The sequence below is a fragment of the Pantoea sp. ICBG 985 genome (genome assembly GCF_002928365.1).
GTDB classification, from domain to species: Bacteria; Pseudomonadota; Gammaproteobacteria; order Enterobacterales; family Enterobacteriaceae; genus Pantoea; species Pantoea dispersa.
Genome location: NZ_POWM01000005.1, coordinates 460,227 through 517,897 on the forward strand (window position 1 = coordinate 460,227; position 57,671 = coordinate 517,897).

53 protein-coding genes (2 of these 53 cut by a window edge) are annotated in these 57,671 nt (G+C 59.0%); 28 read left to right on the forward strand and 25 right to left on the reverse strand.

Translation table 11 applies throughout. The features are described from left to right. A protein-coding gene (acnB, locus tag C1Y42_RS17380; protein WP_088516643.1) for a bifunctional aconitate hydratase 2/2-methylisocitrate dehydratase crosses the window boundary here: on the forward strand, positions 1-1,183 show its 3' portion. It extends 1,415 nt beyond the left edge of the window; only the last 1,183 of its 2,598 coding nucleotides appear in the window; its start codon lies off the left edge, out of view; its stop codon occupies positions 1,181-1,183. A 168-nt stretch (positions 1,184-1,351) separates the two neighbouring features. Next, on the forward strand, positions 1,352-1,714 hold the full coding sequence (gene yacL / locus C1Y42_RS17385) for a protein YacL (RefSeq protein ID WP_058774816.1): 363 nt from the start codon (positions 1,352-1,354) through the stop codon (positions 1,712-1,714). 39 nt (positions 1,715-1,753) lie between these two features. Here the strand turns inward: yacL and C1Y42_RS17390 are convergent, their stop codons facing one another. From C1Y42_RS17390 to C1Y42_RS17405, 4 genes are all read right to left on the reverse strand, one after another. Continuing rightward, positions 1,754-3,073: an MFS transporter gene (locus C1Y42_RS17390; RefSeq protein ID WP_104094013.1), complete on the reverse strand. Its 1,320-nt coding sequence runs from the start codon at positions 3,071-3,073 to the stop codon at positions 1,754-1,756. Between the two features lie 41 nt (positions 3,074-3,114). Beyond that, on the reverse strand, positions 3,115-4,068 hold the full coding sequence (locus tag C1Y42_RS17395; RefSeq protein ID WP_058770607.1) for a phosphoglycerate dehydrogenase: 954 nt from the start codon (positions 4,066-4,068) through the stop codon (positions 3,115-3,117). Between the two features lie 171 nt (positions 4,069-4,239). Beyond that, complete coding sequence (locus tag C1Y42_RS17400) at positions 4,240-5,124, reverse strand: dihydrodipicolinate synthase family protein (RefSeq protein ID WP_104094014.1); 885 nt, start codon at positions 5,122-5,124, stop codon at positions 4,240-4,242. Between the two features lie 11 nt (positions 5,125-5,135). Then, a complete protein-coding gene (locus C1Y42_RS17405) occupies positions 5,136-6,290 on the reverse strand; it encodes an iron-containing alcohol dehydrogenase (protein ID WP_104094015.1) in 1,155 nt (384 codons plus the stop codon). A gap of 188 nt (positions 6,291-6,478) precedes the next feature. Here C1Y42_RS17405 and C1Y42_RS17410 point away from each other — a divergent pair, with 188 nt between their 5' ends. Genes C1Y42_RS17410 through C1Y42_RS17420 form a run of 3 tightly spaced genes read left to right on the forward strand, consistent with a single transcriptional unit; the run spans position 6,479 to position 9,491 of the window. Beyond that, positions 6,479-7,750 (forward strand): four-carbon acid sugar kinase family protein, encoded by a 1,272-nt coding sequence (locus tag C1Y42_RS17410; protein WP_104094016.1) that lies wholly within the window; start codon positions 6,479-6,481, stop codon positions 7,748-7,750. Next, complete coding sequence (locus C1Y42_RS17415; protein ID WP_249219406.1) at positions 7,695-8,723, forward strand: D-threonate 4-phosphate dehydrogenase; 1,029 nt, start codon at positions 7,695-7,697, stop codon at positions 8,721-8,723. The genes C1Y42_RS17410 and C1Y42_RS17415 overlap by 56 nt, the downstream gene beginning before the upstream one ends. A gap of 6 nt (positions 8,724-8,729) precedes the next feature. After that, complete coding sequence (locus tag C1Y42_RS17420) at positions 8,730-9,491, forward strand: DeoR/GlpR family DNA-binding transcription regulator (RefSeq protein ID WP_022547144.1); 762 nt, start codon at positions 8,730-8,732, stop codon at positions 9,489-9,491. A 78-nt stretch (positions 9,492-9,569) separates the two neighbouring features. On the opposite strand, the gene speD is transcribed toward C1Y42_RS17420, so the two are convergent. From speD to C1Y42_RS17435, 3 genes are all read right to left on the reverse strand, one after another. Continuing rightward, the gene (gene speD / locus C1Y42_RS17425; protein ID WP_021507527.1) at positions 9,570-10,379 is read right to left on the reverse strand and encodes an adenosylmethionine decarboxylase; all 810 of its coding nucleotides are present in this window, start codon (positions 10,377-10,379) and stop codon (positions 9,570-9,572) included. 19 nt (positions 10,380-10,398) lie between these two features. Then, the gene (gene speE / locus C1Y42_RS17430; protein WP_104094018.1) at positions 10,399-11,253 is read right to left on the reverse strand and encodes a polyamine aminopropyltransferase; all 855 of its coding nucleotides are present in this window, start codon (positions 11,251-11,253) and stop codon (positions 10,399-10,401) included. 109 nt (positions 11,254-11,362) lie between these two features. Further along, complete coding sequence (locus C1Y42_RS17435) at positions 11,363-11,710, reverse strand: YacC family pilotin-like protein (protein ID WP_021507525.1); 348 nt, start codon at positions 11,708-11,710, stop codon at positions 11,363-11,365. Positions 11,711-11,887: 177 nt separating this feature from the next. Between C1Y42_RS17435 and cueO the strand changes: the two genes are divergently transcribed. Next, complete coding sequence (gene cueO / locus C1Y42_RS17440) at positions 11,888-13,501, forward strand: multicopper oxidase CueO (RefSeq protein WP_104094019.1); 1,614 nt, start codon at positions 11,888-11,890, stop codon at positions 13,499-13,501. Here the strand turns inward: cueO and C1Y42_RS17445 are convergent. After that, positions 13,488-14,783, reverse strand: coding sequence for a cystathionine gamma-synthase family protein (locus C1Y42_RS17445; RefSeq protein WP_058759511.1), 1,296 nt, complete (start codon positions 14,781-14,783; stop codon positions 13,488-13,490). The two genes, cueO and C1Y42_RS17445, sit on opposite strands and share 14 nt — an antisense overlap. A gap of 154 nt (positions 14,784-14,937) precedes the next feature. Between C1Y42_RS17445 and hpt the strand changes: the two genes are divergently transcribed. The 4 genes from hpt to C1Y42_RS17465 all read left to right on the forward strand — a co-directional run bounded on the left by hpt (position 14,938) and on the right by C1Y42_RS17465 (position 18,572). Next, a complete protein-coding gene (gene hpt, locus C1Y42_RS17450) occupies positions 14,938-15,474 on the forward strand; it encodes a hypoxanthine phosphoribosyltransferase (RefSeq protein WP_021507522.1) in 537 nt (178 codons plus the stop codon). Positions 15,475-15,719: 245 nt separating this feature from the next. Continuing rightward, on the forward strand, positions 15,720-16,646 hold the full coding sequence (locus C1Y42_RS17455; protein ID WP_021507521.1) for an ABC transporter ATP-binding protein: 927 nt from the start codon (positions 15,720-15,722) through the stop codon (positions 16,644-16,646). Next, positions 16,643-17,413 carry an ABC transporter permease gene (locus tag C1Y42_RS17460; RefSeq protein ID WP_021507520.1) on the forward strand — a complete coding sequence of 257 codons (771 nt, stop codon included), beginning with the start codon at positions 16,643-16,645 and terminating at the stop codon, positions 17,411-17,413. Before C1Y42_RS17455 ends, C1Y42_RS17460 begins: the two co-directional genes overlap by 4 nt. 151 nt (positions 17,414-17,564) lie before the next feature. Then, on the forward strand, positions 17,565-18,572 hold the full coding sequence (locus C1Y42_RS17465; protein ID WP_058770598.1) for an acyltransferase: 1,008 nt from the start codon (positions 17,565-17,567) through the stop codon (positions 18,570-18,572). A gap of 36 nt (positions 18,573-18,608) precedes the next feature. Here the strand turns inward: C1Y42_RS17465 and panD are convergent, their stop codons facing one another. The 9 genes from panD to thpR all read right to left on the reverse strand — a co-directional run bounded on the left by panD (position 18,609) and on the right by thpR (position 25,715). Continuing rightward, entirely contained in the window at positions 18,609-18,989 is a 381-nt protein-coding gene (panD, locus tag C1Y42_RS17470; protein ID WP_021507518.1) for an aspartate 1-decarboxylase, read from the reverse strand. A gap of 85 nt (positions 18,990-19,074) precedes the next feature. Then, positions 19,075-19,929 carry a pantoate--beta-alanine ligase gene (gene panC / locus C1Y42_RS17475; protein ID WP_021507517.1) on the reverse strand — a complete coding sequence of 285 codons (855 nt, stop codon included), beginning with the start codon at positions 19,927-19,929 and terminating at the stop codon, positions 19,075-19,077. A gap of 15 nt (positions 19,930-19,944) precedes the next feature. Next, positions 19,945-20,739: a 3-methyl-2-oxobutanoate hydroxymethyltransferase gene (gene panB, locus C1Y42_RS17480; protein ID WP_088516660.1), complete on the reverse strand. Its 795-nt coding sequence runs from the start codon at positions 20,737-20,739 to the stop codon at positions 19,945-19,947. 82 nt (positions 20,740-20,821) lie between these two features. Next, positions 20,822-21,307 carry a 2-amino-4-hydroxy-6-hydroxymethyldihydropteridine diphosphokinase gene (folK, locus tag C1Y42_RS17485; protein ID WP_104094020.1) on the reverse strand — a complete coding sequence of 162 codons (486 nt, stop codon included), beginning with the start codon at positions 21,305-21,307 and terminating at the stop codon, positions 20,822-20,824. Next, positions 21,304-22,719, reverse strand: coding sequence for a polynucleotide adenylyltransferase PcnB (gene pcnB / locus C1Y42_RS17490; protein ID WP_233210733.1), 1,416 nt, complete (start codon positions 22,717-22,719; stop codon positions 21,304-21,306). The genes folK and pcnB overlap by 4 nt, the downstream gene beginning before the upstream one ends. Positions 22,720-22,757: 38 nt before the next feature. Continuing rightward, positions 22,758-23,693, reverse strand: coding sequence for a tRNA glutamyl-Q(34) synthetase GluQRS (gene gluQRS, locus C1Y42_RS17495; RefSeq protein WP_370445711.1), 936 nt, complete (start codon positions 23,691-23,693; stop codon positions 22,758-22,760). Positions 23,694-23,763: 70 nt separating this feature from the next. Next, positions 23,764-24,219 (reverse strand): RNA polymerase-binding protein DksA, encoded by a 456-nt coding sequence (gene dksA, locus C1Y42_RS17500; protein ID WP_021507512.1) that lies wholly within the window; start codon positions 24,217-24,219, stop codon positions 23,764-23,766. A gap of 239 nt (positions 24,220-24,458) precedes the next feature. Continuing rightward, positions 24,459-25,175 carry a DNA/RNA nuclease SfsA gene (sfsA, locus tag C1Y42_RS17505; protein ID WP_021507511.1) on the reverse strand — a complete coding sequence of 239 codons (717 nt, stop codon included), beginning with the start codon at positions 25,173-25,175 and terminating at the stop codon, positions 24,459-24,461. Then, on the reverse strand, positions 25,176-25,715 hold the full coding sequence (gene thpR, locus C1Y42_RS17510; RefSeq protein WP_104094022.1) for an RNA 2',3'-cyclic phosphodiesterase: 540 nt from the start codon (positions 25,713-25,715) through the stop codon (positions 25,176-25,178). Positions 25,716-25,750: 35 nt separating this feature from the next. On the opposite strand from thpR, the gene hrpB reads away from it, so the two are divergent. The 6 genes from hrpB (at position 25,751) to fhuB (ending at position 37,091) form a co-directional block, all read left to right on the forward strand. Further along, positions 25,751-28,228: an ATP-dependent helicase HrpB gene (hrpB, locus tag C1Y42_RS17515; RefSeq protein WP_104094023.1), complete on the forward strand. Its 2,478-nt coding sequence runs from the start codon at positions 25,751-25,753 to the stop codon at positions 28,226-28,228. Between the two features lie 98 nt (positions 28,229-28,326). Then, positions 28,327-30,849 carry a bifunctional glycosyl transferase/transpeptidase gene (gene mrcB, locus C1Y42_RS17520; RefSeq protein WP_104094024.1) on the forward strand — a complete coding sequence of 841 codons (2,523 nt, stop codon included), beginning with the start codon at positions 28,327-28,329 and terminating at the stop codon, positions 30,847-30,849. A 331-nt stretch (positions 30,850-31,180) separates the two neighbouring features. Beyond that, positions 31,181-33,388, forward strand: a complete 2,208-nt coding sequence (gene fhuA / locus C1Y42_RS17525; protein ID WP_104094025.1) for a ferrichrome porin FhuA — start codon at positions 31,181-31,183, stop codon at positions 33,386-33,388. A 44-nt stretch (positions 33,389-33,432) separates the two neighbouring features. Then, entirely contained in the window at positions 33,433-34,227 is a 795-nt protein-coding gene (gene fhuC / locus C1Y42_RS17530) for a Fe3+-hydroxamate ABC transporter ATP-binding protein FhuC (protein WP_088516628.1), read from the forward strand. Between the two features lie 9 nt (positions 34,228-34,236). After that, positions 34,237-35,115: a Fe(3+)-hydroxamate ABC transporter substrate-binding protein FhuD gene (fhuD, locus tag C1Y42_RS17535; RefSeq protein ID WP_104094026.1), complete on the forward strand. Its 879-nt coding sequence runs from the start codon at positions 34,237-34,239 to the stop codon at positions 35,113-35,115. Further along, positions 35,115-37,091, forward strand: a complete 1,977-nt coding sequence (fhuB, locus tag C1Y42_RS17540) for a Fe(3+)-hydroxamate ABC transporter permease FhuB (RefSeq protein WP_104094027.1) — start codon at positions 35,115-35,117, stop codon at positions 37,089-37,091. Before fhuD ends, fhuB begins: the two co-directional genes overlap by 1 nt. A 35-nt stretch (positions 37,092-37,126) precedes the next feature. On the opposite strand, the gene hemL is transcribed toward fhuB, so the two are convergent. Then, complete coding sequence (gene hemL / locus C1Y42_RS17545) at positions 37,127-38,407, reverse strand: glutamate-1-semialdehyde 2,1-aminomutase (protein WP_021507502.1); 1,281 nt, start codon at positions 38,405-38,407, stop codon at positions 37,127-37,129. 221 nt (positions 38,408-38,628) lie between these two features. Here hemL and erpA point away from each other — a divergent pair, with 221 nt between their 5' ends. Beyond that, positions 38,629-38,976, forward strand: a complete 348-nt coding sequence (erpA, locus tag C1Y42_RS17550) for an iron-sulfur cluster insertion protein ErpA (protein ID WP_021507501.1) — start codon at positions 38,629-38,631, stop codon at positions 38,974-38,976. A gap of 33 nt (positions 38,977-39,009) precedes the next feature. On the opposite strand, the gene C1Y42_RS17555 is transcribed toward erpA, so the two are convergent. From C1Y42_RS17555 to mtnN, 3 genes are all read right to left on the reverse strand, one after another. Then, positions 39,010-39,261 carry a hypothetical protein gene (locus tag C1Y42_RS17555; protein ID WP_058780468.1) on the reverse strand — a complete coding sequence of 84 codons (252 nt, stop codon included), beginning with the start codon at positions 39,259-39,261 and terminating at the stop codon, positions 39,010-39,012. Positions 39,262-39,367: 106 nt separating this feature from the next. Beyond that, positions 39,368-40,174 (reverse strand): vitamin B12 ABC transporter substrate-binding protein BtuF, encoded by an 807-nt coding sequence (gene btuF, locus C1Y42_RS17560; protein WP_104094028.1) that lies wholly within the window; start codon positions 40,172-40,174, stop codon positions 39,368-39,370. Beyond that, positions 40,167-40,865, reverse strand: a complete 699-nt coding sequence (gene mtnN / locus C1Y42_RS17565) for a 5'-methylthioadenosine/S-adenosylhomocysteine nucleosidase (protein ID WP_021507498.1) — start codon at positions 40,863-40,865, stop codon at positions 40,167-40,169. The genes btuF and mtnN overlap by 8 nt, the downstream gene beginning before the upstream one ends. A 98-nt stretch (positions 40,866-40,963) precedes the next feature. On the opposite strand from mtnN, the gene dgt reads away from it, so the two are divergent. From dgt to C1Y42_RS17580, 3 genes are all read left to right on the forward strand, one after another. Further along, positions 40,964-42,457: a dGTPase gene (dgt, locus tag C1Y42_RS17570; protein ID WP_058770587.1), complete on the forward strand. Its 1,494-nt coding sequence runs from the start codon at positions 40,964-40,966 to the stop codon at positions 42,455-42,457. A 136-nt stretch (positions 42,458-42,593) separates the two neighbouring features. Beyond that, positions 42,594-44,033, forward strand: a complete 1,440-nt coding sequence (gene degP, locus C1Y42_RS17575; RefSeq protein WP_058759526.1) for a serine endoprotease DegP — start codon at positions 42,594-42,596, stop codon at positions 44,031-44,033. Positions 44,034-44,233: 200 nt separating this feature from the next. Beyond that, complete coding sequence (locus C1Y42_RS17580; RefSeq protein WP_021507495.1) at positions 44,234-45,391, forward strand: CdaR family transcriptional regulator; 1,158 nt, start codon at positions 44,234-44,236, stop codon at positions 45,389-45,391. Between the two features lie 38 nt (positions 45,392-45,429). Here C1Y42_RS17580 and C1Y42_RS17585 read toward each other — a convergent pair whose 3' ends face one another. From C1Y42_RS17585 to map, 4 genes are all read right to left on the reverse strand, one after another. Beyond that, complete coding sequence (locus C1Y42_RS17585; protein WP_010616197.1) at positions 45,430-45,822, reverse strand: DUF3461 family protein; 393 nt, start codon at positions 45,820-45,822, stop codon at positions 45,430-45,432. A 294-nt stretch (positions 45,823-46,116) separates the two neighbouring features. Continuing rightward, positions 46,117-46,941: a 2,3,4,5-tetrahydropyridine-2,6-dicarboxylate N-succinyltransferase gene (gene dapD / locus C1Y42_RS17590; RefSeq protein WP_021507493.1), complete on the reverse strand. Its 825-nt coding sequence runs from the start codon at positions 46,939-46,941 to the stop codon at positions 46,117-46,119. 172 nt (positions 46,942-47,113) lie between these two features. Further along, complete coding sequence (gene glnD, locus C1Y42_RS17595) at positions 47,114-49,768, reverse strand: bifunctional uridylyltransferase/uridylyl-removing protein GlnD (protein WP_104094029.1); 2,655 nt, start codon at positions 49,766-49,768, stop codon at positions 47,114-47,116. A gap of 197 nt (positions 49,769-49,965) precedes the next feature. Continuing rightward, on the reverse strand, positions 49,966-50,760 hold the full coding sequence (gene map, locus C1Y42_RS17600) for a type I methionyl aminopeptidase (protein WP_021507491.1): 795 nt from the start codon (positions 50,758-50,760) through the stop codon (positions 49,966-49,968). A gap of 317 nt (positions 50,761-51,077) precedes the next feature. Here map and rpsB point away from each other — a divergent pair, with 317 nt between their 5' ends. The 8 genes from rpsB to rseP form a co-directional block, all read left to right on the forward strand. Then, the gene (gene rpsB / locus C1Y42_RS17605) at positions 51,078-51,797 is read left to right on the forward strand and encodes a 30S ribosomal protein S2 (RefSeq protein WP_031279692.1); all 720 of its coding nucleotides are present in this window, start codon (positions 51,078-51,080) and stop codon (positions 51,795-51,797) included. A 180-nt stretch (positions 51,798-51,977) separates the two neighbouring features. Beyond that, positions 51,978-52,829 carry a translation elongation factor Ts gene (tsf, locus tag C1Y42_RS17610; protein ID WP_058759527.1) on the forward strand — a complete coding sequence of 284 codons (852 nt, stop codon included), beginning with the start codon at positions 51,978-51,980 and terminating at the stop codon, positions 52,827-52,829. Between the two features lie 153 nt (positions 52,830-52,982). Beyond that, the gene (pyrH, locus tag C1Y42_RS17615; RefSeq protein WP_010616191.1) at positions 52,983-53,708 is read left to right on the forward strand and encodes a UMP kinase; all 726 of its coding nucleotides are present in this window, start codon (positions 52,983-52,985) and stop codon (positions 53,706-53,708) included. A gap of 148 nt (positions 53,709-53,856) precedes the next feature. Then, on the forward strand, positions 53,857-54,414 hold the full coding sequence (frr, locus tag C1Y42_RS17620; protein WP_021507488.1) for a ribosome recycling factor: 558 nt from the start codon (positions 53,857-53,859) through the stop codon (positions 54,412-54,414). Between the two features lie 115 nt (positions 54,415-54,529). Beyond that, a complete protein-coding gene (gene ispC, locus C1Y42_RS17625) occupies positions 54,530-55,732 on the forward strand; it encodes a 1-deoxy-D-xylulose-5-phosphate reductoisomerase (RefSeq protein WP_021507487.1) in 1,203 nt (400 codons plus the stop codon). A gap of 165 nt (positions 55,733-55,897) precedes the next feature. Continuing rightward, positions 55,898-56,650, forward strand: a complete 753-nt coding sequence (gene ispU / locus C1Y42_RS17630) for a (2E,6E)-farnesyl-diphosphate-specific ditrans,polycis-undecaprenyl-diphosphate synthase (RefSeq protein ID WP_058759529.1) — start codon at positions 55,898-55,900, stop codon at positions 56,648-56,650. Positions 56,651-56,668: 18 nt separating this feature from the next. Further along, entirely contained in the window at positions 56,669-57,526 is an 858-nt protein-coding gene (gene cdsA / locus C1Y42_RS17635; protein ID WP_010616187.1) for a phosphatidate cytidylyltransferase, read from the forward strand. Positions 57,527-57,538: 12 nt separating this feature from the next. Then, positions 57,539-57,671 carry the beginning of a sigma E protease regulator RseP gene (rseP, locus tag C1Y42_RS17640; protein ID WP_058759530.1) on the forward strand. Its footprint extends 1,217 nt past the window's final position, so 133 of the gene's 1,350 nt are visible here — the first part of the coding sequence; the start codon lies at positions 57,539-57,541; its stop codon lies off the right edge, out of view.

Here is a 57,671-nt window from a genome sequence, read left to right on the forward strand (position 1 = left end):
GCGTCCGGGCGATGGCGTGATTCACAGCTGGCTGAACCGTATGCTGCTGCCGGATACCGTCGGCACTGGCGGTGACTCACACACCCGCTTCCCGATTGGCATCTCGTTCCCGGCCGGTTCTGGTCTGGTGGCGTTTGCCGCGGCGACGGGCGTAATGCCTCTGGATATGCCGGAGTCAGTGCTGGTGCGCTTCAAAGGCGAAATGCAGCCGGGCATCACGCTGCGCGATCTGGTGCACGCGATTCCGCTGTACGCCATCAAGCAGGGCCTGCTGACCGTTGAGAAGAAAGGCAAGAAAAACATCTTCTCCGGTCGCGTGCTGGAAATCGAAGGTCTGCCGAAGCTGAAAGTTGAGCAGGCGTTTGAGCTGACCGATGCCTCGGCCGAGCGTTCTGCGGCGGGTTGTACCATCAAGCTGGATAAAGAGCCGATCATCGAGTATCTGAACTCCAACATCGTACTGCTGAAGTGGATGATCTCCGAAGGCTACGGCGACCGTCGTACGCTGGAGCGCCGTATTCAGGGCATGGAAAAATGGCTGGCCGATCCGCAACTGCTGGAAGCCGATGCCGATGCGGAATACGCAGCGGTGATCGAAATCGATCTGGCGGAAATCAAAGAGCCAATCCTGTGTGCGCCGAACGATCCGGACGACGCGCGCTGGCTGTCTGACGTGCAGGGCGAGAAGATCGACGAAGTGTTCATCGGTTCGTGCATGACCAACATCGGTCACTTCCGTGCGGCAGGTAAACTGCTGGACGCGCACAAAGGCCAGCTGCCGACCCGCCTGTGGGTGGCGCCGCCAACCAAGATGGATGCCGCGCAGCTGACAGAAGAAGGCTACTACAGCGTCTTTGGTAAGAGCGGTGCGCGTATCGAGATTCCGGGCTGTTCACTGTGCATGGGTAACCAGGCGCGCGTGAAAGACGGCGCGACGGTGGTTTCCACCTCGACCCGTAACTTCCCGAACCGTCTGGGTACCGGTGCCAATGTGTTCCTGGCGTCAGCCGAGCTGGCCGCGGTCGCTTCCCTGCTGGGTAAACTGCCTACGCCGGACGAGTATCAGCAGTTTATGGTGCAGGTGGATAAAACTGCTGCCGACACCTACCGCTACCTGAACTTCGATCAGCTGGGCCAGTACACCGAAAAAGCGGACGGAGTGATTTTCCAGACCGCGGTGTAAAATACGCCTGCCAGTGAAAAAGGGACGAGCGCATCGTCCCTTTTTTTATGCGCTTTTTTCCCTCGCCGTCTCCAGGCATAATGCGAGCGCGATCCCACTTTCTTGCGCGCGCTGCGCACAAAATGCACGAAAGCGTGCCGTCTGGCGCGCCACAGGTATGAGGCCAACATGGAATATGAATTTCTGCGTGACGTGACCGGTCAGGTCCGGGTACGCATGTCGATGGACCACGAAGCGGTGGGGCACTGGTTCAATGAAGAGGTGAAAGAGAACTTTGCGCTGCTGGATGAAGTCGAAGCCGCGGTGCGTACAGTCAAAGGCACGCAGCAGCAGTGGCAGCGCGTCGGGCACGAATATACGCTGTGGCTGGATGAAGAAGAGGTGATGATCCGCGCCAATCAGCTGGCGTTAGAGGATGACGGCCTGGAAGAGGGCATGACTTATTACGATGAGGAGAGCCTGTCGTTCTGCGGCGTGGAGGATTTTCTCGCGGTGATTGCTGCTTATCGCCGGTTTATGGCCGGCCGTTAACGGGCGCCCGCAGCCGGGGCGCCACTGTCGTTGCGCAGGTTACACGCCGTTAATGGCGGAACGGGCGTGGGATAAAGGTTCCTCATCCACAATCGGTTCGACCTTGCCGAGCAGGAACAGGTAGTTAAGGATTCCGATCACCACCAGCACCGCCGAGAACACCAGCGCCCAGGTAAAGTGGCCGGTGGCACCAACGATAGCGCCGGTAATGATTGGCCCGACCGCGCCGCCCATATTGGAGACGGTATTCTGCAGCCCGGCAACAATTGACACGCTGTTGGTGGGCGCAACATCGCCCGGCAGCGCCCACACCTGAGATGCCGCGACGGTGGTGCCGGACTTAGCAATACACAGCAGCAGCACCGTCATGAACACGGAATCGGTGAATGGCGCGAACCCGATGCACAGCGCCATCAGCAGGCCAATCGTCAGGAACAGCTTGCGCGTGGCGGTCAGCGACAGCACTTTTTTATGCACCATACGGTCCGACGCCCAGCCCGCCAGCACCTCAATCACCATGCCGCAGATCAGCGGCAGCGCCGCCACCATGCCCATTTTCAGGAAATCCATCCCTTTGTCTTTCACCAGGTAGGTTGGCAGCCAGGTGATAAAGAAGTAGGAAGTGTAATTGATGGTGAAGAAGCCAATACACATCGCCCAGATATTGCGGTAACGCAGCAGCTTGTACCACTTCATCGGTCGCACGTTTTTATCGCCGTGCTTCTGCGCCTGGCCATCGCGGATTAGGCGCACTTCATCGGTGCTAATCGCTTTGTGGTCTTCCGGGTTCTCGGCATAAATGAAGTACCAGGCGATGACCCAGATCAGCCCGACGGCACCAATCGCCAGAAAGGTCAGACGCCAGTCGAACAGCGCGATCATAAAGACGATCAGCGGCATGGCGACGGCCCCGCCAAATTTTGATGCGCTGTCGAACAGGCCGGAGACGGTGGCGCGCTCGCGATCCGGGAACCAGCGCGCGGTAATACCGGCGTTGCTGGGATAAGCCGCTGCTTCACCCACGCCGAGCGCCAGACGCAGCGCCAGCAGCGATTTAAAGCCAGTGGCGAGCCCCATCGCCATGGTGGCAATCGACCACCAGCCGACAGCGATACCGAGGCCTTTTTTCTGGCCGAAGCGGTCGGCAAACCAGCCTGCCGGGATCTGCAACAGCGCATAGGACCAGAAAAACGCTGCCATGATTAAGCCCATCATCTCCGGATTGATGTCGAGCTCGGTGATCAGGTGCGGTGCGGCGGCAGAGAGTACGGTACGATCAATATAGTTAATGGCAATGGCCAGCCACATCAGGCCGGCGATCCACCATCTGATGCGTGTTGAGCGTGCGGTGTTGGTCATAATCATTATCCACGCGAAAAGGGTGACAGAGGAGGGCGGCGTCAGGCCAGCCCGTTCATGACATTCATCGGGCGTTCGCCCTGTTTTATACACTGCACAATCTGCGTCACGCAGCGTTCGCCGATGGCGCTGATAGCACCGTCGGTATATCCGGCAAGGTGCGCCGTGGGGATAAAGTTGCTCAGGGTGAACAGCGGATGCTGCGCCAGCGGTTCCTGCACAAAGACATCCGCCGCCGCACCGGCAATCACGTTATCCTGCAATGCCTGGTAGAGATCCTGCTCATTCACCACGCCACCGCGTGATGCGTTGATGAGAAACGCGCTCTTCTTCATGCGCTTCAGGCGCGCAGCGTCGAACAGGTTTTGCGTCTGGTCGGTGAGCGGCATATGTAAGGTGATGAAGTCGCTGTGCTCCGTCAGCTGATCGAGGCTGACAAACGTCACACCGTGTTCGGCGGCGAAGGCGTCATCGGGGTAAAAATCGAAGGCGAGAATGCGCATATTGAAGCCTTTAGCGCGCAGTGCCACCTGCTTACCGATATTGCCCAGGCCGATGATGCCGAGCGTTTTGCCGTAGACGTCGGTGGCAAAAATGCGTGGCCAGTGGCCGGCGCGGGTCTCTATTGCGGCGGTGGTGATCTGGCGCGCGCTATTGAGAATCAGCGCAAAGGCGAAATCGGCAACCGCGTGTTTGTTCGCGTCCGGCACGTTTGTCACGTAAATACCGCGCGCACGGGTTGCGTCGAGGTCGATGTTATCGACGCCCACGCCGTGCTTGCAGACAATTTTCAGCTGCGGTGCCAGCGACAGCAGCGCATCGTTGACCTCGGTAAAGGCCACGATCAGGGCGACGGTGTCGGCGAGATGCGGCGCCAGCGCGCTGAGCGGTGCGTCGGCGGGCAGCGTAATCAGCTCAAAGCCCTGCTGGCGCAGTGTGTCGATCGGCGCGGCGTCGTAGCGGGCGAACGAAGGTGAAGTACAGATGACTTTCATAGCAAATGCGTCCCGGTGTTAATAACAGCAGCCATCGCTGCCTGAATCCGCCCCGCCTCCGTCAGATTAACCCTAACCCTGATGGCGGCAGGGGGTAGCGGCGGCTGTATTGCGCGATGAATCGCGCCGCTACCACAGTTGCGTGCGGTAAGTGCTTTGAATTTCCTGGCTTTACTGCAAATACTGATTCACGATCTGGCGGATCTTCTGCTCTTCCTCCGCAGAGAAGCGCACCGCATAGCGGCTGTCGCCAACCTCATAGCCGAGCAGCGCCACGGCTTTTTTCACCGCCGCCGGGGAAAAACCAATGCTGTAAAGATCGGTACGCAGGCCGGTTACGTTCTCCTGAGCGGCGCGCGATCCGGCGATGTCACCGGCATGGAAGCGCGCCCAGATGGCGTTAATCTCTTTCGGCGCCACGTTAGCCAGCCCGGAAATACAGGCGGAACAGCCATCGACGAAGCCCTGATGAATCAGTGAATCCGGCCCGTTCAGCACGTTGAAATGCGCAATACCTGCCGCTGCCTGCAGAAAGCCGCTCAGGCTTTCGTAGCTGCCGGCGCTGTCTTTGATGCCAATGATGTTGGGATGCGCTGCCAGCGTGCGCACGGTTTCCGGCAGCAGCGTATTACCGGTGCGTGCCGGAATGTTGTAGAGAAACAGCGGGACGTCGAGGGCGTCGGCCACGGCGCGGTAGTGATCAATCAGCTCTTCCTGTTTAAGCGGGACAAAGTAAGGGGTGATCACCGAGACGGCATCCACGCCCAGCTTTGCCACCTGCCTGCCCAGCCGGATAGTCTCACGCGTCGAGATCTCGCCAATGTGCGCCACCACCGGTGCAGTGCCGTTTACTTCGTCGACGCAGGTCTCGGTCACCGCCAGCTTTTCCTGCTCGTTCAGTACGAAAAACTCCCCGTTGGTGCCGCCGCAGAAAATACCGTTGCCGGCGCTCAGCTGACGCTGAATCTGTTCACGCTGCGCGGCAGGATTGTAGGCTCCGTCGCGATCAAAAGTGGTGACGATGGCGGTCAGTACGCCCTGAATGGTGTTGCTCATGATTTCCCCGCTCATGCTGAGTGATTTAACGCCGGAAACAGCGTCAGGTAGACGTTGCGCACATCGTCGGCGCTGACTTTCATCGGTACATTCTTCATCAGGCGCTGCACGTCCAGCGCGGCTTCGACCAGATACGGCAGATGATCCGGCCCGATACCCAGCGCTTCCAGGCTGGCCGGCAGTTTAAGGCGCTGCACCAGCGCGGCGAAATAGGCCACCAGTGCGTGCGATTTGGCCTCTTCATCCAGTGCGCTATCGGCATCCGGCAGCAGATCGTAGGCCTGCGCGAACTTGCTCACCGCCGCCGGACGCACAAACTGCATGCACGGCGCCAGCAGAATGGCGTTGGCCACGCCGTGCGGCAGATGATACTTGCCGCCCAGCGGATAGGACATGGCGTGCACCAGGTGCGTCCCGGCATGGGCGATCGCCGCTCCACCGTAGTAGGACGCCCACAACATATTCAGCCGTGCTTCCAGGTTGTCCGGTTCGGCAAAGGTCTTTTCGAGGCTGGCGAACAGCTTTTTCATGCCGATCAGCGCATAGTTATCACTCACCGGATTGGCCACGGTGGCGGTGAAGCACTCAATCAGGTGGCACAGCGCATCAATCCCGGTCGACGAGGCGATGTGCGCCGGCATGCTGGTGGTCAGTTCCGGAATCAGCGCCACGTAGTCCGGCAGCATCACCGGCGAAATAATACCGACCTTGGTCTCTTTCTCCGGAATGGCCAGGATGGCGTTGGGCGTGGCTTCCGAGCCGGTGCCGGCCGTGGTCGGGATCAGTAAAGAAGCGGTACGCGTGTGCGGCTTCTCACCGGCCAGCAGCGCCGTCAGGGTTGGCGCATCGGCTACGCACAACACGGACAGCAGCTTCGCCACATCCAGCACGCTGCCGCCGCCAATGCCGATCACCAGATCGACGTCGCCGTGCGGCAGCGCCGCAACAATCGCCGCCACATCATGCTGGCTCGGCTCGGGCGGCACCGTATCAACCAGGCTCAGGCTGGCGATCTGCTGCTGCAGCCGGGCGATAAGCGCCTGCACCGCCGGAATACCCAGAATGTTTTTATCCGTGACCAGCAACGCCTTCTGCTTATCCTGCAGTAAATAGCTGAGATCGTTCAGAGCCTGATAGCCACTGATCACGGTGCTGTTGATATTCATGTCATGCCCTTATAACGGTTTTGCACATTATGATTAGGTTTGCTCAATGCTGTGCGGGGTGTATCCCTTTCTGAGGCTAAATTTATAGGCGATATCGATTTCAATTAATTTGATCTTGCTCACATATAATCAATCATGATTGAATATAATCAAATGCAGCACGGCAAGGGGCCGTGACAGGAGAGAGAATGACTTCATCGCCATGGAAAACGCCCGTTCTGGTGATTGCCGACGATTTTACCGGCGCCAATGACGCAGGCAGCGGCTTCGCGCTGGCCGGCGCGCGCGTCCACGTGCTGTTCAATAACCTGACACCCTCGGATGCCGGCGCAGCGGATGTGCTGGTGATCAGCACCGATAGCCGTGCGGTCAGCGCAGCGGAAGCCGCCAGCCGCACGCATGCCGCCATGCAGCCGCATCAGCAGATAGCGAAACACGGCTGGCTGTTTAAGAAGATTGACTCAACGCTGCGCGGCAATCCAGGCGCTGAGGTGGCGGCCGCGCTGCAGGTCAGCGCGAAACGGCTGGCGCTGGTGGTGCCGGCGGTGCCAAAGCTGGGCCGCATCACGCGCGGCGGGGAAGTGTGGATCCATCAACAGCGCCTGACTGATACCGAATTTGCCAGCGATCCTAAAACCCCGGTGACCAGCAGTAACGTGCTGACGCGGCTGCAGATGCAATGCGACCTGCCGGGCGAGCAGATCGATCTTGCCACGGTACGCAGCGGCACGCTGGCCGCACGGCTGGCGACCAGTCAGGGACTGCTGGTACTGGACGCGGAACTGCAGGCGGATATCGACACTATTATCGCGGCGGCCGCGACGCTGCCGGAACGTCCGCTGCTGGTCGGCGCGTCCGGGTTAAGCGATGCGCTGGGTGCGCATCTTGCTGCGCGGCCCTCTCGCCCGGTGCTGGCGATTGTCGGTTCGATGAGCGCCATGGCGCAGCAGCAAATCGCCCGGCTCGCCAGCCAGCGTGACATCCGCTTGATTGATATTGATATTTGCCAGCTGTTTGCCACACCGGCATGGCCGCAGGCGGCGGCCTGGCAGCAGGCGATGGTCCAGGCGCTGCGCGAGGGCGTGCACTGTGTGGTGCGCACTACGCAACAGGCTGACCAGCGCCACGCGATTGCGCAGCTGTGTCAGCAGCAGCAGATTACGCGCCAGCAGCTCGGCGAGCGCATCTGCCAGTTTCTGGCGCAGCTGACGCGCGCCGTCTGCGCGCACATTCAGCCTGCCGGCCTGTTTCTTTCCGGCGGTGACGTGGCCATCGCGGTGGCGCAGGCGCTCGGGGCCAGCGGCTTTCAGATTCAGGGCCAGGTGGCGGGCTGTGTGCCGCACGGGGTTCTGCTTAACAGTGAATTACACCTGCCGGTGATGACCAAAGCGGGTGGCTTTGGTGATGAAAACACCCTGGCAGAAGCCATTCGTTTTATTGAGGAGAAGTCGAGTGAATAACACTATTGCGGTGACCATGGGCGATCCGGCGGGCATCAGCCCGGAAATCATCATTAAAGCGCTGGCAGAAGGGGAGCTGGCGGGCATTCCGGCGGTGGTGGTCGGCTGTGCCGCGACGCTGCGTCGGGTGCTGGCGCTGAACATTACGCCGCACGCCGAGCTGCGCGTGCTGGACAGCGTGCAGGATGCGCATTTCGCACCGGGCATCATTAACGTCATCGATGAGCCGCTGGCCGATCCTGACGCGCTGCAGCCGGGCAAGGTACAGAAGCAGGCCGGCGATCTGGCCTGGCGCTGCGTGAAGCGCGCCACCGAACTGGCGCTGGCGGGCGACGTGCAGGCGATTGCCACCGCCCCGCTGAACAAAGAGGCGCTGCACGCGGCGGGCCACCTTTATCCCGGCCATACCGAACTGCTGGCGCAGCTGACCCAGACCAAAAATTACGCCATGGTGCTGTATACCGACCATCTGAAAGTGATCCACGTGACCACGCACATCGCGCTGCGTAAGTTCCTCGACACGCTGAACGGCGAACGTATTCAGACGGTGATCGGCATGGCTGATAGCTTCCTGCGCCGCGTGGGCTATGACCAACCGCGCATCGCGGTCGCCGGGGTCAATCCGCACGCGGGCGAGAATGGCCTGTTTGGTGATGAAGAGATCACCACGGTGACGCCAGCAATCCAGGCAATGAAGCAGCAGGGCATTGATGTCTATGGCCCGTGCCCGCCGGATACGGTGTTTTTACAGTGCCAGCAGGGGCAGTACGATATGGTGGTGGCGATGTACCACGATCAGGGGCATATCCCGTTAAAACTGCTTGGCTTTTACGATGGCGTCAACATCACGGCGGGACTGCCGTTTATCCGCACTTCCGCCGACCACGGCACGGCATTTGATATCGCCTGGACAGGTAAAGCGAACTCTGCGAGCATGGCGATCTCGATAAAACTCGCGATGCAGCTTGCATAGGGAAATATGAAGGGACAAAGCCGTCTCGACCAGATTATGGACTATCTCAAAAGTCATAATCTGGTCACTGTTGAACAGCTGGTGAGCGCCATTTCTGCTTCGCCAGCCACCATTCGCCGCGATCTGATTAAGCTGGACAAGGAAGGGGTGATTAGCCGCAGCCACGGCGGCGTCACGCTGAACCGCTTTATCCCGACGCAGCCGACCACGCTGGAGAAGATGCAGCGTAACCTGGCGGAGAAGCAGGCCATCGCCCAGTTCGCCGCCAGCTATGTGCAGTCCGGCGATGCGGTAGTGCTGGATGCCGGCACCACCATGCTGGAACTGGCACGACAGCTGACCCATTTGCAGCTGCGGGTGATCACCGCCGATCTGCACATTGCGCTGTTTTTGTCGGAGTTTAAACAGATTGAGACCACCATCATCGGCGGCCGCATCGACGACTCCAGCCAGTCGTGCATTGGTGAGCACGGCCGGCGCCTGCTGCGCAGTATCAATCCGGACATCGCGTTTGTCAGCTGTAACTCATGGAGTATTGAGCGCGGTATTACCACGCCGACGGAAGACAAAGCCGGGCTGAAGATGGATCTGCTGGCCAACGCGCGCCGGCGCATTCTGCTGGCCGACAGCAGTAAATATGGCTCATGGTCGCTGTACTGCGCGGCACCGATTGATAGCCTGACCGATGTGGTGACCGATTCCCGCCTTGATGAAGCGGTATGCCGTGATTTGCGCGAGCGCGGCATTGGCCTGCAGCTGACCGCGTAAATGTGCCGCCTGCATCAGCGGGTGAATGACGTGCGCTGCGCTACCGCGGCGCAGCCTTCACCCACTGCTGGCGCTGAGTTACAACAACTTCAATCCCGTCGCCGGAATATTGCGTCCGTAGTAAATCTCACGCATCTCCTTCCACAGCAGATTGGTAATGCGCTTGTGTTCCTGCGGGCTCAGCTCTTCAGGTTTGGTGTTGAACAGGTAATACTTCAGATCAAATTCTTTCAGCAACATCTTGGTATGAAAGATGTTTTCCTGATAAACGTTAACGTCCACCATGTCGTACATCGCTTTCATATCCTCGGACATGAAGTTCTGAATGGAATTGATCTCATGGTCGATGAAATGCTTCACGCCATTGACGTCGCGGGTGAAGCCGCGCACGCGGTAATCCACGGTTACGATATCCGACTCCAGCTGGTGGATGAGATAATTCAGCGCCTTCAGGGGCGAAATCACGCCGCAGGTCGAGACTTCAATGTCGGCGCGGAAGGTACATAAACCGCCTTCCGGGTGACTCTCCGGATAGGTGTGCACGCAGATGTGACTCTTGTCGAGGTGCGCGACCACCGAACTGGGCAGCGGGCCGGGATGCTCGGAATTATCGATATCCTGCGGATTGATCGGCTCTTCACTGACCAGAATCGTCACGCTGGCACCCTGCGGCTCATAATCCTGGCGCGCGATATTCAGCACGTTAGCGCCGATGATTGAGCAGGTCTCGGTGAGGATTTCCGTCAGGCGGTTGGCGTTATATTGCTCATCAATATAGGCGATATAGCCATCACGTTCGGCTTCGCTATTGGCATAGCAAATGTCGTAGATACAAAAACTCAGGCTTTTGGTCAGATTATTGAAGCCATGTAGTTTTAGCTTTTGCAATTGGGTTCACCTCCTGAGATCAGCTGAGCGCGTTTAAAAGATATTGCGGCAGGGCAAAGCTGCCGATGTGCAGCTGTGGCGTGTAGTAACGGCAGGGTAGTCCGGCCGCGGCAAAACGTGACTGCAGCGTCGCAAGGTCCGGCTGGCGCAGCGCCGGATCGTCGCTCGCCCAGGCGAAGGTCATGATGCCGCCGTAGTAAGTCGGAATCGCCGCCTGATAAAAGCTGACGTCAGCGAAATAGTGGCTGAGTTTACGGTGGCTGTTGACCGCTTCATCCTGCTGCAGGAAGCAGACGCCGTTCTGCGCGACAAACACGCCACCGGGATTGAGCGCCTGTTTGCAGCCGGCATAAAACGCCGAGGTGAACAGACTCTCGCCGGGACCGATTGGATCGGTACAGTCGGAGATGATCACATCAAACCGTTCCTGCGTCTGGCTGACGAAGTTAACGCCATCGTCGATCACCAGCTGCAGACGCGGATCGTCGTAAGCGCCGGCGCTGTGGTTAGGCAGATAGGTTTGACAGAAATTCACCACGCCGGCATCAATTTCCACCATGGTGATGTGCTCAACGCGCTGATGCCGGGCGACCTCGCGCAGCATCGCGCCGTCACCGCCGCCGATAATCAATACGCGCCGGGCATTGCCGTGCGCCAGAATCGGCACGTGCGTCATCATTTCGTGATAGATAAACTCATCGCGCTCGGTGGTTTGCACCACGCCGTCCAGCGCCATCACGCGGCCAAACGCGGCGTTCTCAAAGATCACCAGATCCTGATGCGCGGTTTTATCGCGGTATAGCAGATTGTCTACGCTGAAATATTGGCCAAAGCCGCTATGCAGCGTCTCATGCCAGGTCTCTTTGTCGGCCATGCCGGAGCGCTCCTTATGCTGTTAACGCGCAATAATGCCAGAAAAAAGCATAACGAATTATGACCGTGCTTGCACGGTCAGGGCGTTAACAGCAGCGCAGGGCGGAGGATTATTTCACGTAGGCAAGCAGGCTGAGGGAATCGCGCGCCAGCGACTTACACTTTTTGTCGTTGGTGATGGCGATACCGCTCAAATCTTTGTAGCTCTCTTCACCGAGGGATTTCATGTTGTAAGCGCTGTAATTGCTCAGATCCCAGCGGTTTTGCTGGGCAAAAAACACCAGTGCTTTACGAATCTGCGCGTCGGGCAGATCCTGATAGCCGCAATCATTTTTCAGATAGACAAACACGGCGGTGAGGTCAGCCAGATCTTCTGCTTCGGATTCGCTCAGGGCAAAACTGGTGGAGGAGAAGCCAAGGAGTCCCGCCAGCAGCAGGATCTTGATGCTTTTCGTCATAATCGTTCTCAACAAGGGACAATTTAATGACGTTAGCACAGTTATTGCCGGGATTCCGCTAAATTTGGCTAAATGGGCCACTGGCGCGTTTTTTATCCCGGCGGGCGCTTTCATCGCTTGACCCTCCCGCAGGGGAAAGGTTTACGCTGTGCCCATATTCACGATAAGGATATGAATATGCAACGTCGTCATTTTCTCAAGCTGACTGCCGCCCTCAGTGCAGCCGGCGCGCTGCCCTTCTGGAGCCGCTCGCTGATGGCCGCTACGCGCCCGCTGTTGCCCATCCCGTCGCTGCTGGAGCCCGATGCACACGGCCAGTACACGCTGACTGCCATGACCGGCAGCAGCCAGTGGAACGGCAAATCCGTCCCAACCTGGGGTTACAACGGTAGCCTGCTCGGCCCGGCGCTGCGGCTGCAGCGTGAGAAAAGCGTCACCGTCAATATTCATAATCGCCTGCCGGAAGCCACCACGCTGCACTGGCACGGGCTGGAAATTCCCGGCGCGGTGGATGGCGGTCCGCAGGCGCTGATTGCGCCCGGCGCCACGCGTCAGGTGAGTTTTACCCCCGATCAACCGGCGGCGACCTGCTGGTTCCATCCGCATCAGCACGGCAAAACCGGCTATCAGGTGGCGCAGGGGCTGGCGGGGCTGGTACTGCTGGAAGATGAGGCGTCCGGCAAGCTGCGGCTGCCGATGCAGTGGGGCGAAGATGATGTGCCGCTGATTTTCCAGGATAAGCAGCTCACTCAGGACGGCACGCGTATCGATTATCAGCTGGATATCATGCGCGCCGCCGTGGGCTGGTTTGGCGATTTGATGCTGACCAACGGCGTGCCGTATCCGCAGCACGCGGTGCCGCGCGGCTGGCTGCGGCTGCGCCTGCTCAACGGCTGCAACGCGCGCTCGCTGCACATCGCCGCCAGCGATAAACGTCCGCTGTACGTGGTGGCGAGCGACGGTGGCCTGCTGGCTGAACCGGTGAAGGTGGAGAGCCTGCCGCTGCTGCCGGGCGAGCGCTTTGAAGTGCTGGTGGATACTTCAGACGGCAAAACCTTCGATATCGTAACGCTGCCGGTCACGCAGATGGGCATGACGCTGGCGCCGTTCGATCAGCCGCTGCCGCTGGTACAGATTCTGCCGCTGCGCGTGATGGCCAGCGGTACGCTGCCAGACCAGCTGGTGGATGTGCCGCCGCTGCCGGCAACGGAAGGGCTGCAGAGCCGCTGGCTGCAGCTGATGATGGATCCGCAGCTGGATCAGCAGGGCATGCAGGCGCTGCAGCAGCGCTACGGTGCCAAAGCGATGGGCAGCCAGCACGGCGCGGGCAAAGCGATGGATCACGGCAGCATGAACATGGACCATGGCGCGATGGAGCATGGCAACATGGATCACGGCGATATGACGATGGATCAGGGTAACCACGCCAGCAGCGCCGCATATGATTTCCACAACGGCAACAAAATCAACGGCCAGGCCTTCAACATGGAAAAGCCCATGTTTGCCGTGCCGCTGGGCAAATATGAAAAATGGACCATCTCCGGCGAAGGCGACGCCATGCTGCATCCGTTCCACATTCACGGCACGCAGTTCCGCATTCTGACCGAGAACGGCAAGCCGCCTGCGGCGCATCGTGCCGGCTGGAAAGACATGGTCAGCGTCAACGGCTGGCGCAGTGAAGTGCTGGTGCGCTTCAACTACGTCGCCGATAGCGAAAATGCCTATATGGCGCACTGCCATCTGCTGGAGCATGAGGATACCGGCATGATGCTGGGCTTTACGGTGAGCTGACGGCTGCTTCCAGCGCCAGGCGGATATCCTCAATCAAATCATCGGCATGTTCGATGCCGATCGACAGGCGCACCGTCGCGTCGGTGATGCCAATGCGCTCCCGCACCTCCTGCGGTACGCCGGAATGGGTGGTGCTGGCGGGATGGCTGGCGAGCGACTCGGTGCCGCCGAGGCTCACCGCCAGTTTGAACAGCGCCAGCGCGTTGAGAAAGCGGAATGCCGCAGCCTGGCCGCCCTCGATATCAAAGGAGAAGGTGGAACCGGCACCGCTGCACTGGCGCTGCCAGGTTTCTCCTGCCGGACTGCTGGCGTCGAGATAGGGCAGCCAGTGCAGTTTCGCCACCTGCGCGTGATCGCGTAAAAATGCCGCGACCTGTTCCGCATTGCTGGCGGCTTTCTCCATGCGCAGCGACAGCGTTTCCAGCGAGCGGCCAATCATCCAGCTGGAGTGCGGATCGAGCTGGGTGCCAATCGCGCTGCGCAGCGAACGCACTTTGTTGATTAACGCCCGGCTGCCCAGCGCGGCGCCGGCAATCAAATCGGAATGACCGCCGACATATTTGGTCAGCGAGTAGAGGGAGATATCCGCGCCGTGCTGCAGCGGACGCTGAAACAGCGGGCCGAGCAGGGTGTTGTCGCAGGCGAGAATCGGCCGGGAGCCCTGCTGCTGGGTGATCACCTCCGCCACCTGACGCATCAGTTGGATGTCTACCAGACTGTTGGTGGGGTTGGCCGGTGTTTCAATCAGAATCATCGCGACGCGCCCGCGCTGCCACGCCAGCTTCGCGGCTTCATACACTTTATCTTCGTCGGTGCCGTCGCTGAATCCCACCGCTTTGATCTCCAGATCGTGCAGCGTTTTGCTCAGCAGCGTTTCGGTGCCGCCGTACAGCGGCTGCGAGTGCAGGATCACTTCGCCGGGACGGGCAAAGGTCAGCAGCGTGGTGGCAATCGCCGACATGCCGGAAGAGAACAGCGCGGCGCTTTCGGCACCTTCATAAATGGCCAGCCGATCTTCGACGATCTCGCTGTTAGGATGGTTGAAGCGGGAATAGACCAGCCCGCCGCTTTTGCCCGCCGGCGGTTGCTGGCGGCCGGCAACGAAATCGAAAAATTCTTTGCCCTCTTCGGCGCTGTTAAACACAAAGGTTGACGTCAGAAACACCGGCGGCTTCACCGCACCTTCTGACAGGCGCGGATCGTAACCGTAGTTGAGCATCTGCGTTTCCGGATGCAGTTCACGCGTGCCGATCTGCGTTTTTTTACCTGATGAAGCGGCCATAGGGATCTCCAGAGAGAGCGGGCAGGATGCTTACAGTTAACGCCAGCGCAATAAATTTCGCCACGATAACGTTTGCGTTCTGTGCGCGGCGTTAGCCTGTGCGTCGACTATGATAGAATGCGCGGCTTTCTGAAAACCTTCTTAGGCGAATGCAATGAAACACACCGTCGACGTGATGATCTCTGAGCAGGAGATCGCAACCCGTATTGCCGAACTGGGCAAGCAGATCAGCGAGCACTACCGCAACAGCGGCAGCGAAATGGTGCTGGTCGGCCTGCTGCGCGGCTCCTTCATGTTTATGGCTGACCTGTGCCGCGCCATTGATGTCGCGCACGAAGTCGACTTCATGACCGCCTCCAGCTACGGCAGCGGCATGTCCTCTACGCGCGACGTGAAAATCCTCAAAGATCTCGATGAAGACATTCGCGGCAAAGATGTGTTAATCGTCGAGGACATCATCGACTCCGGTAACACCCTGAGCAAAGTGCGTGAAATTCTGCAGCTGCGTGAGCCAAAATCACTGGCGATCTGCACGCTGCTGGATAAGCCGGAGCGTCGTGAAGTTGAGGTGCCGGTCGAGTTTGTCGGCTTTACCATTCCGGATGAGTTCGTGGTCGGCTTCGGTATTGATTACGCACAGCGCTACCGCCATTTGCCGTATATTGGCAAAGTTACGCTGCTGGACGAATAACCGCACAATCTTCCAAGGCTGATTCCCTCCGCCTGCGATAAGATGCGCAGCCCGTAACTCAATGACTTACGGGCTCGGCACGCGTTTTCCTGCGGCACGCAGAGTGGTAGAGTGTGGTGGGTTATCACTCTGCGCAATTCCTTTGATTTCACAACCGTTATCGCTGAATAACCCCGCACGCTCGACGCGAGCGCACTATCATTTCATATGGCTATGATGTCATTACAACAGGGTACGGACTCGCAATGACTTATGCACTGGAACTTTCCGGGCTGACCAAGACCTATCCCGGCGGCGTACAGGCGCTGAAAGGCCTCGATCTCAACGTGGAAGCAGGCGATTTTTATGCCTTACTGGGCCCTAACGGTGCTGGTAAGTCCACCACCATTGGCATTATCAGCTCGCTGGTGAACAAATCCAGCGGCAGCGTGCGCGTGTTTGGCTACGACCTGCAGAAAGATGTGGTCAACGCCAAGCGGCAGCTTGGGCTGGTGCCACAGGAATTCAACTTTAACCCGTTTGAAACCGTGATGCAGATTGTGGTTAATCAGGCCGGTTATTACGGCGTGGAACGTGCCGAAGCGAACAAGCGCGCGGAAAAATACCTTAATCAGCTCGACCTGTGGGGCAAGCGTAACGAACGGGCGCGCATGTTGTCCGGCGGGATGAAGCGCCGGCTGATGATTGCCCGGGCGCTGATGCATGAACCGAAACTGCTGATTCTTGATGAGCCGACGGCTGGTGTAGATATCGAACTGCGCCGCTCAATGTGGGTGTTCCTGAAAGAGCTTAACGCCAAAGGCACCACCATCATCCTGACCACCCACTATCTGGAAGAGGCGGAAATGCTGTGCCGTAACATCGGCATCATCCAGAGCGGCGAGCTGGTGGAGAACACCTCAATGAAAGGGCTGCTGTCCAAGCTGCAGTCGGAAACCTTTATCCTCGACCTGGCGCCGCGCAGCCCGCTGCCGCAACTGGAGGGCTTCCAGTATCGTCTGGTTGATACCTCAACGCTGGAAGTGGAAGTGATGCGTGAACAGGGGCTGAATAGCGTATTCAGCCAGCTGAGCGCGCAGGGCGTGCAGGTGCTCAGCATGCGCAATAAAGCGAATCGTCTGGAAGAGCTGTTCGTCAGCCTGACGCAGGGAAAAACAGGAGTAACCGCATGACGCATCTGTACTGGGTGGCGCTCAAGAGTATCTGGAGCAAAGAGATCAACCGTTTTGCCCGCATCTGGATTCAGACGCTGGTGCCGCCGGTGATCACCATGACGCTGTACTTTATTATCTTTGGCAATCTGATCGGCTCACGCATCGGCGATATGCACGGCTTCAGCTACATGCAGTTTATCGTGCCGGGCCTGATTATGATGGCGGTGATCACCAACGCTTACGCCAACGTCGCCTCGTCATTCTTCAGCGCCAAGTTCCAGCGCAACATTGAAGAGCTGCTGGTGGCGCCGGTGCCGACGCACATCATTATCGCCGGTTATGTCGGCGGCGGCGTAGCGCGCGGCGTGTGCGTGGGCGTGCTGGTGACGGCGGTGTCGCTGTTTTTCGTGCCGTTCCACGTATTCTCGTGGCCGATGGTGGCGATCACGCTGCTGCTGACAGCGATTCTGTTCTCGCTGGCGGGCCTGCTGAATGCGGTGTTTGCGCGCACCTTTGACGATATCAGCCTGATCCCGACCTTCGTGCTGACTCCGTTAACTTACCTCGGCGGCGTATTCTACTCGCTGGCGCTGCTGCCGCCGTTCTGGCAGGCGGTGTCGAAGCTCAATCCGGTGGTGTACATGATCAGCGGGTTCCGCTATGGCTTCCTTGGCATCAACGATGTTCCGCTGGTGTTGACGCTGTCAGTGCTGGTGGCGTTTATCGTGGTGTTTTACGTGCTGGTGTATGCGCTGATTCAGCGCGGACGCGGCTTGCGCACCTGAGGCGCAGCTCCGAATAAGAAGCCGCTGCCGGCGTCGTCCGGCGGCGGCTTTTTTTTACCCACTCTTCGCAATTCCAGACGCGTCTTGTGCTTTCAGTCTGTGGCTTTCCCCATAGTGGCCGCTGACCAAAAAAGCAGCGGGGAAGCGAAGAGTGAATCGGGTATCATGGATTGATAATTTACGCGGCATGAGCATTCTGGCGGTGATTTTTTTGCACTGCATGATTGCAGTGAACCAGCAGGCCGGGCACTTCACTGCCTTTAACGAGCTGGTGAATCAGCTGCTGGCGCCGGTGCGTATGGGGCTGATGTGCTTTGTCTCCGGACTGTTCGTCGCCAGCGGTTTACGCCACGGGCAGGCGCGCTATCTGCGAAACAAAGTCAGCAGCATTCTCTATCCGTTTGCCGTCTGGGCGCTGATCTACGGCGGGCTGAAGTGGACCTTCAGCGCGATGGCCAATCACCCACAGTCGCCGCTGGCCATCGCGCTCGGCCATCTGAGCGGCGGCGATATCACCTGGTTTCTGCACTCGCTGTTTCTGTTTTTTGTGCTGATTATCCCGGCGCGCCGCCTGCCTGCGGCGCTGGTGCTGACACTGTGCGTTGCCGGTGCGGTGCTGCTGCCGCCGGTGCCGCCTGACTCGCTGTTTGCCAGTTTCGACAACCTGCATCTGAACAAGTCGCTGGTGCTGTTTGCCTTCTTCTACAGCGCCGACTGGCTGGTGCGAAAGGATGTTGATATTGCCGCGTTCGCGCAGCGTCGTACGCCGCTGCTGCTGTCGCTGATCGCCTTTATGCTGCTCGCGGCGTTCAGCCTGTGGGGCGGGCTGCGTCAGCATTCGCCGTGGCTGCTGCCGCTGGCGCTGCCCTCAATCCCGCTGTTCGTTGCGCTGGCCTGCCGTATCAATCTGCGGGCGGTTAACTACGTTGGCCGCCATTCGATTGTGTTTTATCTGTCGCACTATCTGGCGATTCAGGTGTGCAGTAAATTGCTGCGCCACGACGGCCACTCTGTGTGGCTGGCTGACCTGCATTTTGTGCTGGCGTTCAGCGTCGCACTGGCGTTGCCAACGGCGCTGTGCGTACTGCGGGCAAAAGGGTGGTTTGACTGGTTGTTTACGCTGAAGCGCAAAGGGCAGCCGCAGCTGGCGGGCGTATAAGGGAAAGGCGCGCTGTCCGTACAGCGCGCGGGATGATCAGGCCACCTGCACCGGCAGCGCTTTAGCGATACGCTTCATTTCGTTATCGCCGTCGAAGTAGGCCACTTTCGGCTGCCAGCTGCGTGCCACTTCATCTTCCACCTGCACATAAGAACAGATGATCAGCAGATCGCCCTGACAGGCACAGCGCGCGGCGGCACCGTTGACCGAAATGATTTTCGAGCCACGCTCGGCGGCTATGGCATAGGTAGAGAAGCGCTGGCCGTTGGTGACGTTATAGATGTCGATGGCTTCGTATTGCAGAATGCCGGAGGCATCAAGAAAATCCTGATCGATGGCGCATGAGCCTTCATAATGCAAATCCGCCTGCGTCACTTTTACGCGGTGCAGTTTGCCTTGTAATACGGTACGAATCATAGCGTGATACCTTTGTTATACCCGTGTGCGGCCGGTTTCTACCGCGCAGTGTGTAGCGGGTACATGCTGCCCATAAACGACGGCGTTAAACCGTCAGATCCACTTGCTGATTATCAATCAAACGCGCATTGCCGAGCCAGGCGGCCATCAGAATCACTGCGCGCTGGCTGTCGACCGTCAGCGGCTGCAGCGTATCGGCATCGCAGATGGCCAGGCCGTCCGGGCGCAGGCCCTGATCGCGCAGCGTCTGTTCGGCGTGCTCAATAATCTCATCCACGTGCCGCTCGCCGTTGCTGAGGCGCTGCGCCATACTGTTCATCACCTGGCTGAGCACCGGCGCCAGCTTGCGTTCATCGGCAGTAAGATAGCCGTTACGTGAGCTGAGCGCGAGACCGTCTTTGGCGCGCACCGTCGGCACGCCAACGATGTCAATGTCAAAGCCCATGTCCGCCACCATCTTGCGGATGATCGCCAACTGCTGAAAATCCTTCTCGCCAAAACAGGCGATATCCGGCTGCACCAGATTAAACAGCTTGCTGACGATGGTGGCCACGCCGCGGAAATGACCGGGACGGCTGGCGCCCTCCAGCAGCGAGGAGAGGCCCGGGACTTCAACGAACGTCTGGCTGTCGAGACCCTGCGGATAGACATCGGCCGGCGCCGGGGCAAAGACCAGGTCGACGCTGTGGCGATTGAGTTTTTCACAATCGTCCTGCAGCGTGCGCGGATAGCGAGCCAGGTCGTCGGCGCGATCAAACTGCATCGGGTTAACGAAGATCGATACCACCACGATATCTGCGCGCTGGCGTGCTTCATCCACCAGCGTCAGATGCCCCTCATGCAGGTTGCCCATAGTGGGCACCAGCGCGATGCGTTTACCTGCCTGGCGCCAGCGTCGAATCTCACGGCGCAGCAGCGGCAGCGTTTCAATGATCAGCACTGCAAATCTCCTGATTTACTGGAAACTGTGTTCGGCAGCAGGGTAGGTGCCTGCCTCAACGTCGGCCATATACTGGCGAATTGCCGCACGAATGTCGCCGGTTTCCGCAAGGAAATTTTTAGCAAATTTTGGAATGTGGCCGCCGGTAATACCAAACGCGTCGTGCATCACCAGAATCTGGCCGTCGGTGACGTTACCGGCACCAATGCCGATCACCGGTACCGACAACGCTTTTGTGACGCGCTCAGCCAGCGCGACCGGCACGCACTCCAGCACCAGCAGCTGCATACCGGCCGCTTCCAGCGCCAGCGCATCCGCCAGCAGGCGCTCGGCTGCCGCTTCATCGCGCCCCTGCACCTTGTAGCCACCGAAGATATTAACCGACTGCGGCGTCAATCCCAGATGACCACACACCGGCACGGCGCGCTCGGTCAGCATGCGCACGGTCTCTGCCAGCCAGGCGCCGCCTTCCAGTTTTACCAGGTTGGCGCCGGCGCGCATCAGCTGCGCGGCACTGTCAAAGGTTTGCTGCGGCGTGGCGTAACTCATAAACGGCAGGTCGGCCATCACCAGCGCGTTGGGCGCACCGCGCCGCACCGCGGCGGTGTGATAAGCAATATCGTCGACCGTCACCGGCAGCGTGGAATCATGGCCCTGCACGGTCATGCCGAGCGAATCGCCAATCAGCAGCAGCGGAATGCCCTGGTCGGCAAACAGGCGCGCGAAGCTGAAATCGTAGGCGGTCAGCGTGGCGAACTTGCGGCCGCTGGCTTTCAGCTGGCGTAAGTGAGAGAGGGTGGTGGGTTTCATCGCAATCTCCAGCATTTTCTGATGCGCGCAGTGTACTGGATTGATTGCAAAGGCGATACGACGGGCGTGCGATTCTGCCGCGTCAGGCGGACCACAAGCGGATGCTGGTGCGGTCCAGCGTCGCCAGAATGCCGGCCAGCGGCTGGCCGTTCGGCAGGCGCAGCGCTGGCGCGATCTCCAGCAGCGGCACCAGCATGAAGGCGCGGTTGTGCATATCGTAGTGCGGCACCGTCAGGCGCGGCGTGTGGATCACCGCATTGCCGAACAGCATAATATCGAGGTCCAGCGTGCGCGGGCCCCAGCGTTCAGCTTTGCGCACCCGGCCATGCTCCAGCTCAATGCGCTGGGTGTGATCGAGCAGCGTTTCCGCGGCCAGTGTGGTCTCCAGCGCCACCACGGCGTTAAGGTAATCCGGCTGATCCGGCGGGCCGTACGGTGGCGTGCGATAAAACGCGGAGGTGGCTACGCGGTGGGTATCGGGAATGGCATCCAGCGCGGCCAGCGCTGCATCAACCTGATGCAGCGGATCGGCGAGATTACTGCCTAAGGCGAGATAGACCCGCGTCATGACGCGCTGTGGTTGCTGTCGCGGCGCGGGCCAGCTGGACGACGGCGTGGACGGCGCGGTTTACGGCGCGGAGCCGGATCGTCACCCAGGGTGTTGAGCATGGTTTTCTGCTGTGTCGGCACCGCCGACTGGAACTCGCCCCACCACTGGCTGAGGCGCAGCAGCTCGGCGTTGTTCTCGACTTCTGCGCGCAGCGCCAGCAGGTCGTAGGCAGCGCGGAATTTAGGATGCTCCATCAGCTTCCATGCGCGCTTACCGTGACGGCGCGACATGCGCAACTGCAGCTGCCAGATATCGCGAATCAGCGTGGTGATACGTTTCGGAATCGCCAGCGCACGGCAGGCTTCATCCAGCGTTTCGTTCATGGACAGCGCAAAGGCGTCGAAATAGGTCAGGCCGCTCTCCTGCGCAATCTGCTCGGCTGACTCCAGCTGCGGATACCAGAACATCGCCGCAAACAGGAACGCCGGATTCACGCGCATGTCGTTGTGCAGGCGGGTATCGGTGTTTTTCAGCACCTGGGCCAGCATGCGTTCCATCGAGCTGTCGCCCTGTTCGGTGAAGTTGCGCGCCAGCGTCGGGAACAGCGGCTGGAACAGCTGGTATTCGCGCATCATCAGATAGGTGCGATAACCGTAACCGGCCTGCAGCAGCTTCAGCGACTCCTCAAACAGGCGCGCCGGCGGAATGTCATTCAGCAGCGTGGCGAGGCGGGGAATCGGCTCGGCGGTTTCCGCCGCAATGCTCATGTCCAGCTTGGCGGCGAAGCGCACCACGCGCAGCATACGCACCGGATCTTCGCGGTAGCGCGTTTCCGGATCGCCAATCATGCGGATGATGCCTTCCTGCAGATCCTGCAGGCCACCGACGTAATCGCGTACGGTGAAATCAGCCACGCTGTAATAGAGGCTGTTGATGGTTAAATCGCGGCGCTGCGCATCATCTTCAATGTTGCCAAAAATGTTGTCGCGCAGCAGCATGCCGTTCTGACCGCGCTGCGAACCGTTGCGATCGTCGACGCTCTCTTCCTGATGATGGCCGCGGAACGTGGCGACTTCGATCACTTCCGGACCGAACATCACATGCGCCAGACGGAAGCGACGCCCGACCAGGCGGCAGTTGCGGAATAGCTTACGCATCTGCTCCGGCGTGGCGTTGGTGGTCACGTCAAAGTCCTTCGGCTTTTTACCCAGCAGCAAATCGCGCACGCCGCCGCCAACCAGATAGGCTTCGTATCCGGCTTTGTTCAGGCGATACAGCACTTTGAGAGCGTTTTCGCTGATATCTTTGCGTGAGATATTGTGGCTTTCCCGGGGGATAACGGTCATCAGACTTACGGTTTCCACCTCTTCAGGGGCCTCCTCATCACGCTTGAGGACTCTCCGGCAAAAATTAGCGACTCGGGTAAAAATGGGACACCTCGACAGTGAGAAAATGGGTGTGAATAAAATCAGCGGCTAATCATAGCCTGTTGCGAACCATTTAGGAATGGCGTTGTCGCCTCATCCGGTTGTTGCGCATCATGCCGCGGAATCGATGCGCTATCCCAGTGTGTAACGGCATGGTCCAGCAGCGCCTCCAGCCCATGGTCCTGCCAGCCCGGCAAAACCGACTGCCCCAGGAAGCTCAGCGCCTGCACCAGCACCGGTCGCGGATCGCCGTCCGGTAAGGCCGGCGCGTGGTTCTGCTTCGACAATTTATTACCGTCCGGGTTAATTGCCAGCGGCAGATGCAGATAAGCCGGCACCGGCCAGCCAAACTGCTGATACAGCGCAATCTGGCGCACCGTTGGCTCAATCAAATCCGCACCGCGCACAATCTCCGTCACGCCCTGAAAATGGTCATCGACCACCACCGCAAGGTTATAGGCGAACAGTCCATCACGACGGTGAATAATAAAGTCTTCCTGCGCCAGACGCGGCTCCGCCTGCAGATGGCCGCGCAGGCGATCGTCAAAACCGTACACCGGCGCATGCTGACGCAGCCGCAGCGCGGCGCCCTCCGGCTGCAGATGTAAATCGCGGCAGTGACCGTCGTAAAAGCCGCCCAGCTGCTGAATGCGGCTGCGCGGGCAGGTACAGAAGTAGCTTTGACGATGTTCGCGCAGCCAGCTCAGCGCCGCGCGATAGGCCTCGTGGCGCTGCGACTGCCACAGCACGTCGCCGTCCCAGTGCAGCCCATAATGCGTCAGCTGACGCAGGATGCGCGTTGCGGCACCGGCGACTTCACGCGGCGGATCGATATCTTCAATGCGCACCAGCCAGCGGCCCTGCTGCGCGCGCGCGCTCAGGTAGCTGCCTAATGCAGCTATCAGCGAACCGAAATGAAGATCACCGGAAGGAGAGGGGGCGAAACGCCCGATGCAGGGAAGCGTGGCGGACATCATGCTGTGGTACACCGCACGGCGGGAAAACAGTGGTTTTCCCGGCTGTGCGGCGACAGTCTGTTAACGGCCATTAACCTGCCATCTGCTTCTCGCGGATTTCTGCCAGCGTTTTGCAGTCAATGCAGAGATCGGCGGTCGGACGCGCTTCGAGACGGCGGATACCAATTTCGACTCCACAGGATTCGCAGTAGCCAAAGTCGTCGTCTTCCACTTTCTTGAGCGTTTTCTCAATCTTTTTAATGAGTTTGCGCTCACGATCGCGGTTACGCAGCTCCAGGCTGAACTCCTCTTCCTGGGCGGCACGGTCAACCGGATCCGGGAAGTTGGCAGCTTCGTCCTGCATATGCGACACAGTACGGTCTACTTCATCCCTGAGTTGGTTGCGCCAGGCTTCCAGAATCTTGCGGAAATGGCTCAGCTGGGCGTCATTCATATACTCTTCGCCCGGTTTCTCCTGATACGGCTCCACCCCAGCGATGGCGAGGATACTCAGGGACGATGTTTTACGGTTTTGCCCTTCTTGCATGTTGTTTCTCCTGGATAACACGCACTACCCGTTCTGTTTCAGATTGCGAAAGCCTTTGCCTGCAACCCGACGCATGCGGGGCATATCGATTCCCATCAGGGAAAAAAACAGGCCGCTATAAATAGCAGAAGCAATCAAGGTTGGCAATTATTCATGAACGCACCTTGACAAGCCTGTGAGGAACAGCGTATTTAGCGCACCGCTCAGAACATTCTTATCACAGCAAATAACGTTAAATATTACAACTGTGCGTTAATCGTTACCGTTAACGGCCGGGTAAGTAACATTTCTGCCGGTGAAATCTGAGCCTGATACGCCAACACTTCCACACCGCAGCGCTGCGCCTGTACCAGTAGTTCTGCGTATTGCGCATCGATATGGTGCGCCGGGGAAACGTCCTCAATCCCCGTGTGCAGAACAGCAAACAACAAAACGGCCCGGTGGCCTTCTGCCGCGATAGTGCTTAATTCGCGCAGATGTTTCTGTCCACGAGCCGTCACCGCATCCGGAAAATAGCCTTTACCATTTTGTAAAAGGGTGACGGACTTGACTTCAATATAGCAGTTGGCTTTGCCCTCCGCTTGCAACAGGAAGTCAATTCGGCTTTTTTCCGTGCCGTATTTCACCTCAGCCTGGCAGTGGCTATAAGCGGATAATTCCGGAATTGCGTCGCGCAGCAGCGCCTCGCGCACCAGTTGGTTAGCGCGCAGAGTATTGACGCAAATCCAGTGGCCCTGCGCGGTTTGCGTTATTTCCCAGCTATGCGGATATTTGCGCGTCGCGCTGGCCGAGGTGGAGTACCACACGGTGTCGCCTGGTGTGGCGCAGCCGGTCATCGCACCGGTATTGGCGCAGTGCAGGGTAAAGGTGTCACCTTCAGGCGTAATGACATCGGCTAAAAAACGTTTATAGCGGGTGATTAAGCGGGCTGATTGTAACGGCGGATCGAACTGCATTTATGCTCCTGCGGCAGATAACAGTGGCCAGCGCGCCAGCCGGCGATAGCGCGTGCGTCCCTGCGTGAAGCTGGACGCAAACAGCGCGAAATGACTCACCTCAATGCGCCAGTGAAAACCGCGCGGCGGCAGCGCCACGGCCTGCGCAGCGTGGCGCAGCAGGGTGATGTGGGGATGGAACGGCTGCGTACTCTGCGCACAGCCATGGCGCGCGGCCTGGGCGCGCAGCAGGTTGGCCAGCTGCAGTAAACCGCGCGGCGCGCGCTGGCAGCCAAGCCACACCACGCCGGGACGCGGCCAGTGACCGGCGTCATCGAGATCCAGCGTAAAGCCCGGCTGGCGGATGCGTGCCGCCAGCTGCTGCAGCTGGCCCGCCGTTTCCGTGCTGACCTCACCGAGAAACGCCAGCGTCAGGTGCAGATTCGCCGCCGCCACCGGTTTACCCGCGTCTGCGGCGAAGCAATCGGCCCGCCATTGCACCAGCTGTTGCTGGAGGGCATCAGGCAATTCGAGGGCAAAAAACAGTCGTTGCGTGGCCATGCTGAACTCCGGTAATTGGCGCCGGGTGGTGTACAATGCGCGCCATCTTAGCACAGGCAGAGTGGGAGTTGAGTGTGAGTGAGTTACCGGTAAGCGAGGTACTGCCTGCATTGCTGGCCGCGCTGGCGCAGTCGCCACAGGTGCTGCTGGCGGCCCCGACCGGCGCCGGGAAATCCACCTGGCTGCCGCTACAGCTGCTGCAACAGGCGCAGCTGTCAGGGCAAATCATCATGCTGGAGCCGCGCCGGCTGGCGGCACGCAACGTGGCACAGCGGCTGGCGGAACAGCTGGGTGAACAGCCGGGCGGGACGGTAGGCTATCGGCTGCGCGGGGAAAACTGCAGCAGCGCAGCGACACGTCTGCTGGTGGTCACCGAAGGCATTCTGACGCGCATGCTGCAGCGCGATCCGCTGCTGGAGGGCGTATCGCTGGTGATCCTCGACGAATTCCATGAGCGCAGCCTGCAGGCTGACCTGGCGCTGGCGCTGCTGCTTGATGTGCAGCAGGGATTGCGCGACGACCTGAAAATTCTGCTGATGTCGGCAACGCTGGATAATCAGCAGCTACGCAAGCTATTGCCCGACGCGCCGTTTATTGCGTCACAGGGGCGCAGCTTTCCGGTGATGCGACGTTACGCTTCGCTCAATCCGCAGCAGCGGTTTGAAGAGGCAGTGGCGCGCGAGGTGGCACAGTTGCTGCGGGATGAGCCCGGTTCGCTGCTGCTGTTTCTGCCCGGCGTGGCAGAGATTGAACGGGTGAAGCGTGAACTGGCGTCGCGCGTCAGTGATGAGGTGGATTTATCTCCTTTATATGGTGCGCTGTCGCTGGAGGCGCAGCGGCGGGCCATCCTGCCGGCCGCGCCGGGCCGGCGTAAAGTGGTGCTCGCCACCAATATCGCCGAGACCAGCCTGACGATTGAAGGCATCCGCCTGGTGATGGACAGCGCGCTGGAGCGCGCGGCGCAGTTTGACGTGCGCAGCGGCGTGACGCGTTTGCTGACCCAGCGCATCAGCCAGGCATCGATGACGCAGCGCGCTGGCCGCGCCGGTCGCCTGGCGCCGGGGATCTGCCTGCATCTGCTGCCGCAGGAGCAGGCGCTCCGTGCGGCGGCGCAGAGTGAGCCGGAGATACTCACCAGCGATCTGGCCTCGCTGCAGCTGGATTTACTGCAGTGGGGCTGTCAGGACGCGGCTCAGCTGCAATGGCTGGATAGTCCACCGGCGCGCAGCCTGCAGGCGGCACGTCAACAGCTGCAGCGGCTCGGCGCGCTGGATAGCGAAGGGCGGCTCAGCGCGCGCGGTCGTAAAATGGCGCAGCTCGGCAGCGATCCGCGTCTCACGGCGATGCTGTGCGCCGCCGGCGATGATGTGCACGCCATCGCCAGCGCGGCGCTGCTGGTGGCGATTCTGGAGGATCCGCCGCGCAGCGGCAGTGTCGATCTGCGTGATGCGCTCAACCAGCCACAGCCGCAGTGGCTGCGGCGCGCGCGCCACTGGCAGCAGCGCCTGAATGCAGGTCAGGGGCGCGTTGACGCCGATCGCTTCCCGGCGCTGCTGGCCGCCGGGTTTGCTGACCGGCTGGCGCAGCGTCGCGGTCACAGCGCGCGCTATCAGCTCGCCAATGGTATCGGCGCGATGCTGGATGAGCACGACGGCCTGAGCCGCTATGAGTGGCTGATTGCCCCGAGCCTGCTGCAGGGGGCCAGCAGCGCCGATGCGCGCATGCTGCTGGCGCTGCCGGTAGAGATGGATGCGCTGCGCCAGCAGTGCCCGCAGCTGGTGGAGCAGCGCACCGATGTGGACTGGGATGAAGACAAAGGCACGCTGCGCGCGTGGAAGCGGGAAGCGATTGGCGCGCTGATCCTGCGGGCCCAGCCGCAGGCGCGGCCCGAGCCGGAGATCCTGCATCCGGCGATGCTGCGCTGGATCCGCGAAAAAGGGCTGGCGGTGCTCGGCTGGACGCCAGAGGCAGAGCAGCTGCGTGTGCGCCTGCAGTGCGCCGCGCAGTGGCTGCCGGAAGAGGCGTGGCCGACGCTGGATGATGACACGCTGCTGGCCTCGCTGGAGCACTGGCTGCTGCCGGAGATGGGCGCAGTACGCGATTTGAAAGGGCTGCAGAGCGTTAATCTTGTCAGCGCTTTATTACATTTGCTGACATGGTCACAGCGGCAGCGGCTGGATACTGTGCTGCCAACTCATTACACTGTGCCGACCGGAAGTCGCCTGCCGATTCGCTACGATGCGGAAAAGCCCCCCGCGCTGGCGGTGCGTATGCAGGAGATGTTTGGCGAGGCGCAGAACCCGGCGGTTGCCGATGGGCGCGTTCCGCTGGTGCTGGAGCTGCTTTCGCCGGCGCACCGTCCGCTGCAGATCACCCGTGACCTCGCGGCGTTCTGGCGCGGTGCGTATCCTGAAGTGCAGAAAGAGATGAAAGGGCGCTATCCCAAACATCCGTGGCCGGACGATCCGGCCAGCGCCTTGCCGACGAGGCGCACCAAAAAATATTCCTCGTAGCCCGCAGTGGATCGAATTCAGAGGGTTCTGCCATGCGCGGCACGAGAAAGCAGTTAGAGTAGCGGCGCTGCCGTAGCTATGCCTGGAGAAAACAAAGCATGTCTGGGAACGATCGCGAACCTATTGGGCGCAAAGGAAAAGCGCCAAAGCCGCCGCGTAACGTTACGCGCCGGGGTCGCCGCAGGGAGCCTGAAGATGATATCGATCAGGACGATTTTGACGAAGATGATGAGGAGAGTGCGCCGGTGCCACCCAAAGGTAAAGGAAAACGACCCGCGCGTGGCAAACGCCGCTGGTTAGGCTGGTTGATTAAACTCTTCCTGGTGTTTGTCGTGGTGATGGCCGCCTGGGGCGTCTATCTCGATTCGGAAATCCGCAGCCGCATTGACGGTAAAGTGTGGCAGCTGCCGGCGGCCGTATACGGGCGCATGGTTAGCCTCGAACCGGGCATGGCTTACGACAAGAAAGAGATGATTGCGCTGCTGGAAGGCACGCAGTATCGCGAAGTGTCGCGTATTACCCGTCCGGGTGAGTTCAGCGTGAAAGGCAACACTATCGACCTGCTGCGCCGTCCGTTTGATTTTCCGGACAGCAAAGAGGGCCAGATTAACGCGCGTCTCACCTTCAGTAACAACGAGCTGAGCGAGATTAAAAACCTCGATACCGGACGCGACTTTGGCTTCTTCCGCCTCGATCCGCGGCTGATCACTATGTTGCAGTCGCCAAACGGCGAGCAGCGTCTGTTTGTGCCGCGCGCCGGGTTCCCGGATCTGCTGGTCGATACGCTGATCGCCACCGAAGACCGCCACTTCTACGAGCATGACGGCATCAGCCCGTACTCGATTGGTCGCGCCTTCCTTGCCAATATCACCGCCGGTAAAGCGGTGCAGGGCGGCAGTACGCTGACGCAGCAGCTGGTGAAAAACCTGTTCCTCACCAACGAACGCTCGCTGTGGCGTAAAGCGCGTGAAGCCTATATGGCGGTGATCATGGATGCGCGCTACAGCAAAGATCGCATTCTTGAGCTCTACCTGAACGAGGTGTATCTCGGCCAGGCGGGCAACGACCAAATCCGCGGTTTCCCGCTGGCCAGCCTGTACTACTTTGGCCGCCCTGTGGACGAACTGAGCCTTGATCAGCAGGCGATGCTGGTCGGCATGGTTAAAGGTGCGTCACTGTACAATCCGTGGCGCAATCCGCAGCTGGCGCTGGAGCGTCGTAACCTGGTGCTGCGTCTGCTGCAACAGCAGAAAGTGATCGATCAGGAGCTGTACGACATGCTGTCGGCGCGGCCGCTTGGCGTCCAGCCGAAAGGCGGGGTGATCACGCCGCAGCCGGCGTTTATGCAAATGGTGCGTAATGAGCTGCAGGCGAAGCTGGGTGATAAGGTCAAAGACCTCTCCGGCGTGAAGATCTTCACCACGCTCGATCCGATTTCGCAGGATGCGGCGGAAAAAGCGGTTGAAGACGGCATTCCCACGCTGAAGAAACAGCGCGGGCTGAAAGATCTGGAAACCGCGATGGTGGTGGTCGACCGCTTCAGTGGTGAAGTGCGCGCCATGGTCGGCGGTGCCGATCCACAGTTTGCCGGCTATAACCGCGCGCTGCAGGCGCGTCGCTCGATTGGTTCACTGGCAAAACCGGCGACCTATCTGACCGCCCTCAGCCAGCCAAACAGCTATCGCCTGAACAGCTGGATCGCCGACGAGCCGATCGCGCTGAAACAGCCAAACGGTTCAGTGTGGAAGCCGATGAACGACGATCGTCGCTTCAGCGGTAAAGTGATGCTGGTGGATGCGCTGACTAACTCGATGAACGTGCCAACCGTTAACCTCGGTATGACGCTGGGACTCGATGCGGTAGTGGATACCTGGACTAAACTGGGCGTGCCAAAAGATCAGCTGCATCCGGTACCGGCCATGCTGCTGGGGGCGCTTAACCTGACGCCGATTGAAGTGGCGCAGGCGTTCCAGTCAATTGCCAGCGGCGGTAACCGCGCAGCGCTGTCGGCGGTGCGCTCGGTAATTGCGGAAGATGGCACGGTGCTGTATCAGAGCTTCCCGCAGGCGCAGCGCGTTGAGCCGGCGCAGGCGGCGTATCTGACGCTGTATACCATGCAGCAGGTGGCCGATCACGGTACGGCGCGGGCGCTGGGCGCACGCTTCCCGGGTGCGCATCTGGCGGCGAAAACCGGTACCACCAATGACCTGATCGACAGCTGGTTTGCCGGTATTGATGGCAAAGAAGTGGCGATCACCTGGGTTGGCCGCGACAACAACCAGACCTCGAAGCTGTACGGTGCCAGTGGTGCGATGCAGATCTATCGTCGCTACCTCGACAACCAGGCGCCGATGCCACTGGTCCTGACGCCACCGGAAGATATCACTCAGATGAATATCGATTCGGCCGGTAACTTTGTCTGCGGCAGCGGCAGCAGCACCTGGCGTTCGCTGCCGGTGTGGGCGCTGGATCCGAACGCGCTGTGCCAGCAGCAACAGCAGCAGATTCAGCAGCAGCAACAGCAACAACAGCAACAGCAGCAACAGCAACAGCCGCAGGGCGAGCAGAAGGACTCTGACGGCGTCGCGGGCTGGATTAAAGATATGTTTGGCAGTAAATAAGCCATCCGGCACTGCACCGGCTTTATACCTTCAGAGCCTGTGCGGTGCCGGCGCTTTACCACCACCACGTGGCGGCGCCAGATACATGGCGGCGCTCCAGCCTGAGTCTTGCATATAAGCTGAATTTAACTCCCTCTGGCGCTGCGGCGCCTTTTTCTTTGCCCGCCATTTTTTTAGCCGCGATCATGGATATGTGCGATCCGCTGGCAAACTCACCGCCAGCAGGCATTACATCTTGCGGTGCTTGCCGGGTTTCGCCTAAAATCCGTGCGTCTAATAATCATTCTCGTTTCCATTCGCCTGCATTGTTCTATTTTCATGAGATCCCACTATGAATGCGCGAAACACTTTTCCTTGTTCTCTGCGCGCGGTGACCACCCGTCGACCGCTCGCGTTATTGATTTCCCTGACTCTGGGCACACTCAGCATGCAGGCGCTGGCCGAAGATACCGTGGTGGTGACGGCTGATGGCGGCAGCGGCGTCGCGCAGGAGAGCGCATGGGGACCGTCGCCGACCATCGCCGCTAAACACAGCGCGACCGGCACCAAAACCGATACGCCAATCGAGAAGAATCCGCAGTCGGTGTCGGTGGTGACGCAGGAAGAGATGTCAATGCATGCGGTGACCAGCGTCAAAGGTGCGTTCAATTACACGCCAGGCGTGCTGACCGGTAACCGCGGCAGCTCGGACGTTATCGATGCGCTGTCGATTCGCGGCTTCAGCGAAACCAACACCAATCAGTATCTGGATGGCCTGAAGCTGCAGGGTGACAACTACTCCGAATTCGCTATCGATCCTTACTTCCTTGAGCGCGCGGAGCTGCTGCGCGGTCCGGTTTCGGTGCTGTACGGTAAGAGCAACCCGGGCGGTGTGGTGTCACTGGTGAGCAAGCGGCCGACCCAGGAGACGCTGCGTGAAGTCCAGTTCCAGATGGGCACCGACAACCTGTTCTCCACCGGCTTCGATTTTGGCGGCTCACTGGATGATGACGGCGTTTACAGCTATCGCCTGACCGGCCTGGCGCGCAGCGCTGATGCGCAACAGGAGATGAACAAAGAGAAGCGCTATACCCTTGCGCCTTCGTTCAGCTGGCGTCCCGATGCCAATACCCGCTTCGACCTGCTGACCTACTTCCAGAACGAACCGGAAACCGGCTATTACGGCTGGCTGCCGCGCGAAGGCACCGTGGTGGGCATCACCAGGCCGGACGGCAGCAGCTATAAGCTGCCCACCAATTTCGATGAAGGCGAAGACAGCAATAAGATCTCGCGCAACACCAAAATGGTTGGCTACAACTTTGAGCACAGCTTTAACGATACCTGGACAGTGCGCCAGAATCTGCGCTATGCCGAAATGCAGACCGATTATCGCAGTATTTATGGCTTCGGTTATAACCCTGAGAATCAACTGATTACCCGCAATGCCGCATTCTCAAAAGAAAAACTCAACCAGTTTGCCGTGGATACGCAAGCGCAGGCTAAATTCGCAACCGGTGATTTAGCCCATACGTTACTGCTGGGCGTCGATTTTCAGCGCACCCGTAACGATATTGATGGTCAGTTCGGCACCGCTACCGGCCTGAGTCCATTCAATCCGCAATATGGCAACGACAGCTACACCCCTTATGACGATCCTTATCAGCGTTTGAACCAGCAACGCCAGACCGGTCTGTACGCGCAGGATCAAATGGAGTGGAACCGCTGGGTACTGACGCTCGGTGGCCGCTACGACTACGCGATGAATTCCGTTACCGACCGCGTAGCGCAGAGCGTTGATCGCCAGAACGATCAGGCCTTTACCTGGCGTGGTGGTGTTAACTATGTGTTCGATAATGGCATTGCACCTTATTTCAGTTACAGCGAAGCGTTTATTCCTAATGCTGGCGCAACATGGGGCGGCGAAGCGTTTGATCCGTCACGCGCTAAACAATATGAAGCGGGCGTAAAATACGTTCCCAAAGATCGTCCGATTGTCATGACGGCGGCGGTCTATCAGCTGACCAAAACGAAGAATCTGACGGCCGATCCCGATTCAAGCCATCAATTTGCCAGCGTGCAAAGCGGTGAAATCCGCTCACGCGGCGTCGAGCTGGAAGCCAAAGCGGCGCTTAACGCCAACATCAACCTGACGGCGGCTTACTCTTACACCGATGCGGAATACACCGAAGACACCTTGCTAAAAGGCCGTACGCCGGTGCAGGTGCCGAAGCATATGGCTTCGCTGTGGGGCGATTACACCTTCCACGAAACCGCCCTATCGGGCTTCACCGTGGGGGCCGGAGTGCGCTACGTGGGTGAAAGCAAAGGCCTGTACGCCAGCGGCCCAAATGCCAACCAGAACTTTGACGTCGCTGCTTACACCACTGTAGATGCCGCACTGAAGTACGATCTGGGCCGCTTCGGCTTGCCGGGCTCAACCGTCGGCGTCAACATCAACAACCTGTTCGATCGCGAATACGTTGCCAGCTGCTACCGCGACTACGCCTGCTACTGGGGCGCAGAGCGCCAGATCGTCGGTACCGCCACCTTCCGCTTCTGATACTGAACACAGGGCGCTGTGGCGCCCGTTAACCAGGGATTATCATGCAGCATCCGCACCACGCAGAAACCACCTTTTCACTGGAAAACGTCAGCTTCCGTGTGCCCGGCCGCACGCTGCTGCATCCGCTGTCGCTGACTTTCGCTCCGGGCAAAGTCACCGCGCTGATCGGGCATAACGGTTCCGGTAAATCCACGCTGCTGAAGATGCTCGGTCGTCACCATGCCGCCAGCGAAGGGCGCGTGATGCTGAACGGTGAGGCGGTTGATACCTGGAGCAGTAAAGCTTTTGCACGTCAGGTAGCCTATCTGCCGCAGCAGCTGCCCGCGGCGGAGGGCATGACGGTACGCGAGCTGGTGGCGATTGGGCGCTATCCGTGGCACGGTGCGCTGGGGCGCTACGGCCAGGAAGATCGCGATCGGGTAGACGAGGCGATTGCGCTGGTTGGACTGAAACCCTTCGCCGGGCGGCTGGTGGACAGCCTGTCCGGCGGCGAGCGTCAGCGCGCGTGGCTGGCGATGCTGGTGGCGCAGAACAGCCGCTGCCTGCTGCTGGACGAACCCACATCTGCGCTGGATATCGCCCATCAGGTGGATGTGCTGGCGCTGATTCAGCGCCTCAGCCACGAACGCGGCCTGACGGTGATAGCGGTACTGCACGATCTCAACATGGCGGCTCGCTACTGTGACCGGCTGGTGGCGCTGCGCGCGGGCGAAGTGATCGCGCAAGGCGGACCGGAAGCGATTATGCAGGCCGGGGTGCTGGGTGATATTTATGGCATTCCGATGGGCATTCTGCCGCATCCGCAGGGCGGCGCGCCCGTCAGCTTTGTCTACTGAGGCCTCGTGATGTTCGACATTTCCCGTCGCCGTCTGCTGACCGCGCTGGCGCTCTCGCCGCTGTTGAACCTTGCACCGCTGCGCGCCGCGCCGCCGGACAACCAGCGCATCCTGGCGCTGGAGTGGCTGCCGGTGGAGCTGCTGATGGCGCTCGGCGTCGCCCCGCTCGGCGTGGCCGATCTGCATAACTACGCCATCTGGGTGGGCGACCCGGTCTTGCCGGCCGGCACCCTCGATCTCGGCTTACGCACCGAACCCAATCTGGAACTGATGACCCAGCTGGCACCGTCACTGATCCTGCACTCCAACGGTTACGGCCCGGCGGTCGACAAGCTGGAGCGCATTGCGCCGACGATGGGCTTTGACCTCAACAGCGGCGATGGCAAACCGTTCACCACCGCGCGCACATCGCTGCATGCGCTGGGTGCCCGGCTTGGCCTTGAAGCGCAGGCACAGGCCCATTTGCACTGGGTGGATGGTGAAGTGGCGGCCGCGCGTGAGCGGTTACGTCCGTGGGCGCAGCGTCCGCTGCTGCTGATGTCGCTGATGGATCCGCGTCACGCCATTACCTTCGGTAAAGGCAGCCTGTTCCTCGAAGTGATGGAGCAGCTTGGCCTGCGCAATGCCTGGCAGGGCGAAACCAACTTCTGGGGCAGTGCGGTTGTCGGGCTGGAGCGGCTGGCGGAGGTCGGTGACGTTGAGGTGATCTGCTTCGATCACGATAACGAACGCGATATGCAGCAGGTGACGCAAAGCGCACTGTGGCAGGCGCTGCCGTTTGTCCGTTCCGGCCGTTTCCGGCGGGTGCCGGCGGTGTGGTACTACGGCGCCACTTACTCAGCCATCAAATTTATTCGCGTGCTGGAACGCGCGCTGGAGTCGCACTGATGCGCAACCGTCTGTTTCCCGTCGCGCTGCTCAGCGTGCTCAGTTTACTGGCGCTGGCGCTCACGTTTATCAACCTGCGCCAGGCGCTGCCGCTGGCGCAGTGGCAGCAGGCGATGTTCGCGCCGGATATCGATAACATCCGTCAGGTGGTGTTCCACTACAGCCTGCTGTCGCGGCTGGCGCTGGCGTTGCTGGTCGGGGCCGGACTTGGCCTCGCGGGCCTGCTGTTCCAGCAGGTGCTGCGCAATCCGCTGGCGGAGCCGACCACGCTGGGCGTCTCTTCCGGCGCGCAGCTTGGCCTGACCGTCGCCACCCTGTGGCAACTGCCGGGCGGGGAGCTGACGCAGCAGTTTGCCGCGATGGGCGGGGCGGTGCTGGTCGGCGTGCTGGTGTTTGGCATCGCCTGGGGCAAGCGTCTGTCGCCGGTGACGCTGATCCTCGCCGGTCTGGTACTGAGCCTGTATGCCGGCGCGGTTAATCAAATCTTTGCCATCTTCAATCACGATCAGCTGCAAAACATGTTTCTGTGGAGCACCGGCGCGCTGAACCAGCTCGACGGCCACAACGTGGCGCTGCTGTGGCCGCGCCTGCTGCTGGCGTTCGCACTGGCGCTGGCGCTGTTGCGTCCGCTGACGTTGATGGGGCTGGATGATGGCGTGGCAAAAAACCTCGGTCTGGCGCTGTCGGCGGCGCGCATTGCCGCGCTGGCGCTGGCGATCCTGCTCAGTGCGCAGCTGGTTAACGTCGCCGGTATCATCGGCTTTATCGGGCTGTTCGCGCCGCTGCTGGCGAAGATGCTGGGGGCGCGTCGTCTGCTGAGCCGCTTGCTGCTGGCGCCGCTGATTGGCGCACTTCTGCTGTGGCTGGCCGATCAGTGCGTGCTGTGGCTGACCGCGCACTGGCGTGAAGTGTCAACCGGGACGGCTACCGCGCTGATTGGCGTGCCGATTCTGCTGTGGCTGCTGCCGCGTCTGCGCACGGGCTCGCTGCCGCCGGCGATGAATGCCAGCGACACTGTGCCGCAGGAGCGGCAGGCCGTGCTGCGCTGGTGTCTGGCGGGCGTGATGATTTTGGCGCTGTGCAGTCTGGCGGGCATTGCGTTTGGGCGCGACGCACACGGCTGGACGTGGGTCAGCGGCGATATGCTGCAACAGCTGCTGCCGTGGCGCGTCCCGCGCGTGCTGGCGGCGCTGGTGGTCGGCACGATGCTGGGCGTCGCCGGGGTGCTGATTCAGCGTCTGACCGGTAATCCGATGGCCAGTCCGGAAGTGCTGGGCATCAGCTCCGGGGCGGCCTGCGGGGTAGTGGTTATGCTGTTCTTTGTGCCCGGCAACGCGGTCGCCTGGCTGCTGCCGGCCGGCGTGCTGGGCGCCGCGCTGACGCTGCTGGTGATTATGCTGGTGGCCAGCCGCGGCGGTTTTGCACCGGAACGCATGTTGCTGGCCGGAATGGCGCTGAACAGTGCGTTTGTCACGTTACTGATGGTGTTGCTGGCGAGCGGCGATCCGCGCATGGCCGGGCTGCTGAGCTGGATTTCCGGTTCGACGTACAACATCTCAATGACGCAGGCGCTGCAGAGTGCTGTCGTGGGCATGATACTGGTGGCGCTGGCACCGCTGGCCAGCCGCTGGCTGACGCTGCTGCCGCTCGGCAGTGCCACGGCGCGCTCAGCCGGCATGGCGCTGAACCGATCGCGCTTCAGCCTGCTGTTGCTGGCGGCTGCGCTGACCGCCACCGCGACGCTCACTATTGGTCCGCTGAGTTTTATTGGCCTGATGGCGCCGCATATTGTGCGCATGCTCGGCTTCCGTCGCGCGCTGCCGCAATTGCTGATGGCTGGCCTGCTCGGGGGTGGCCTGCTGGTGTTCGCCGACTGGTGCGGTCGCATGCTGGCCTTCCCGGATCAAATCCCGGCGGGTCTGATGGCGACCTTCTTCGGCGCGCCGTATTTTATCTGGCTGCTAAGGCGCGCTTAGTGAAGCGGGGCGCTATCAATGGCGCCCCGGCAGGTTTACAGCTGCGCGAAGCAGCGGCGGGCGGCATCGACGGTGCGCTGAATATCTTCCTGGCTGTGCGCCAGTGACATAAAGCCGGCCTCATAGGCCGATGGCGCGAGGTAAACACCTTCCTGCAGCATCAGATGGAAGAAACGCTTAAAGCGCTCCACATCGCACTTTGTCACGTCGGCGTAGCAGGTCACGCTGTCGGCGTCGGTGAAGAAAATACCGAACATGCCACCGACGTGGTTCACCACCAGCGGGATATTTTCCGCCTCCGCCGCCGCCAGCAGGCCAGCACACAGCTGGTCGGTGAGTGCGGTTAAGGTCGCATGGGTGCCAGGCTGCGCAATCTGCGACAGGCAGGCAAAACCGGCGGCCATGGCAATCGGGTTGCCGGACAGCGTACCCGCCTGATACACCGGGCCGGTGGGAGCCAGCGCGGCCATCACTTCGCGGCGGCCGCCAAAGGCACCAACCGGCATACCGCCGCCGATGATCTTGCCGAGACAGGTCAGGTCTGGCGTAACGTCGTAATACGCCTGGGCACCGCCCAGCGCCACGCGGAAGCCGGTCATAACTTCATCAATAATCAGCAGCGCGCCAAACTCATCGCACAGCGCACGCAGGCCCGGCAGGAATTCCGGCTGCGGCGGGATACAGTTCATGTTGCCCGCCACCGGTTCGACGATAATACAGGCGATCTCTTGCGGATACTGCTCAAACGCCGCGCGCACCGAGTCGAGATCGTTATAGGTGCAGGTCAGGGTGTGACGGGCGAAATCCGCCGGCACGCCCGGCGAGTTGGGCTGGCCGAGGGTCAGCGCACCGGAACCGGCTTTCACCAGCAGGCAGTCAGCGTGGCCGTGGTAGCAGCCTTCAAATTTGATGATCTTGTCACGCTGGGTGAAACCCCGCGCCAGGCGGATGGCGCTCATGGTGGCTTCGGTGCCGGAGTTAACCATACGCACCATGTCCATGCTCGGCACCAGCTCGCACACCAGCTCGGCCATCTTCACTTCCATCTCGGTCGGCGCGCCAAAACTCAGGCCGCGCGCGGCGGCTTCGATCACCGCATTGCGAATGGTGGCGTTATTGTGGCCCAGCACCATCGGTCCCCAGGAGCCGACGTAATCGATATAGGCTTTGCCATCGGCATCATACAGATAGGCACCGTCGGCGCGTTCGATGAACAGCGGCACGCCGCCCACGCCGGTAAAGGCACGCACCGGGGAGTTCACGCCGCCCGGGATCAGGCGTTGTGCTTCGGCATACAGGTTTTCTGACTTACTCATGGTTCGGCTCCTGCTGTTCTGGAAAAAATCTGGCGCCATTCTACGGAAGAGCGGCCGGTGAAGAAAGGCGCGCGGCCGCTTGCGCCTGCGACATTGCTATACTTTATGCCATAACTGGCGGCACACAGTGTCAAGGGCGCTACTTGATTGCACTGGACGGCTGGCAGATAATAGCGAAATTGAGGTCGTTTTCTGACCTGGACGTTTACCCGGAGTAAAAGATGAGTGACGACGTAGCCGCGCTGCCTCTGCAGTTCACCGATGCAGCAGCGAAAAAAGTAAAAAACCTGATTGCGGATGAAGAGAATCCGGCGCTGAAACTGCGCGTATATATCACCGGCGGGGGCTGCAGTGGCTTCCAGTATGGTTTTACTTTTGACGATCAAATGAATGACGGCGACATGACCATCGAGAAGCAGGGTGTGGCGCTGGTAGTTGACCCGATGAGCCTGCAGTATCTGGTGGGCGGATCGGTTGACTACACCGAAGGTCTGGAAGGTTCCCGCTTTATCGTGACCAATCCCAACGCCAAAACCACCTGCGGCTGCGGCTCCTCTTTCAGCATCTGATGCTGGGCTGGCTGCCGTTCTGGCAGCCATCATTTACCACTCAATCGTCACTAAGCGAGCCGTTTCACGGCGCATCGCATCGCGGTTCAATACGCTTTGTGTCACGCGCGGCTGCGCGCTGAAATGCCGGCCGCAGTCAACAGACGGCAGCGTCTGCTCACTCGGGCGTGAAATATCGCAGCGGGAGAAAATCGTTAGCGAGACGGCGATAGAGCCCGTGGTGGTTGCCGCACCGATCGGTGCAGCCACGATCAGCCCTATGGCCAGCAGCAGCGCTCTGGTCATGGTGAAATCCTGGTGATGTCAAAAGTGCGCTATGCGCTAAAAGGGCACAGAGCATACGTGGCCGCTGTGCCTTGTTATTTGATTTTCGACATGAATCGTCGAATCTTTAGTCTGGTAATGCTTTATTTTTCGTCGGATGTAAAGCTTCGCACAATTGTTTTGCCGCCAGCAGCAGGCGCGGACCCGGCCGGCTCAGCCAGTCATCGTTAAGCGCAATCACCGGCACGTTAAGCTGCGGCTGCCAGAAGCGCGCGACGCTGGCGGCGCGGCTGGCATCACCGCCAGTGACAATCGCCTGCGGGTGCCGCGTCAGCACCTGCTCCCGGCTCACCTGAGGCCAGCTCACGCTGCTGTCAGCAAAGATATTGCGACCGCCGCACAGGGTGATGACCTCATTCTGCAGCGTGCTGCGCGCGGCGGTAAACAGCGGCTGCTGGCCAAACTGCAGAAACAGCGGCACCGGCGTTTGCTGCTGATAGCGCTGACGCAGCGTCTGCAGCTGCTGGTGTAACGCCTGTGCGGCCGCTTTGGCCCGCTGGGGCTGTGGGCTCCAGCGCTGCAGCGCCGCCAGCGCGTCAATCATCTGGTCGAGTGATTGCGGATCGATCCATTCCACATGGATGCCCAGACGCTGCAGCTGCTCCACCTGGCGCAGCGGATTGCCGCCGCGCCAGGCCAGTACCACATCCGGTCTGAGCTGCACAATGCGTTCAACGCGAATGCCCTGCCAGTTTGCCACCTGCTCCAGCTGGCGAGCAGCGGCGGGATAGTCTGACCAGGCGCTCACCGCCACCGGCGTGATGCCGGCGGCAAACGCCAGTTCAGTGAGATGCGGCGACAGGGTAATGACGCGCGGTGCGGCCAGCAGGCTGTGGCACAGCAGCCACAGCCCGAGCAGCAGATATTTAGCCACGCGCCAGCTGAGCCAGCAGGTTTTCCACCATCAGCGACGACTGTTTAGCCGCCACGCTGAGGAACTCTTCGAAACTCAGATGCGACGCTTTATCGGCCACGTCAGAAATAGCGCGTACCACCACGAACGGCACCTTAAATTGATGGCAAACGTGACCAATCGCCGTGGCTTCCATCTCTACCGCAATCGCCTGCGGGAAGGTGCTGCGGATACGCTCCAGCGGTGCGGCGCCATTAATAAAGGCGTCACCGCTGACCACCAGACCGCGCACCGCGTTGAGATCCAGCTGTTTGATCACCTGCTCTGCGGCGGCAATCAGCGCGCTGTCCGCGACAAACGCCGCCGGGCAGCCCGCCATCTGACCAGGCTCATAGCCAAAAGCGGTGACATCGGCATCGTGATAACGCACTTCATCGGACACCACGATATCGCCCACCTGCAATGTTGGCGCCAGACCGCCTGCGGAACCGGTGTTGATCACCAGATCCGGTTTGCACAGCTCCAGCAGCAGCGTGGTACCCAGCGCCGCCGCGGTTTTGCCGATGCCCGATTTCAGCAGAGCCACCTCAACGCCGTTGAGCGTACCGGTGTAAATTTCGCAGCCGGCCAGCGTCAGCGTCTGACGGTTTTCAATTTTGTCACGCAGCAGTGTGACTTCCTGCTCCATCGCGCCAATAATGCCTGCTTTCATAAAGAATCTCGCTGTAGTTATGGATGTATAAGGCTAAAGTGAGGCATAGTCTAACATGGCTCAATGGGGATCAATTCAGGAAAAAATAAGGGGTAACAATGGCGACGATCAATTTCAGGAAGAAGATCAGTTTCACCCGCCCTTATACCAGTCGCAAAGATCCCGAAGGCGAATACTTTATTACCCGCCACTTTGAAAGCGATCGTGGACGCATTATTAATTCTGCCGCGATTCGCCGTCTGCAACAAAAAACCCAGGTGTTTCCGCTGGAGCGGAATGCGGCCGTGCGCTCGCGCCTGACCCATTCGCTTGAGGTGCAGCAAACCGGGCGTTACATCACCAAAGAGATTCTGCATACGCTGAAAACCCAGGGCGGCGGGCTGGCGGCTTACGGCCTCGATGGCTTTGAGGGCGCGGTCGAGAGCCTGGTGGAGATGGCCTGCCTGCTGCACGACGTCGGCAACCCGCCGTTTGGCCATTTTGGTGAAGCGGCGATCAATGACTGGTTTGATGACAACCTGCCGGCCGAACTGGTGGATCCGCTGGTGGCGGGCGTGGCGGATGACGCGCAGCGTGCCGATTTCGACCGGTTAAATGCAATGATTCGTCAGGATTTGTGCCATTTCGAAGGGAATGCGCAGGCCATTCGGCTGGTGCATACCCTGCTGCAGCTAAATCTTAGCTATGCGCAGGTAGCGTGTATTTTAAAATACACCGCGCCGGCGTGGTGGCAGGGCGATAAGCCGGCGGAGTTCAGCGTATTAATGAAAAAGCCGGGTTTCTATTTATCCGAACGTGAATATGTGGCCGATCTTCGCGCGGCAACGGATATACCTGAGCACCATCGTTATCCGCTGACCTGGATAATGGAAGCGGCTGACGATATCTCCTATTGTATTGCCGACCTTGATGACGCCGTAGAAAAAGACATCTTCACCGTCGATACGCTCTATCATTCTTTGCTCAACGCCTGGGGTCCGGTGAAACCCGGCGACGCGTTCAGCCGCACCATTAATGAAGCGTGGAAAGAGGCCAATCAGAAAAAGCGCCGCAGTATTAGCGATCAATTTTTCATGTCGCTGCGGGTCAACGTCCAGAGCGTGCTGGTCAGCCATGCGGTGCGCCGCTTTGTTGATAATTTACCTGCCATTTTTGCCGGCAGCTTTAACCATGCGCTGCTGGAAGATGACGGTGATGAAGGGCGTCTGTTAAAATTATTTAAAACTGTGGCGCGCCAGCAGGTGTTTAATCACCCTGAAGTTGAGCAGCTGGAATTACAGGGTTATCGGGTCATTAAAGGATTACTGGAAATTTATCAATCGCTGATGCAGCTCGATTATGAACAGTTTACCACGTTAATGAATGAGGATTTTCTCGCGAAACATCCGATCGAAACCCGACTGTTTCATAAACTTTCCGGTAAACATCGTAAAGCTTATCAGCAACAGATGCGTAACCTGGTGGTGCAGCATAAATATCAGCGATTGTTATGGGAACGTTATTATCGCTCGCGGCTGATTCAGGACTATATCAGCGGGATGACGGACAATTACGCCTGGGATGAGTATCGTCGGTTGATGGCGGTGGAATAAGCGCAGTTTTGTAAAGACGAAGAATAAATTTTTACCTTTGCCCAATACTTTATCAGGAACTTCGCGCTAAAAACTTAATCTCATCATCACGACCACAGCAATGGTCTGCACGTTAATTTCAGAGAGACACAGACGAATGAAAAAAAGCACATTAATGTTAAGTGCGCTGGCGCTTAGTCTGGGCATGGCGTTAAGCCCTGTCAGTGTTTTCGCGGCGGAGACAGCGTCTTCCTCCAGTCAGCAACTGCCCAGCCTGGCACCCATGCTGGAAAAAGTGATGCCTTCCGTGGTCAGTATCAGCGTGGAAGGCAGCACCACGGTGAAAACCCCGCGCATGCCGCAGCAGTTCCAGCAATTCTTTGGCGATAATTCCCCGTTCTGTCAGGACGGATCGCCGTTCCAGGGTTCACCCATGTGCCAGGGCGGCGGCGGTGACGGTAGCGACGATGGCGCCAACGCGCAGAAGCAGCAGTTCCGCGCGCTCGGTTCCGGCGTAATCATCAACGCCGACAAAGGCTATGTGGTTACCAACAACCACGTGGTGGATAACGCCACCAAAATTCAGGTACAACTGAGCGATGGCCGTCGCTACGATGCTAAGGTCATCGGCAAAGATCCGCAGTCTGACATCGCGCTGATTCAGCTGCAGGATGCGAAAAACCTGACGGCAATTAAGATCGCAGACTCCGACAATCTGCGCGTCGGTGATTACACCGTGGCCATCGGTAACCCGTACGGCCTGGGCGAAACGGTCACGTCCGGCATCGTCTCGGCGCTGGGGCGCAGCGGCCTTAACGTCGAAAATTACGAAAACTTTATCCAGACCGATGCCGCCATCAACCGCGGCAACTCCGGCGGTGCGCTGGTTAACCTGAACGGCGAGCTGATCGGTATTAACACCGCGATCCTCGCACCGGACGGTGGCAACATCGGTATCGGCTTTGCCATCCCGAGTTCCATGGTGAAAAACCTGACCGCGCAGATGGTGGAGTATGGCCAGGTGAAACGCGGCGAGCTGGGCATTATGGGCACCGAGCTCAACTCCGAGCTGGCTAAAGCGATGAAAGTGGATGCGCAGCGCGGCGCCTTTGTCAGCCAGGTGCTGCCAAACTCCGCGGCGGCGAAAGCCGGCGTGAAAGCGGGCGATGTGGTGGTCTCTATGAACGGTAAAGCGCTGACCAGCTTTGCGGCGCTGCGTGCGGAAGTCGGCTCGCTGCCGGTCGGCACCAAACTGCAGCTGGGCCTGCTGCGCGACGGCAAACCGCTCAACGTGACGGTTGAGCTGCAGCAGAGCTCACAGGATAAAGTGCAGTCCGCGACGATTTACACCGGCATTGAAGGCGCCGATCTCAGCAACGTCGACAGCAACGGCCAGAAGGGCGTGCGCGTTGACAGCGTGAAAGCCGGCAGCGCAGCGGCACGTATCGGCCTGAAGAAAGGCGATGTGATCCTCGGTGTGAACCAGCAGGCGGTAAGCAACCTTGGCGAGCTGCGTAAAATCCTCGACACCAAACCGTCGGTGCTGGCGCTCAACGTCAAGCGCGGCGACAGCAGCCTCTATCTGCTGATGCAGTAATCCTTTTATTGGTCTCTCAGGCGAGCTTCGGCTCGCCTTTTTATTGCCTGTATGCTGCTGCGCCCCCAGTCATCTGTGCCTTCCCAGTGTGACCGCTGCCGCAATTCCGGTAATCGCCCTGCGGCTATGTGCAGTTGCACAATGCCAGGGGGAATCGGGATGCGTATTCTGTCGGTTCGTCCCGAATTCTGGAGTGTTTGATGGCCACCTATCATCTTGATGCGCGACTGGCTCAGGATATCGTTGCCCGCACCATGAAAATTATCGACAGCAATGTCAATGTGATGGATGCGCGCGGCCGCATTATTGGCAGTGGCGATCGCGAGCGTATTGGCGAATTGCACGAGGGCGCGCTGCTGGTGCTGTCACAGGGCAGGGTGGTTGATATTGACGAAGCGGTGGCTAAACACCTGCACGGCGTGCGGCCGGGCATCAATTTACCGCTGCGCATTGACGGCGACATCGTCGGCGTGATTGGCCTCACCGGCCAGCCCAGCACGTTACGCCATTACGGCGAGCTGGTGTGCATGACGGCAGAGATGATGCTGGAACAGGCGCGCCTGCTGCATATGCTGGCGCAGGACAGCCGCCTGCGTGAGGAGCTGGTGCTGAACCTGATCCGCAGCGATACGCTGTCGCCAGCGCTGAACGAATGGGCGCAGCGACTGGGCATCGATCTCAATCAGCCGCGCGTGGTGGCGGTGGTGGAAGTGGACAGCGGACAGCTGGGGGTCGACAGCGCGATGTCGGAACTGCAGCAATTACAGACGCTACTGACCACGCCCGATCGCGACAACCTGATCGCCATTGTTTCGCTCACCGAAATGGTGGTGCTGAAGCCAGCGCTGAATGCACATGGCCGTTACGATCAGGACGATCATCGCCGCCGCGTCGATCAACTGCTGCAGCGCATGAAAGAGAGCGGTCAGGTGCGGATGCGCATCGCGCTCGGCAATTTCTTTACCGGGCCCGGCAGCATTGCGCGCTCTTACCGCACCGCCCGCACCACCATGATGGTGGGCAAACAGCGCATGCCGCAGCAGCGGAGCTTCTTCTATCAGGATCTGGTGCTGCCGGTGCTGCTGGATAGCCTGCGCGGCGGCTGGCAGGCCAGCGAGCTGGCACGTCCGCTGGCTAAGCTGAAGAGCATGGACAATAACGGTTTGCTGCGGCGCACGCTGGTTGCGTGGTTCAGTCATAACGTGCAGCCGAGCGCCACAGCGCGCGCGCTGTTTATTCATCGCAATACGCTGGAGTACCGCCTGAACCGCATCTCGGAACTGACCGGCCTTAATCTGGCGAACTTTGACGATCGGCTGCTGCTGTATGTGGCGCTGCAGCTTGATGAGCAGGCATAAAAAAGGCCAGCAGCGGCTGGCCTGAGAAGCGGCGGGAATTAGCGACCGTTGCGGGTCAGCTGATCGAGATCGGATTCGATTTCCGCGATTTTGTTCGACACCACGTTCTCCAGATGGCGCAGATCGGCGAGGATTTTGCGCTTCAGATCCACCTCTACCTGATCGCGCTGGCAGATCTGATCCAGTTCGTCGATCACGTAACGCAGGTTAGGGCTGATTTCCTGAATCTCTTTATAACCCTGGGTGGTGTGATCGGCCACCACGGTTTTGCGCTGACGCGGGTATTTAAACTTCACGCTTTTGGCGAAGAACTCGCCCTTGTCTTTGCGGAAGTAGATTTTCAGGATGTCGTTGTTGGCTTCCTGACGCAGGCTGTAGCGGTCAATGTCTTCAGGATTGCTGATACCTAAGCTTTTCAGGTTGTCGTACATAGCGTTTATATTCCATCTGAGAGTGAGTGAGCGCGCAGGATTATCATCATCATTCGGCTGCGTAATAAGCGCAACGAACCGAACGCTTACGGCATACTTAATCAACTGTAGACACAAAAACCGGGATGAACAGTGCGCGACCGGAGTTAACTGGCGCGGATTATGACCTGTTTGAAAAACAAACGCACCTGTTAATTCGCGGCGCGAAACAGGTAATAGCGGCAGGAGTGTAAAGAAAAAATGACGGGCCTGAATACAGGCCCGTGGGTATAAAAATACGCGGGAAGAAAAAACTTAATCGATGGTACGCAGCAGTTCGTTGATGCCGGTTTTTGCCAGCGTTTTCGCGTCGACTTTCTTCACGATCACCGCACAGTACAGGCTGTAGCTACCGTCTTTAGACGGCAGGTTACCGGAAACCACCACCGAACCCGCCGGTACGCGGCCGTAGTGCACTTCACCGGTTTCGCGGTCATAAATTTTGGTGCTCTGGCCGATGTAAACGCCCATAGAGATCACCGAACCTTCTTCGACGATCACGCCTTCAACGATCTCGGAACGGGCACCGATAAAGCAGTTATCTTCGATGATGGTTGGATTGGCCTGCAGCGGTTCCAGTACGCCGCCGATGCCGACGCCGCCGGACAGGTGCACGTTTTTACCAATCTGCGCACAGGAGCCGACGGTGGCCCAGGTGTCAACCATGGTGCCTTCATCGACATACGCACCGATGTTGACATAGGACGGCATCAGCACGGTGTTGCGCGCGATGAATGCACCCTGACGCACTGCGGCCGGTGGCACGACGCGGAAGCCGGCGCTTTTAAAGCGCGCTTCATCCCAGCCGGCAAATTTCATCGGCACTTTGTCGTAGAAGCGGGTCTCTGCCCCGTCGATCACCTGGTTGTCGTTGATACGGAACGACAGCAGTACCGCTTTTTTCAGCCACTGATGCGTTACCCATTCGCCGTTGATCTTTTCTGACACGCGCAGTTCACCGCTGTCCAGCAGGCCAATCACCTGGTTGATCGCTTCACGGGTGGCGCTGTCCACGCTGGTCGGCGTAATGTCGGCGCGGCGTTCAAAGGCAGATTCGATAACGCTCTGTAACTGTTGCATATTTAATTCCTGAGTCTGTCATTGCGGATGCACGCCAGCTGGCGTGCAGAGTAAAATTATCAGGCAAACATCCTTCATGCTGCAGAACGGTGGCGCGCCTATCGGAGCGAGATCCACGGATGGGCCGGGTCACCAGGCCAATGCATCGGCAACGTGAAGAATGGAAGCCGGGTCACATTTTATCGTTTGGATTAAGTACCTCTGTCAACCGTTGTTGCAGCACGGAGCGCATTTCGGCATCCAGCGCACGTCGTTCGCTGTTGGCAAGGATGAACAAATCCTCCACCCGTTCGCCGATGGTACTGATGCGGGCGCCGTGCAGCGAAACGCCGAGGTCAGCAAACACTTCGCCCACGCGCGCCAGCAAACCTGGCTGGTCCAGCGCCACCAGCTCCAGATAGCTGCGGCGGTCGGTATGGGTGGGCAAAAAGTTGACTTCGGTATCGACGCTGAAGTGTTTCAGACGTGACGACGGCCGGCGCGTACGCGGTGGCACCCACTGCGTTTGCGTGATCGCCTGCTCCAGCGCCTGGATAATCAGCGGATGGCGATCTGCTGCCAGCGGACTGCCGTCCGGCTCCAGCACAATAAAGGTGTCCATGGCCATACCGTCGCGGCTGGTAAAGATCTGCGCATCGTGCACGCTCAGATTACGGCGGTCGAGCTCTCCGGCTACGGCGGCAAACAGGTAAGGGCGATCCGGGCTCCAGATGAAGATCTCGGTGCCGCCGCGCGTAGCCTGCGGGCTTACCAGCACCAGCGGTTTGCTAAGGTCATGATTGATCAGATGCCGCGCGTGCCACGCCAGCTGGTTGGGCGTATGGCGCAGGAAGTAGTCGGCACGGCAGCGGCTCCAGATATGGTGCAGGCGCTCTTCGTTGAGATTTTCCATGCGCAGCAGCGCCAGCGCCTGCAGCCGGTGATGACGCACGCGCTCGCGCAGATCCGGGCTGTTCTCCATACCGCGGCGCAGCTGTTTTTCGGTGGCGAAGAACAACTCACGTAGCAGGCTCTGTTTCCAGCTGTTCCACAGGCTTTCATTGGTGGCACAGATGTCGGCAACCGTCAGGCAGGCCAGATAGCGCAGCCGGTTTTCATTTTGCATCACTTCAGCAAACTGCTGAATCACCGTGGGATCCTGAATGTCGCGACGCTGAGCAGTCACCGACATCAGCAGGTGATGACGCACCAGCCACGCCACCAGCTGCATTTCGCGTGAATTGAGGCCGTGCAGCTCAGCAAAGTCCAGCGCGTCCTGCGCGCCAAGAATCGAGTGGTCACCACCGCGCCCTTTGGCGATATCGTGCAGCAGCGCGGCCATCAGCAGCAGCTCCGGCTGCGGCAGACGCGGCCACAGCTCGACGCACAGCGGGTGCATCGGGCGCGTGGCTTCGTCGGCAAAACTTTCCAGCTTCTGCAACACGCGGATGGTGTGCTCATCCACGGTGTAGGCGTGGAACAGGTCGAACTGCATCTGGCCGACAATGTTGCCCCACAGCGGCGTATAGGCCCACAGTACGCTGTGGCGATGCATCGGCAGCAGCGCGCGCTTTACCGCGCCTGGATGGCGCAGAATCGCCATAAAGGTGCGGCGCGCTTCGGGGATCTGACACAGCGGCTGTTGCAGATGACGGCGGGCGTAGCGCAGCTGGCGCAGCGTGGTGGAATAGATGCCGGTGATGGTTTCGTTACGCACCATCACGTAAAACATGCGCAGAATCGCCTGCGGCTCGCGCTCAAACAGCGTGGGATCGCGCAGGTCAATCAGATTACCGCGCAGCTGAAAATCCTCATCAATGCTGCGCGGCTTCTCGGTGGTCGACAGCGCCAGAATGGCTTCGTCAAACAGCTGCAGCAGCATCTGGTTCAGCTCGCCGATACGGCGCGTGACGCGATAGAAATCTTTCATCATGCGCTCAACCGGCTCATTGCCTTCACCGCCATAGTTGAGGCGCTGTGCCACGTTGAGCTGGCGATCGAACAGTAAGCGGTTATCGTAGCGCGGCAGCGTCAGGTGCAGCGCGAAACGGATGCGCCAGAGAAATTCCTGGCACTCATTGATTTCATTGCGTTCGGCTTCAGTGAGAAAGCCAAAGCCGACCATCTCATCCATGGTGGTGGCGCCAAAGTGGCGGCGCGCGACCCACTGCAGAGTATGAATGTCGCGCAGCCCGCCCGGGCTGCTTTTGATATCCGGTTCGAGGTTGTAGCTGGTGCCGTGATAGCGCTGATGGCGTTCCAGCTGCTCCTCAATTTTGGCGGCGAAGAAGCGTGACGACGGCCAGAAACCGTCGCTGAAGATATTCTTTTGCAGTTCGAGAAACAGCGCCACGTCGCCGGTCAGCATGCGCGACTCAATCAGGTTGGTGGCGACGGTGAGATCCGACAAGCCCTCCAGCAGACACTCTTCCAGCGTGCGTACGCTGTGGCCGACCTCCAGCTTGAGATCCCACATCAGCGTCAGCAGTTCTGACGTGCGCTGCGAGGCAGCTTCGTCCAGTGGCTGACGGCTCAGGATCAGCACGTCGATGTCCGACAGCGGATGCAGCTCGCCGCGGCCATAGCCGCCCACCGCCACCAGCGCGATCTCTTTCATCTGGTCAAAGCCAAACAGCCGCCACAGCCGGCGCAGCAGGCGATCGATAAACAGCGTGCGCGCATCAATCAGCGATTCGATATCGCTGCCTGCGTCAAAAGCGCTGCCCAGATGCTGCTGGAACTGTTCAAGATACTGTTTGAGTTTGTCGCGCGTCAGCGCGTCGTCTGGCCAGCTGGCGGGGGAATCGGTCAGGCCTTTGTGTACTGCTTCGGTCACGCTACCACTCATCAACATGCCTCTTCTGCGCCATAAAAAGCGGGCTTAACGCCGTAATGCCGTTCAGTTAGCCACCGTCCGTGACATCACCGCAGTAGCGGCGCGGGTTAACGCGCAACTGATGGCGCCGCTACGGGAGGTGCAGGGATGGGTGAACCTAAACTGACAGGCGTTCGTTTTGAGCCGGCCTGTTATCCTGATGACGAGCGTTACGCGTTGTTTTCCAGCACCGCTGGAATAGTGTCGTCGGCGCGCAGCGTCAGGATCTCACAGCCGTTTTCCGTCACCACAATAGTATGCTCGTACTGTGCGGACAAGCTGCGATCTTTGGTTTTCACCGTCCAGCCATCTTTCATGGTGCGGATGCGATAATCACCGGCGTTTACCATCGGTTCGACGGTAAATGTCATGCCAGCCTGCAGCACCACGCCGCTGTCGTCGGCATCGTAATGCAGCACCTGCGGCTCTTCATGGAAGCCTTTACCGATGCCGTGTCCGCAATACTCGCGGACCACGGAAAAATCCTGTGCTTCCACGTATTTCTGAATCGCCCGGCCCAGTTCACGCAGGCGAATGCCCGGCTTCACCAGACGCAGCGCAATGTACAGGCTCTCCTGCGTAACCCGGCACAGGCGCTCGCCCTGAATCGTCGGTTTGCCGACGATGAACATCTTTGACGTATCGCCATGGTATTCATCTTTGATCACCGTGACGTCGACGTTAACGATATCCCCGTCTTTCAGCACGCGATCGTCGCTGGGAATACCGTGACATACCACTTCGTTGACCGAAATACACACTGATTTCGGGAAACCGTGGTAGCCGAGACAGGCTGAAATGGCCTGCTGCTTTTCGGTGATGTGCTGGTGGCACAGACGGTCAAGCTCGCCGGTGGTGACGCCTGGCACGACGTGCGGAGCGATCATCTCCAGCACTTCTGCAGCCAGACGGCCCGCCACGCGCATTTTTTCGATTTCTTCTGGGGTTTTGATTGAAATGGCCATTAAATAATCCGCAATCGCCGCAATTTTCGACAATAATGAGTTCTGTGGCAGTCATGTTAGCAGTCAGCAAATGGGCTGCCAAATCGGGATTACAGCCTGCCGCTCATGCTAACAACTGTTGGCGTATTCCTGCGCATTGTGGTATAAAGCGCGCCGACGATTCTCTGTCACCTCGTATGAGAGGGCAGGAAACGCATAAATCTCATTATGTGTACTAAAACACACATGTATCGACACGTACGCCGGGGTGCCTCGTAAGAGGTCGGTTGTATGGGATACATGGAGGCCCAACCCCAAACAAACTTTTAGAGGTAATCATGGCAACTGTTTCCATGCGCGACATGCTCAAGGCTGGTGTTCACTTCGGTCACCAGACCCGTTACTGGAACCCAAAAATGAAGCCATTCATTTTCGGTGCGCGTAACAAAGTTCACATCATCAACCTTGAGAAAACCGTACCAATGTTCAACGAAGCCCTGGCTGAGCTGAACAAGATCTCTTCCCGTAAAGGTAAGATTCTGTTTGTTGGTACCAAGCGCGCTGCTGCCGAAGCGGTAAAAGAGTCTGCACTGAGCTGCGACCAGTTCTTCGTTAACCACCGCTGGCTGGGTGGTATGCTGACCAACTGGAAAACCGTTCGTCAGTCAATCAAACGCCTGAAAGATCTGGAAACTCAGTCTCAGGACGGTACTTTCGACAAACTGACCAAGAAAGAAGCACTGATGCGTGCTCGTGAGCTGGCCAAGCTGGAAAACAGCCTGGGCGGTATCAAAGATATGGGCGGTCTGCCGGATGCACTGTTCGTTGTTGACGCTGACCACGAACACATCGCAATCAAAGAAGCAAACAACCTGGGTATCCCGGTATTTGCTATCGTTGATACTAACTCTGATCCAGACGGCGTTGATTTCGTTATCCCAGGTAACGACGATGCGATCCGTGCTGTAAGCCTGTACCTGACTGCCGTTGCCACTACCGTGCGCGAAGGCCGTTCACAGGACCTGGCTGAGCAGGCTGAAGAAGCTGCTGAAGCTTAATAAGGTTCGCTCTTTCTGAGAGCCCTTAGACATCAGATGTGATCTGTTAAGGGGCCGTGAAGGCCCCTTTATTTATCTCACTTAGTCACGCACCCTGTTCGGGCTGGCGGGGCAAGTAAATTTTCCGCAACAAGTTTCTGACAGTGTGAAAGCACTGCGAGACGAATCGAGGATTCTGGAATGGCTGAAATTACCGCTGCACTGGTAAAAGAACTGCGCGAGCGTACTGGCGCAGGCATGATGGACTGCAAAAAAGCGCTGACCGAAGCGAACGGCGACATTGAGCTGGCGATCGAGAACATGCGCAAGTCTGGTGCGATCAAAGCTGCTAAGAAAGCAGGCAACGTGGCTGCTGACGGCGTGATCAAAACCAAAATCGCTGGCGACTATGGCGTGATTCTGGAAGTGAACTGCCAGACTGACTTCGTGGCAAAAGATGCCGGTTTCCAGGCCTTTGCTGACAAAGTGCTGGACGCTGCTGCTGCCGGTAAAGTGACTGATGTGGAAGTTCTGAAAGCGCAGTTCGAAGAAGAGCGCGTGGCACTGGTTGCGAAAATCGGTGAGAACATCAACATCCGTCGTGTTGCTGTCCTCGAAGGTGCTGAGCTGAACGGCTATCTGCACGGCGCGCGCATCGGCGTACTGGTTTCTACCACCGGCGCTGATGAAGAGCTGAGCAAGCAGATTGCGATGCACGTTGCTGCCAGCAAGCCAGAGTTCGTGAAGCCAGAAGACGTTTCTGCTGACGTGGTTGAGAAAGAGTACCAGGTTCAGCTGGACATCGCGATGCAGTCTGGCAAGCCAAAAGAGATCGCAGAGAAGATGGTTGAAGGCCGTATGAAGAAATTCACCGGCGAAGTCTCTCTGACCGGTCAGGCTTTCGTTATCGATCCGAGCAAAACTGTTGGCCAGGCGCTGAAAGAGAAAGGCGCTGACGTGATCAACTTCATCCGCTTCGAAGTGGGCGAAGGCATTGAGAAAGTCGAATCTGACTTTGCAGCCGAAGTTGCTGCCATGTCCAAACAGTCTTAATGGTTTGCAGGAACCGCCGAGAGGCGGTTCTTTTTTGTCTGCGTTTTGGCGCAGCAATTTTCAGTCTCATCCCAATAGCTTTTCTCACGCGCTAAGCGGATGATCGATCAGATTTAACTTCTCATTCATCTTATCTTCCAGGAAGAATTGACCATGGCGACCAACGCAAAACCTGTATATCAACGTATCTTACTGAAACTGAGCGGCGAAGCACTGCAGGGTGCCGAAGGTTTTGGTATCGACGCGAGCGTGCTTGACCGTATGGCGCAAGAGGTGAAAGAGCTGGTTGAGCTGGGCATTCAGGTGGGTGTGGTAATTGGTGGCGGTAACCTGTTCCGTGGCGCGGGTCTGGCGCAGGCAGGTATGAACCGCGTGGTCGGCGACCACATGGGGATGCTGGCGACCGTGATGAACGGCCTGGCAATGCGTGACGCACTGCATCGTGCGTACGTCAACGCGCGCCTGATGTCGGCGATTCCGCTGAACGGCGTGTGTGATAACTACAGCTGGGCAGAAGCCATCAGCCTGCTGCGCAATAACCGCGTGGTGATCTTCTCTGCCGGTACCGGCAACCCGTTCTTTACCACCGACTCAGCGGCCTGCCTGCGCGGCATCGAAATCGAAGCGGACGTGGTACTGAAAGCTACCAAGGTCGACGGCGTCTACTCAGCCGACCCGGTGAAAAATCCGGATGCCACGCTGTACGAACAGCTGACCTACGGTGAAGTGCTGGAAAAAGAGCTGAAAGTGATGGATCTGGCCGCCTTTACGCTGGCGCGCGACCATCAACTGCCGATCCGCGTCTTCAATATGAACAAGCCTGGCGCGCTGCGTCGCGTGGTGATGGGTGAAAAAGAAGGCACCCTGATTACGCATTAATACCCGACGCAGGATAAAATAAGGTATATTCTGTTGGCGCGCTGCACTGCTGTCGCGCAGCATTCAGGATGATCGATGTTTATCGATACCGTTTCCGTTCCGCTGCGTCCGGAAGTGGCCAGGTCAAACCGAATCCAAGGGTTTCAACGTGATTAACGATATTAAAAAAGATGCTGAAACGCGCATGGACAAATGCGTGGAAGCATTCAAAAACACCATCAGCAAAGTGCGCACCGGTCGTGCTTCGCCTTCACTGCTCGACGGCATCGTTGTGGAATATTACGGTACGCCAACGCCGCTGCGTCAGCTGGCCAGCGTCACCGTTGAAGATTCACGCACGCTGAAAATCAACGTGTTCGATCGCTCAATGGGTCCGGCAGTCGAGAAAGCCATCATGGCTTCTGACCTCGGCCTCAACCCAAGCTCAGCCGGTAGCGACATTCGTGTTCCACTGCCTGCGCTGACCGAAGAGCGTCGTAAAGATCTGATCAAGGTTGTGCGTGGCGAAGCCGAGCAGGGCCGTGTTTCCGTGCGCAACGTGCGCCGTGACGCGAACGACAAGATCAAGGCGCTGCTGAAAGACAAAGAGATCAGCGAAGACGACGAACGTCGCTCGCAGGACGAGATCCAGAAAATGACCGACGTTCGCATCAAGCACGTTGATGCGGCGCTGGCCGAGAAAGAGAAGGAACTGATGGAATTCTGATTCCGTCATTTGCCTGACAAAACGCCGTTCAGAGACGTAGTACGACTCTGGCGGCGTTTTACATTGTGCCCGGCGTACGCGCGGGCGCGCACCACGACTTCACAGGGACAGCACCATGAAGCGATTAACTCTGCTGGGTTCGACCGGCTCAATTGGCACCAGCACGCTGGCGGTAGTGGCGGCGCATCCTGAACGCTATCAGGTAACTGCGCTGGTGGCTGGTCAGAATGTGGCGCTGATGGCCGAACAGTGTCAGCAATTTAAACCGCGCTACGCGGCGATGTCCGACGACGCTTCCGCTGCGGCGCTGCGTGAACGACTGAAAGCACTCAACATCGATACGGAAGTGCTCTCCGGCGTTCAGGCCGCCTGCGAACTGGCCGCACTGGACGAGGTCGATCAGGTAATGGCCGCCATTGTGGGCGCTTCCGGCTTACAACCGACGCTGGCCGCCATTCGCGCCGGCAAAACCGTCCTGCTTGCCAATAAAGAATCGCTTGTCACATGCGGCCGTTTGTTTATGGAGGCGGTACGCCAGCATCAGGCGCAGCTGCTGCCGGTCGACAGCGAGCACAACGCCATTTTTCAGAGTTTGCCCGCTTCCATACAGCATCAGTTGGGGTACGCTGATTTGCGGGAGAATGGCATCGAGTCGATTCTCCTTACGGGATCGGGTGGTCCTTTTCGTGACACGCCATTAGCCGAGCTGGCTGCTATGACGCCAGATCAGGCCTGTGCGCATCCGAACTGGTCAATGGGGCGTAAAATCTCCGTTGATTCGGCCACCATGATGAATAAAGGTCTTGAATACATTGAAGCCCGCTGGCTGTTTAATGCCACCGACGCACAAATGGAGGTCATCCTGCATCCGCAGTCGGTGATTCACTCCATGGTGCGATACTGCGACGGTAGCGTGCTGGCACAGCTGGGTTCACCCGATATGCGCACGCCAATCGCCCACAGCATGGCCTGGCCGGCACGTATTACCGCAGGCGTAACGCCGCTTGATTTCACCCGAATGAAGGCGCTGACGTTTGCTGAGCCGGACTACGCACGCTATCCCTGCCTGAAGCTGGCAATCGATGCATGCGCAACCGGACAGGCGGCCACCACCACGCTGAACGCAGCCAATGAAGTCGCGGTAGCGGCATTTCTGCAGCATCAGATTCGCTTTACCGATATCGCGGCCATCAACAGTGAAGTGCTGGCAACCCTGCAGTGTCAGGAGCCGGGCAGCGTGGATGACGTGATGGAGATTGATCGGATCGCACGCGTGCGGGCTACGGCGTTGCTGCCGCGCTTTCGTTTAGCCGGTTGATGGTGCCGCTATTTGTTCGCTCAGGGTGAAAATGGTATAGTCGCTCGCTCGCGTTTTACGGCCCGACATTGTTTCGATGTCATCCGGTGAGGTTACCGGCGTTTGCCGCAGGCGCAATGTATTCAGAAACCACAGCATTTCTGATGAAAGGAATTATTACGCGTTATGTCGTCCAACAATCACAATACAATCGATGACGGGTCGTACTGCACGCCACGTCACGTGGCCATCATTATGGATGGTAATGGTCGCTGGGCAAAAAATCAGGGCAAACTGCGTATTTCAGGCCACAAAGCCGGGGTAAAATCAGTACGCCGGGCCGTCAGCTTTGCGGTCAGCAACAAGCTGGAAGCGCTCACGCTCTATGCGTTCAGCAGTGAAAACTGGAGCCGACCGGTACAGGAAGTGACGGCCTTAATGGAATTGTTTGTCTGGGCGCTCGACAGCGAAGTCAAAAGCCTGCACAAGCACAATGTGCGTCTGCGCATTATTGGTGATATCAGCCGTTTCAATAACCGCATTCAGGAACGCATTCGCCGCGCCGAGGAACTGACTCAGCAAAATGATGGACTCACCCTCAACATTGCTGCCAACTATGGCGGCCGTTGGGATATTATCCAGGGTGTAAAAAAACTGGCTGAACAGGTTCAGGAAGGACTGCTACGTCCTGACCAGATAACTGAAGAAAGTCTGGCTCCGCATTTGTGTATGCAGGAGCTGGCGCCGGTGGATTTAGTGATAAGGACCGGGGGAGAGCATCGGATCAGCAACTTCCTGCTGTGGCAGATCGCCTATGCTGAGTTTTGGTTTACCGATGTTCTCTGGCCTGATTTTGATGAACACGTTTTTGAAGGTGCACTGAATGCATTCTCTCTGCGGGAGCGACGCTATGGCGGCGCTGCACCAGGCGGCGCCTGAGCAACCTGGGGGTAACCTTTGCTGAAGTCTCGTCTGATCACCGCGTTTATTCTGATTCCGCTGGTGATCGCTGCTCTGTTTTGGTTGCCGCTGTCCGGTTTTGCGATTACCACCATCATCATCTGCATGCTTGCCGCCTGGGAGTGGGGGCAGCTGGCGGGGATGGCAACGCGTCAGCAGCGTATCTGGCTGGCGGTGCTATGCGGCCTGCTGCTGGCGGTGATGCTGTTCACCCTGCAACCCTATCAACGTAATCTGCACCAGTTCCAGATGGAGAGCTCGCTCTGGGCCTCGCTGGGCTGGTGGATTGTCGCGCTGTTTCTCGTGCTGTTTTATCCGGCCTCCGCTGCGCTGTGGCGCGCATCGCGTCCGCTGCGCCTGCTGTTTGGCGTGCTGACCGTGGTGCCGTTCTTCTGGGGCATGATGGCGCTGCGCCAGTATCACTATGACACCGACCATTTCGCCGGCGCCTGGTGGCTGCTGTTCGTGATGTTCCTCGTCTGGGGCGCGGATTCCGGTGCTTACATGTTTGGTCGTCTGTTCGGCAAGCATAAGCTGGCGCCGAAAGTCTCGCCGGGCAAAACCTGGGAAGGCTTCTTTGGCGGACTGCTGTCATCGGCGATTATCGCCTGGCTGTTTGCGCTGCTGGCCCCGCTATCGGTGGCGCCGGGCACGCTGATTATCTGCGCCGTGATTGCCACGCTGGCCTCCGTGCTGGGCGATCTCACGGAAAGTATGTTCAAACGTGAAGCCGGTATCAAAGACAGCGGTAACCTGATTCCGGGGCACGGTGGTATCCTCGATCGCATTGATAGCCTGACAGCCGCGGTGCCGGTATTTGCCTGCCTGCTGCTGCTGGTGTTCCGCACCCTCTGAGGATAAGCGACGATGTTGAGCATACTCTGGAGTTTTGTCGCCTTTATCGTGGCGCTCGGCGTGCTGATTACGGTGCACGAGTTCGGCCACTTCTGGGTGGCGCGTCGCTGCGGTGTCAAAGTAGAACGCTTCTCGATCGGTTTCG

Coding starts and splice junctions, on each gene's coding strand:
- yacL (WP_058774816.1), top strand. CDS start 1,352: ATGGAATATGAATTTCTGCGTGACGTGACCGGTCAGGTCCGGGTACGC.
- C1Y42_RS17585 (WP_010616197.1), bottom strand. CDS start 45,822: ATGTACGACAACCTGAAAAGCTTAGGTATCAGCAATCCTGAAGACATT.
- C1Y42_RS17405 (WP_104094015.1), bottom strand. CDS start 6,290: ATGAATATCAACAGCACCGTGATCAGTGGCTATCAGGCTCTGAACGAT.
- tsf (WP_058759527.1), top strand. CDS start 51,978: ATGGCTGAAATTACCGCTGCACTGGTAAAAGAACTGCGCGAGCGTACT.
- glnD (WP_104094029.1), bottom strand. CDS start 49,768: ATGAGTGGTAGCGTGACCGAAGCAGTACACAAAGGCCTGACCGATTCC.
- hpt (WP_021507522.1), top strand. CDS start 14,938: ATGAAACACACCGTCGACGTGATGATCTCTGAGCAGGAGATCGCAACC.
- hemL (WP_021507502.1), bottom strand. CDS start 38,407: ATGAGTAAGTCAGAAAACCTGTATGCCGAAGCACAACGCCTGATCCCG.
- C1Y42_RS17410 (WP_104094016.1), top strand. CDS start 6,479: ATGACTTCATCGCCATGGAAAACGCCCGTTCTGGTGATTGCCGACGAT.
- speE (WP_104094018.1), bottom strand. CDS start 11,253: ATGGCCGACAAAGAGACCTGGCATGAGACGCTGCATAGCGGCTTTGGC.
- gluQRS (WP_370445711.1), bottom strand. CDS start 23,693: ATGATGTCCGCCACGCTTCCCTGCATCGGGCGTTTCGCCCCCTCTCCT.
- fhuB (WP_104094027.1), top strand. CDS start 35,115: ATGCGCAACCGTCTGTTTCCCGTCGCGCTGCTCAGCGTGCTCAGTTTA.
- degP (WP_058759526.1), top strand. CDS start 42,594: ATGAAAAAAAGCACATTAATGTTAAGTGCGCTGGCGCTTAGTCTGGGC.
- thpR (WP_104094022.1), bottom strand. CDS start 25,715: ATGGCCACGCAACGACTGTTTTTTGCCCTCGAATTGCCTGATGCCCTC.
- C1Y42_RS17420 (WP_022547144.1), top strand. CDS start 8,730: ATGAAGGGACAAAGCCGTCTCGACCAGATTATGGACTATCTCAAAAGT.
- erpA (WP_021507501.1), top strand. CDS start 38,629: ATGAGTGACGACGTAGCCGCGCTGCCTCTGCAGTTCACCGATGCAGCA.
- C1Y42_RS17435 (WP_021507525.1), bottom strand. CDS start 11,710: ATGACGAAAAGCATCAAGATCCTGCTGCTGGCGGGACTCCTTGGCTTC.
- cueO (WP_104094019.1), top strand. CDS start 11,888: ATGCAACGTCGTCATTTTCTCAAGCTGACTGCCGCCCTCAGTGCAGCC.
- ispC (WP_021507487.1), top strand. CDS start 54,530: ATGAAGCGATTAACTCTGCTGGGTTCGACCGGCTCAATTGGCACCAGC.
- mtnN (WP_021507498.1), bottom strand. CDS start 40,865: ATGAAAGCAGGCATTATTGGCGCGATGGAGCAGGAAGTCACACTGCTG.
- dksA (WP_021507512.1), bottom strand. CDS start 24,219: ATGCAAGAAGGGCAAAACCGTAAAACATCGTCCCTGAGTATCCTCGCC.
- panD (WP_021507518.1), bottom strand. CDS start 18,989: ATGATTCGTACCGTATTACAAGGCAAACTGCACCGCGTAAAAGTGACG.
- rpsB (WP_031279692.1), top strand. CDS start 51,078: ATGGCAACTGTTTCCATGCGCGACATGCTCAAGGCTGGTGTTCACTTC.
- map (WP_021507491.1), bottom strand. CDS start 50,760: ATGGCCATTTCAATCAAAACCCCAGAAGAAATCGAAAAAATGCGCGTG.
- C1Y42_RS17395 (WP_058770607.1), bottom strand. CDS start 4,068: ATGAAAGTCATCTGTACTTCACCTTCGTTCGCCCGCTACGACGCCGCG.
- fhuD (WP_104094026.1), top strand. CDS start 34,237: ATGTTCGACATTTCCCGTCGCCGTCTGCTGACCGCGCTGGCGCTCTCG.
- C1Y42_RS17455 (WP_021507521.1), top strand. CDS start 15,720: ATGACTTATGCACTGGAACTTTCCGGGCTGACCAAGACCTATCCCGGC.
- mrcB (WP_104094024.1), top strand. CDS start 28,327: ATGTCTGGGAACGATCGCGAACCTATTGGGCGCAAAGGAAAAGCGCCA.
- C1Y42_RS17415 (WP_249219406.1), top strand. CDS start 7,695: ATGAAAACACCCTGGCAGAAGCCATTCGTTTTATTGAGGAGAAGTCGA.
- fhuC (WP_088516628.1), top strand. CDS start 33,433: ATGCAGCATCCGCACCACGCAGAAACCACCTTTTCACTGGAAAACGTC.
- dgt (WP_058770587.1), top strand. CDS start 40,964: ATGGCGACGATCAATTTCAGGAAGAAGATCAGTTTCACCCGCCCTTAT.
- dapD (WP_021507493.1), bottom strand. CDS start 46,941: ATGCAACAGTTACAGAGCGTTATCGAATCTGCCTTTGAACGCCGCGCC.
- folK (WP_104094020.1), bottom strand. CDS start 21,307: ATGACGCGGGTCTATCTCGCCTTAGGCAGTAATCTCGCCGATCCGCTG.
- C1Y42_RS17390 (WP_104094013.1), bottom strand. CDS start 3,073: ATGACCAACACCGCACGCTCAACACGCATCAGATGGTGGATCGCCGGC.
- sfsA (WP_021507511.1), bottom strand. CDS start 25,175: ATGCAGTTCGATCCGCCGTTACAATCAGCCCGCTTAATCACCCGCTAT.
- pyrH (WP_010616191.1), top strand. CDS start 52,983: ATGGCGACCAACGCAAAACCTGTATATCAACGTATCTTACTGAAACTG.
- C1Y42_RS17580 (WP_021507495.1), top strand. CDS start 44,234: ATGGCCACCTATCATCTTGATGCGCGACTGGCTCAGGATATCGTTGCC.
- C1Y42_RS17400 (WP_104094014.1), bottom strand. CDS start 5,124: ATGAGCAACACCATTCAGGGCGTACTGACCGCCATCGTCACCACTTTT.
- C1Y42_RS17445 (WP_058759511.1), bottom strand. CDS start 14,783: ATGGCCGCTTCATCAGGTAAAAAAACGCAGATCGGCACGCGTGAACTG.
- C1Y42_RS17555 (WP_058780468.1), bottom strand. CDS start 39,261: ATGACCAGAGCGCTGCTGCTGGCCATAGGGCTGATCGTGGCTGCACCG.
- hrpB (WP_104094023.1), top strand. CDS start 25,751: ATGCGCGCCATCTTAGCACAGGCAGAGTGGGAGTTGAGTGTGAGTGAG.
- fhuA (WP_104094025.1), top strand. CDS start 31,181: ATGAATGCGCGAAACACTTTTCCTTGTTCTCTGCGCGCGGTGACCACC.
- C1Y42_RS17460 (WP_021507520.1), top strand. CDS start 16,643: ATGACGCATCTGTACTGGGTGGCGCTCAAGAGTATCTGGAGCAAAGAG.
- ispU (WP_058759529.1), top strand. CDS start 55,898: ATGTCGTCCAACAATCACAATACAATCGATGACGGGTCGTACTGCACG.
- panB (WP_088516660.1), bottom strand. CDS start 20,739: ATGAAACCCACCACCCTCTCTCACTTACGCCAGCTGAAAGCCAGCGGC.